The sequence below is a fragment of the Sinorhizobium sp. 6-70 genome (assembly GCF_030124375.1).
Classification (GTDB): domain Bacteria; phylum Pseudomonadota; class Alphaproteobacteria; order Rhizobiales; family Rhizobiaceae; genus Sinorhizobium.
The window spans coordinates 1-55779 of sequence record NZ_JASKLS010000003.1 but is presented as its reverse complement, the minus strand read 5'-3'; the positions used below and the strand labels follow the sequence as shown (position 1 = coordinate 55779).

Sequence of the window (55779 nt, the reverse complement as noted above, 5' to 3'; positions counted from 1 at the left end):
CGGCCGGCGTTTGCAATCGACCGCGACATCATCTCGTTCGGTGCCAATCTCACCGGCTTCAACCTGGTCAACTTCTTTTCGCGCAATCTCGACAACGTCCTGATCGGCAAGTATTCCGGGCCGATCGAGCTCGGCTATTACGACCGCGCCTACAAGCTTCTGCTGTTCCCGCTGCAGAACATCACCCAGCCTCTGTCGCGTGTGATGATACCGCTGATGAGCCGCATCCAGGAGGACAAGCCCCGGTTTCGCGATATCTACATGCGCACCAACTGGCTGCTCGCTGCGGTCACCATGCCCGGCATTGCGGCGCTGACCGTAGCGGCCGAACCAACGGTCGGCATCCTTTTCGGTGAGCAGTGGCTGGCGGTTGCGCCGATCTTCGCCTGGCTCGGGATCGCGAGCCTGATGCAGCCGGTCTCCAGCACCACGGGCTGGATCTTCATCTGCCAGGGCGAGACGAAGACGATGTTCCGCTGGGGCATATATTCGTCGCTGACGACGGTGCTTTCCTTTGTCGTCGGCCTGCAATGGGGCGCGATCGGTGTCGCCGCCGCCTATGCGATCAGCGGCTGCCTCCTGCGTGTCCCGGTGCTTGCCTGGCTGCTGCAGCGGGTGGGGCCGGTCTCGGCGATGGATTTCCTTTACGTCCAGGGCCTCTTTCTCGTATCGGCCCTGGCCGCCTGGATCGGCTACCGGCTGCTGCCGGAAGCCCTGACGGGAAGCTCGGACATCCTCGCCCTCGCTTCCGCGATCTGCCTCAACTACGGGCTTGCGCTCGTCTTCGCGCTGACCCTACGCCAGCCGCGCCAGGTCCTGTTCGACATCCTTTCGAAGGCCATGAGCGCCGTACGCCGATAGGCCTTCGATTACGGGGCGCAGTTGGTCCGCCGCTGACATCGCCGAGGCGTGCTCCTCGAGCACGGCCTTCAGGCTCGTCTCGCGATAATGGTCGAGCTTGCCGACGAAGCGGTCGAGCTTGCCGCTCGCCTCTTCCGGCGTCACCGTATCGATATCGAGCAGCACATCGTCGACGCCGACGCGCTTGGCGACTTCCTTGGTCTTGAACTCGTAGGCGATCGGCAGCACCGGGGTACCGACGCAAAGCGACATGATCATCATGTGCATGCGCGTCGCCACGACGAAATCGAGCCCTCTGGCGATTGCCATCAACTGTTCCGGCGTGTGGAACGACGCATCGACCGACACGTGCTCGGCGATTTCGGGCGCGAGTCCCGAGACGATCAGGTTCGCCGTCTTCGAATCGTCATGCGCGTACTCCGGCACGCCCTGGCAGGTCGAAATGAACGTGACCTTCTTGCCGTGGTCGCGCACGAGCTTCGTCGCGATCTCGCGGACGGAGTCGATGTACCGGCCCATGCCGCCGTCGCCGCCCTTGACGTAATGCCAGTGCCGCACGGAGATACCGACGCGGCGCGTCGGTGCCGGACGGCCGATCATCAGCAGCGCCTTGATCCGCTCGACATCGGCAAGCGCGAAGACGGAATCGGCGACCACGTGGCATTTCGACGGATCGTCGACGAGATCGAGTATATGGTTGCGCGACCGCGCGTCGCGCAGGAGGATCAGCGGGCTGCGGGCGAAAATCGGCGGAAGCATCCGTCGGTTGTAGGGCTTCTCGAACGGGCCGAGCGACTGGGTGAAGAAGATCGTCTTCTTGCCGAGCATCTCACCAAGCTTGAACTGGTTGATGCGCCGCTCGAGCGAATAGTTCTCGACGAGATAGGTGCCTCCGGTGGTGATCACCAGATCAGCGTCCTTGTAAAGCGCAAGGCTCTTTCGATCCTCATCACTGAAGAAACGCCGGTCGAGATAATTGCCGCAGCCAAGATGACGCAAGGCGTGGAACACGGCCTGGTTATAGACCTGCTTCAGCGCATTCTTGACCGTGTTGTCGTCGTATTTGTACTTGAAGATCGATTCCGACGGGAGTTTGCGAAGCTCGATGTCGGGATATTGTTCTTTCGGATACAGTCGCGCGGCGACTTCCGGCTGGCTGTCGAACACCAGGAATTCGACCTTCTCGCCCAATATCGATTTCAGGATATGCCTGATCGCGAAAAGAATGGCCGCGTCGCCCGTGTTCAAGCAGACGGTGTTTTCGACTACAACTTTCATGCTCTGTCATCCCCGTTGAAAGTCTCGCCAGACATTGGGAGGTGATGCCGGCCGACTTTGCCGCTTGCAGAGGTATTCCGTTCCCGACGGACAACCCGCAATAGCGTTCTGTCGCGAAGTTTTGGTGAATTCATGGCCGATGAAGCGGTTTTCGCCGCAACGCAGCATAAGAGCGGACACTGCCTGATGATGGGCAGCGGATGCTATGCTAACGGCAACCGAGTCTGGCCTAGGCAGCGATTGTGAGCTCAAAAGCAGCCGGAAATGACGCTGAGCCGTTTGCGGTGGCAAAACAACCGCTTAGCTAGCCGATCGAAATGTTCTCGGGATCGATGTCTTGGGGATGCCGTTTACAGGTTTGGATGCCCCCTCATAGTAAGCGACAAGCCGAGGCCGTTCAGGCGGCGTAATTCCACGGCATGAGTGCGTCGATTTCGCTGCTCGGCCAGCCATTGGCAATGCGCTCGAGGGGCTGAGTGAGCCAGGCGAGCGGAGCGACGTTGTTCATTTTTGCCGTCTGCAGAAGTGTCGCGATGGTCGCCCAGGTCCTTCCGCCGCCGTCGCTGCCGGCGAAGAGTGAGTTCTTTCTCGTGATTGCAATCGGCCGGATTGCCCGTTCAGCGGCATTGTTATCGACCTCAATACTACCGTCATCAAGGAAACGGCAAAGCGATACCCAACGGGAAAGCCGCGCGTCAACGTGGCCCCGGGATGGTGAAACCGCCGTCAACGAGGATCGACTGACCGGTGATGAAGCGGGCTTCTTCAGTGCAGAGCCATACGGCCACGTCAGCAATGTCTTCCGGCGTTCCAAGCCGCTTCAATGCCGCCTTGGCGGCCAGGGGAGCACGGATTTCATCACCATGTTTCCGGAACATGGGCGTGTCGATAACGCCGGGATTGATATTGTTGATGCGGATTCCAGCCGGACCAACCTCCAGCGCGATCGCCCGGATCATCGCATCAAGTCCCGCCTTGCTGGCCGAATAGGCTGACGTACCGGCCGTCGCTGCTGTCGAGAGAAAGGACGAGGTGTTGACGATCGCGCAGTCCGTGCCGTTCTTCAGCATTGATTGCAGTGCATATTTCGTCATCAGCCATACGCCTTTAAGATTGATGGCGATGATCTCGTCGAAGGCTTCCTCCGTCATGTCAACGATTGGATCTCCATTCCCCTGAATGCCGGCGTTGTTGAACAGATGGTCCAATCGGCCAAAATGCTGCACCGTTTCCAAAACGATGCGCCTGGCATCGTCCGCGCGCGACACGTCCCCAGCTATGGCCAAGGATGTCCCGCCTTTCGCCTGGATGCTCACGGCTGTTTGTTCGAGAACATCGTGCCGCCGGCCGACAAGGACCACGCTCGCGCCCTCCCGCGCAAATGCATGCGCCGCCGCAGCACCGATCCCGGTGCCAGCACCTGTAATGATTACGGTCTTGCCTGCAAGCCGTACGTTGTCCTTCGGTTCATTCATGCTTTAGCTCCGTTGATCGTATTCAGCCGACGGCAAAGTCCAGCAAGCCACCCTCGTGAGGCCCGGCCCGAGACTCTCTAATCGCCAACATCGTCTTGCGACGAGGTTCACGGGGCATCCCCGATATCAAAACGCGCGATCTTACCGCTTTCCATGCGAAAGATGTGCATCACCGTCTTGTCCTTGAGCCCATGCGTCTGCCCCTTTAGCGGCTGGCCATCAAGATCGAACACGGACTGGATCACCTCCACAGCGATGACACCATCATCTGTTGTCCGAAAGGCCACCGGCTCAACATGAGGACTGACGACGCCCCATTGCCGTATCCAATAATCGCGCACAGCCTCACGCCCATGAACGTGGCCTCCATCCATACCGTTCGCCCAGGTGACATCATTGACAAGCTCGGCGAGGACCCCGTCGATGTCTCGGGCGTTAAAGCGCTCGTAGATGCGTTTGATAATTTCAACGTGGGTTTCGGACATATCGTTTCCTCAAAATGGGTTGACCGGACTTATTGGGCGGCAGGGAGCCGAACTTGCCAGTTCGCCTGCCGGAGATATATATGCACGTATGTAAATTGGTCAACCATGGGAAAGGATATACGGAGGATGAAAAATGACGTGCTTTCTACGCCGGGGCATCTCATCAGTCTTGCAGCGCGGGGGTTTGCCCGTTTAAGCGAGGCACGCCTGAAGCCGCTCGGATTCGGGGTGGGCTACTTGCCAGTGCTGATCGCGCTGCAGAACGGGAAAGCAAGCACGCAACGCGATCTGGCCCGCTTCGCCAAGGTAGAGCAACCGCCGATGGCACAAATGCTCGCGCGAATGGAGCGGGACGGTTTGATCCAGCGAACCCCTCACCCGGAAGATGGGCGAAGTAGCCGCATAGTCCTTACGAGGGCCGCGCAGGCACGTTTGCCGGACGCAATTGAGACCCTGTTCAAAGGAAATCGTGACGCAATGGATGGGTTCACCGAGGAAGAAGCTGTTCAACTCGTCGCCTTACTCACTCGGCTGATCGAAAATCTGGATCGAATCACTGCCAGCGTTGACGGGAACAAGTCGCGCAACCGAGAATGAAAGGTGCGGGAACTTCCGAACGACTATCGTCAGCGCCCTGGGCTGCGAGGGCGTCCTGGACGTGCAATTGCTTCTTCCAAAGCCAGATGTGCTAAGCCCTCGCCGATGGCCATCAACGCTGCTGCACCACCTCCCCGGATAGCATGCCTGCGGTTCGTCAGCTCGCGGCACGGAACAGCACCACTAGTTGGTGAGCTCGCGCACGACTGGTCGGGACAGCTTCTTGCTAGTCACGACAGATCGAGGGAATGAATAAGGTTGTCAAGGCATCGCACCATGGCAGTTTCCAGAAGAGCGCTGGCGCAGCTTGGTCATCATGGGTGGAGAAAAGATGGTTCAATCGTCTACGCAGCCGGCAGGAAGCGCCCGAGTTCCAGCAAAGCAGTTTCGACGACAAGGTTTTCAGGGAGACCCTCAGCCACTATCCAACCGGCGTAGCAGTGATAACTGCGGAGACCGAGGGCGACGGACCCGTGGGCATGGTGGTCGGTTCCTTCACGGCAGTCTCTTTACGGCCACCGCTGGTCGCCTTCTTTTGCGTTCACTGCAAAAAAATGCGTCGAAATCCAGCGCCGAAATTCCGACGGCTTCGATTCCCGAGTTGGCGACGACGATGTCGATCTTGCCAAAGTGGCCCTTTGCCTCGGCGAAAATGGCACCGAACTCGACAGGCCTGCACACATCGGCCTTGATCGACAGAGCTTGGTGACGAGCTGCTCGATACGGTCTCTCTCGCGTCGCTCTCGCTCGACGCATGGTCGTGCGCCAGCTCTGCCGGTTCTGCGTTTTGCAAGTCAATGTGTTCGCCCATCCTTGGGAATCCGTGCTGCGACGCCCGCCACTACATCTTCAACGATCTCCTGCAGTTCCGCTAGCTCGCTACCGTCGCGCGCCTGGATCGAAATACCCTGCATGACGGCAGCCAGATGGCGCGCCAAGCGCCGAACCTCGTCCGCGCCGGCAAAGGGCTGGAGCGCTTCCCCAATCCGCTCGCGCATAGCATCACGGCGCGTGGCCGCGTCGCGGGCGAGCGGGGCATGCTCCGGATGACAAGCGATCATGCCACTTGAGATCAGGCAGCCACGTTCACGGTGAGGGTCGGTTACGGCTCTCACGGCTTCCTCGAGCAATACTCGTACTGCGTCCGCCAGCGACCCCGCCGATTTGATGGACGCCACATCCAGGCATCCAAGCGTCTTCTCGTAGCGTGTAACTGCTTCCCGGTAGAGCTCCGCCTTGCTGCCAAAGGCAGCGTAGAGGCTTGGGGGCGCTATTCCTATCTCCGTCGTGAGATCACCGATCGACACCCCTTCATAGCCGTGCCGCCAGAACAGCCGCATCGCGGTTTCGACCGCCTTTTCTCGGTCGAAACTCCAAGGTCGTCCGCCGCGTGATTTTGCTTTGCTTTCCATATCGGTCACTAAACAACCCTTGACAGACGAAGTCAAGTACGTTGAATAGCGCTCGCTAAACAACATGGAGCGACACTCATGAGCCACTCGAGACGTACCTTCCTCGCCGGCGCGGCCGGCCTCGCCACCTTGGTCATCGAAGCCGCACATGCGGCGCCGCGAGATCATGCGGCATCCGCTGGCAGCGCTGCCCCTGGGTCGGAGGCCGATAGAGCACTTACGGCAGCGCGCGAACCATTCGCCGTGCGCTCGGCGGATGGCGTGATGCTGACAGGCGAGACGCTGGGCGACGGCCAAGCGCCGGAGGTCCTCTTCATCCATGGCCTGCGTCAGAGCCGCCTGAGCTGGGAAAAGCAGTTCGCCGATCCTGCGCTGGCGGGCTTTCGCATGGCGAGCTTCGACCTTCGTGGCCATGGCGATTCCGACAAGCCGACCGCACTCGACGCCTATTCCGATGCCGATCGATGGGCGGACGATGTCGCCGCCGTAATCGCCGGCGCCAAGCTTCGCCGGCCAGTGCTCGTGGGATGGTCACTCGGCGGTTTCGTGGCCGGCGCCTATCTGCGCAAATACGGGGGTTCGGCAGTTGCCGGCGTCAATCTAGTCGACGCCGTCACCAGGCTGTCGCCGGATCTCCTCACCGAGGAGGCGGCGACCTTCACCGGCACCTCCACTTCGCACGACCTGGCAGAGCGCACCGCGGCCACGGCCGATTTCCTCGCCGCCTGCTTCCACCGGCCGCCGACCGCGGTGGAGATGCAGCGCATGCTGGTCATCAACGGCATGACCGCCCGCGCGGTGAACGAGGGCTTCATCAAGACGGAGACAACCGATCTCGAACCCGTATTCAACGCCTTTGCCGGCCCGATCCTGCTGACGCATGGCGTCCACGACCGGCTGGTTCGCGTCGCGATGTCGGAACGGATCAAGTCCAGCCACGCTAACAGCCGGCTCTCGCTTTTCTCCGACAGCGGACACAGCCCCTTTTATGAGGAGCCGGTACGGTACGGACAGGAGCTTGCCGCCTTCGTGCAGGCCGCCAACAGGAGCTGAGGATCGACGTGAACCTGGATCGGCGACACTGTCCTTCAAACTCTACCATCGACATCACGGCTGCCCGCAGGCGTGATGCGGTAGCGCCGTTCTTTCCGGGCTTCCGCACCTTGGACATGGACGCCGGCGGCGTTCGCTTCGCCGGCGTCATCGGCGGCGCAGGGCCGCCGCTCCTGCTGCTTCATGGCTTTCCCGAGACGCATATCGCGTGGCGCAAGGTCGACCCAATGCTGGCACGTCACCACACGCTGGTCATCCCTGAGCTGCCCGGCTATGGCGCCAGCCGGCCGCACGCGACGTTCCCGCGCTGGACCAAGCGGCGCAGCACGCTACTGACCCGACGCAAGATGGTCAGCCGGGCACGCACTTCGTCAACGAAGCGCGGCGATGACCGCGTCCGCGAGCGCCGCCGACGATGCGGGATTCTGGCCGGTCAGGAGGTTGCCGTCCTCGACGACATAGACGGCCCAATTCGGCCCCTGCTCAAAGAGCGCGCCGGACTTGCGCAGCGTGTCAGCGAGTAGCCAGGGCGCATTGTCGGCGGTCCCGAACTCGATTTCCTCCTCATCTGTGAGGGAGGTCATTTTGCGCCCCGCGAAAGGCCATTGCCCGTTCTCGTCCCTGGCAGCCAGCAGCGCCGCCGGGCCGTGGCAGACCGCGGCGATGATCTTCTGGTCTCGATTGGCTTCAATCAGAACGCGGCCCATATCGGGATCCTTGTAGAGGTCCTCCACCGGCCCGTGCCCGCCGGGCACGACGACGGCATCGTAGCGGCTCACTTCGACGTCGGTGAGGACCAGAGGTTCTTCGACCCGTTCCGAGTTTTTGGTCAGATAGCTGCGCATGCGTTCGGCCACTTCCTCACCTACGATCTTGGGGTCCAGGCTGCGCGCGTCCATCGTGGGAGCGATACCGCCCGGGCTCGCGAGGTCGACCTGGAAGCCCGCCTTGATCAGGGCCTCGTCGACCACGACGAATTCCTCGGCCCACACCCCCGTTTCGTAGACGGAGCCATCGGCCCGGGTCCATTTGTCCGCTGCCGAAAGAACAATCAGAATATTGGTCATTGATCTTCTCCATGATGGCATTGCTCGTTTTCGCTCACCGTCACCTACTTAGTCGGCTCGGTCCCACGGTGGTGAACAGAATATGGCGGCAAAGCACTCGTCGATGTTGCCCGAAGCTCGCCGAGTCTTGCCTGAATCTCCGGAGTGATCGGCAAGCTGCGCGACCATCAAGTCTTAGTGTCGTGGCGGCGCATCCGCGCTGCCTGCAGCCTGCTTCAACGGCTCAATGATGTCAGACTTGCCAACTGGCTTTCAGATTGCCACTCGGATTCCCGTCAAAACGCGGTAAGCGCTGGCCCGGCAGGAGATCGTAAGGCCCCTGCCAACCCGGAACTGCCGCGAGCCGGTCCAGCCACGACCGGATATGCTGGTAGCTGCGCGCGAGGTCGTAACCGATCTCGTCCTCGGGATAGGACAGGTAGGCGCACATCGAGATGTCAGCGACGGTGACATCGGCCCCCACGACGAACCGCCGATCCCGAAGCCGGTTTTCGAGGATTCCGAGAAAGTCGTCGATACGACGGCGAAAGTAGCCGAGCACGACCCGATCGGTTCCTTCGCTGAACGTGCGCATGAAGCGATAGGCGGCCATGTACGAAACGGCGTAACCTTGATCGTCCGCTTGCCCTCCATAATGGCCGGCAGGCCGATGCTTTGTTGCTGAATCCTCTGTCGCCCTTTCCCGATTCTGCAAATCGATCGCGAGAATATGCTGACTCTGTCGGCCATCTAAGCGCGTTCTCTGGCGCCGCTTTCCGTCCGATTGCTGATGGGGCCGCGCCATGGGTGCGGGCGGCGAACCCCTGCCGGCTCGTTGCTATGCCACTGCTTCCAAGCTGCCCTTGGCAACCTTGATGTACTTTACGGGCGACAGGCCGAACATCCTGCCATATTCGCGTGTGAATTGAGGCACGCTTTCATAGCCGACCGTATAGGCGGCATGGCTGGCAGAGGCGCCTTCCACGAGCATTAAGCGCCGCGCTTCGATCAGGCGCAGTTGCTTCTGAAACTGCAGAGGCGACAGTGTCGTTATGGCGCGGAAATGTTGGTGGAATGAGGAAGCGCTCATCCTGGCGGCTTCCGCAAGGCGTTCGACAGGCAAGGGCTTTGCATACTCCTCACGAATAAGAGCGACTGCGCGCGCGATGCGCTGTGCGTGGCTTTCTGGACAGCCGAGCCGCCGGACCGCAGTTCCATGCCGCCCGGACAGGAGCCAATAGTGCATCTCGCGGACGACTTGAGCTTGCAGCACTGGCACGGATTCGGGCCGCTCTAGGAGACGCATCAGGCGGAGCGCGGTGTCTGCGACCTCCTGATCGGTGGGATCAATGCGGACGGGGACATTCCTCCCCTCCCGCGCGACCTTCATCTCCACCGAAAGCTCCGCAATGACTGTCGGATCGAGATATAGCGCGAGCGAAAGATAGGGCTCGGCGGGGCTCGCACGGGCGATCTGGCTTACAGTCGGCACATCCGCAGTAATGAGTAAGGTTGACCCGGTGTTGTGCGTGAAGCTCTGATCGCCCAGCGAAATCTGCTTCGTTCCCTGCACGACGAGGCACACGAGAGGGCGGTTGATCGCGTGCTGAAGCTCGGTCTTCTTGGTTTGCCGAATAGCGATCAGACCCGGAATGGGCGTCCGGGCCAGACCGGTTAGATCGGAATGGGCCTCCGTATAGCGGCGAACGGCTCTGAGAAGATCGTCGGTCATGACGCGAAGAAATCACATCCGGATCGAAGCATAAAGCCCGTTTGGAGGAACAAGCAAAGATACCCGAGATTTGAGCAATGTCGTTCCCGCTCGTATCAGGTTGTGGCTGAGGGCCAGCCCTCAAACCTGAGCATGCCGCCGTCGACGCAAAGTTCTGCGCCGGCAATAAAGCTGCTTTCATCACTGGCAAGAAACAAAGCCGCCGCTGCCACCTCGCCTGGCTGCCCAAGGCGCCCGAGCGGGATAAGCTTCGTCAAGGTGTCGCGCACCTCATCGGAAGCGGAGTCGAACATCGGCGTGTCGGTCGGGCCGGGGCTGACGACATTGACCCGGATGCCCTTGGTCGCGAGTTCGTTCGTCCAGGTTCGGGCGAAGGAGCGCACGGCCGCCTTGCTGGGTGTTCCGTCCTTACAAGCTGATTTCAGAGCCAAACAACGTTGCTTTTAGCACTAAAGGAACTGAGTTTGGCTCTAGGCAGCGATTCTGAACTCAAAAGCAACCCCAAATGGCTCTGAGCCGATTCCAGCATAAAATCAGCAACTTCCGCGAGGGGCAACAACGAAACTGATGGCTTATGGATCCTTTCATGGCAAGTGGACTGATAATCGGATCGGAGCAGGCCCGAGCGATCGGGCTGATCTCAACGAGGAACTGGTATTGAGCAAAATCCACCACGGCGTTGCTGTTTCTCGCATCCCCTGACGTTCAAGGCTTCCCAACGGTCCGACGGGGAGCATCACGTCTGTTGCGAGACCTCCCGAACCACGCGTCGAAGCCACTGGTGCCCAAGATCTGCGTCATGACGTGCATGCCAGGCCTGAACGACCCGAAACGGCGGAATGTCGATAGGGGGCGGGAAGAAGCGAAGCGGCAGCCGACTGACCACTGGCCCGAAAAGGCGGCGAGGTTCAGTTGCGACGAGGTCGGACGAGTCGACCAGAAACGGAGCCATCAGGAAGTGCCCAACGGTAACGGCGACCTTTCTCTTTAAGCCGCGCTCCGCCAGCACGGCATCGACATAACCATGCGGATTGCCTTTCGTCGATACCTGAAGATGACGCAGGGACAGGTAGCGGTCGAGATCGAGGGAACCTGCAAGGGCGGGATGGTCGCCGCGGCCCGCACAGACAAAATCCTCCTCGTAAAGCAGTTCCTCACATATGTGCGAAGGCGGCGCGGGAAAGTTGCCGGCGATGAGCTCGACTGATCCTTCTTCCAGCATAGACAGGCCTACACCGTGGCTGGTGTTTCGAATCACGAGCGATATGTTCGGCGCTTCGCGCTCCACACGTGCCGTGAGCCGAGGCAGGAGCACGTAGGCCGCATAGTCGGACAGGCCAAGCACGAACTGTCGTCTGCTTTCTTCTGGCGCGAACGTCCGGCTGCCGCGCAACACACCTTCGACCTGCTCGAGGATCGACCGGATAGCCGGAGCGGCGTCCAGTGCAGCCGGCGTCGGCACCATGCCCCGCGGCGAGCGGACGAAGAGCGGATCTCCGAATAGGGCGCGCAAGCGATTGAGTGCGTGACTGACCGCTGGCTGAGTGAGCCCGATTCGCTCGGCGGCCCGGGTGGCATGGCCTTCGGCCACCAGGGCGTCGAACACTACCAAGAGGTTGAGGTCTATGCGGGAGATATTCGCTGTGTGCATCATAGCGATACTAATTATTCATTGGATTCATCACAAGGCCTCCGCAATCATCGGTCTCATCCTTTGGTCACCCTGGCCAAGCAGAAGGGATCCTCAAAACGATGGTTAAAGCATGGAACGGTGCCGGGCCTGACAGTGGCGGCACGACAGATCGGGACAGACGAACGATGCTCACAACATCCGTAGGACTAGTGACCGCCGCCGCTCTCGGTAACTCCGCGGCCGCCCAACCGACCGGCGCCTTAGCTGGCGATCGCCGCGCAAGGGGCCTTGAAGCGCTCAGGGCCGTTGGTGGCGCGGACTTCAGTCGGACCCTGGATCCGCTTTCCGCGGATCTTTCCCGGCTTCTCATCGAAGACGCCTATGGGGATGTCATGGCGCGTCCTGGCCTGTCCCAGAAAATGCGCGAGCTCATCAATGTGGCCGTGATCACCGTACTCGGCACAGCGCGCCCCGCGCTTCGCTTTCACATCGCCGGGATGCTGGAAACCGGCTGGAGTCCGCGCGAGATAGTCGAGACCTTGCTCCATAGCGTCGTTTACGGCGGCTTTCCTTTCGCCCAGGATGCCATACTCCTCGCGCGCGAAGTGTTCGCCGAGCGCGGCGTGACGTTCGAAGCGGACAGCGGGCGGCCGGACGGCGATGACTGGGCGCTCGGCGTTCAACAGTTGCTCAAGACAGGCGGCGATGACGCCGGCACCTTTGCCCGCCGTGTGATCGACGGAAGTGGGCCGTCGCCCGAACTTGATCGGCTGACAGTGGAATTTGCGCACGGCGAAATCTGGAATCGACCGGGGCTCGCGCTCAAGGATCGCGAACTGGCGACACTCGCCATGGTGATAGCTATCGGCAACCTCGACAGTTCGGTTCGCTTCCACGTCGAGGCATGTCTCCGCACAGGTTGGACACGCGCGGAGATCACCGAGTTGCTGATTCAGATGCCGGTCTACATTGGTTGGCCGCAGGCACTGACGGCAGTGGAGCCCGCGCTGGCTGTATTTGCCGAAGCGGAAGGGCCTGGCGGCCTTGCCACGCCGTCAAGTTCCGGCGAGGCAATCGCCACACAGCGTGCACAGACAGAGACCGACGACGTTCGGTTTAACCGGGGTGTCGCCGCCATGGGCGAGATCAGCCAGGCTTCGGGCGAGGCCGTGGTCAACGCGTTCCATGACGTCGCTCCCGATCTCGGCCGCTATATCCTTGAGTTCTCCTATGGAGAAGTATTCTCCCGGTCTGGGCTCGATCTCAAATCGCGCGAACTAGCCACAGTCGCCGCACTTACGGCGCGTGGCACGAAAGCGGATGAAACACCGCTCAAGGTTCACGTCGCAGGCGCGTTGAACACCGGGGCGACAAGGCAACAAGTGACCGAGGCCATTCTCCACATGCTGCCCTATGCCGGCTTCAGCCGCGTTCAGTCAGCTATGGTCACCGCGAGCCAGGTCTTTTCCGAACGGTAGAAAACAAACCGCCGGACCGAGCAGGTCCTTCCGATCGGCACGGCCGCGTCGTACGCGATTCTGCCACAAACGATGGCTGCCTCAACTTTCGGCTCTCCATCCAAAGCGCAAACCGAGTCATGTGCGCGGCGTCAGGTTTTTGGCCAGACTATTGCACAAGTGGCCGCAATGCCGCCTGAGTCTCCTTGAGCATGGACAGGTAGCGTTCCGCGAGTTCGGAGGCCGCGACATGGGCGGCCGGAGCGCCGATATTGAGCGCCGCAACCACCTGGCCGCGCACGTTCATCAACGGCACCGCGATCGAGCAAAGTCCGAGTTCCAGTTCCTGGTCGATGACCGCGTAGCCCTGCTCGCGAACCCGGCTGAGTTCCGCCATCAACTCCTCCGGATCGGTCTTCGTGCGTGGCGTGTTGGCCCGGAGCTCCGTGCGTTTCAGGATCTCGCGCGCTTCCGCTTCAGGAAGTGCTGCCAGCAGTACGCGGCCCATCGAGGCGCAATAGGCGGGAAGGCGTGATCCCGGCATCAGGTTGATCGACATCACCCGCCGCTGCGAGGCGCGCGCCACATAGACCACCTCGGTGCCGTCGAGCACCGAGGCCGAGGCGCTCTGGCTAGCCTTTTCGGAAAGCTGGTCGAGATAGGGCTGGACGAGCGCCGGCAGCGGTGTCGCCGACAGATAGGCGTGGCCCAGCCGCAGGATTTTCGGCGTCAGCGTGAAGAACTTGCCGTCGTAGTCGGCATAGCCGAGCTCGGAAAGCGTGAGCAGCGAGCGCCGCACCGTCGCCCGGTCGAGATCGGTGATCTTTGCAGCCTCTGCGATCGTCAAGCGCGGCTGCGACTCTCCGAAGGCCTCGATGACCTTCAGCCCACGGGCAAAGCCGCTGACAAAGTCCGTTTCCCGCATGATTCGCTCACCTCGTTAGTTGCTGCATCTTGTGCGATATATGAACAAATGTCAAATAACGCACAAAATATTTGACGAGCGGCTGAAACGAGCGCTTATTTCCGCCATCGCCGATGACGAAAGCTAGGCGGACCGCCGGTCCCCTGCTTGGAAATTCGGCAACATCAACGGAGGAGGGCCAGGATGGCTCGCATACTGTCGCTCGCCGAGGCAGTCGCCGAGAACGTAAAGGATGGCGATACCGTCGCCATGGAAGGTTTCACCCATCTCATTCCCTATGCCGCCGGTCATGAGGTGATCCGCCAGGGCAGGAAGGACCTCTTCCTCGTCCGCATGACGCCGGACATCCTCTATGACCAGCTGATCGGCGTCGGCGCCGCACGCGGCATGAAATTCTCCTGGGGCGGCAATCCCGGTGTCGGCTCGCTGCACCGCTTCCGCGATGCGGTCGAAAATCAATGGCCGCGGCCACTGGAAATCGAGGAGCACTCTCATGCGGCGATGGCGAACGCCTATGAGGCGGGCGCCGCAAACCTGCCTTTCGCAATGCTCAGAGGCTATATCGGCGCCGACCTGCCGAAGGTGAATCCGAACATCAAAAGCATTACCTGCCCGTTCACCGGCGAAGTGCTTGCTGCCGTGCCGGCGATCCGTCCGGACGTGACGATCATCCACGCACAGCGGGCCGACCGGAAGGGCAATGTGCTCCTCGAAGGCATCGTCGGCGTGCAGAAGGAAGCAGTGCTTGCCGCCAGGCGCTCGATCGTAACCGTCGAGGAGATCGTCGACGAGCTTAACCCGCCCTCCCCGAATTCGGTCGTGCTGCCGACCTGGGCGGTGACGGCAGTCGTCCACGTGCCGGGCGGCGCCTTCCCCTCCTATGCGCACGGCTATTATCCACGCTCCAACGCCTTCTACATCGCTTGGGACGAGATCGCCCGCGACCGGGAAACGTTCAACGCCTGGATCAAGGAAAACGTGCTCGACGCGAAGCCCGAGGACTTCGCCAGGCATGCCGCAAAGTCGGCAAAGGCCGCGTGAGGAGGCGACGATGACGGATTTCACACCCACGGAAATGATGACGATTGCCGCATCGCGCGAACTTTCCAATGACGACGTCTGCTTCGTCGGCATCGGCGCGCCGTCGGCCGCGTGCAACATCGCGCGGCTGACGCATGCGCCGGACATCACGCTGATCTACGAGAGCGGCACCGTCGGCACCAAGCCGGACGTGCTGCCGCTGTCGATCGGCGACGGCGAGCTGTGCGACACCGCGCTCTTCACCGTCTCCGTCCCGGAAATGTTCCGCTACTGGCTGCAGGGCGGGCGCATCACGACGGGCTTTCTCGGCGGCGCGCAGATCGACCGCTTCGCCAATCTCAACACGACGGTCGTCGGTCCCTACGACCACCCGAAGGTCCGCCTGCCGGGCGGCGGCGGCGCGCCGGAGATCGCCTCCAACTGCGGCCGCATCTTCATCACCATGGCACTCTCGAAGCGCGGTTTCGTCGAGAAGCTGCCCTTCATCACCTCGATGGGCCACGGCGAAGGCGGTGACCACCGCGAACGGCTCGGCATGAAGACGCAGGGCCCCACCCGCGTGATCACCGATCTTTGCATTCTCGAACCCGATCCGGAGACGAAGGAACTTACCGTCGTCTCGATCCATCACGGCGTCACGCGCGAAGAGATCGTCGAAAACTGCGGCTGGGCGATCAAGTTCGCCGACACGGTCATCGAGACGCCGGTGCCGACGGAAACGGAACTATCGGTGCTGCGCGACATCAACGCCCGCACCAAGAGGGCCCATCAGGGCACCGACAAGGAGGCCGCCTGATGCGCGATGTTTTCATTTGCGACTATATCCGCACGCCGATCGGCCGCTTCGGCGGCTCGCTTTCCTCGGTGCGCGCAGACGACCTCGGCGCGATCCCGCTCAACCACCTCCTGCAGCGCAACGCCTCGGTCGACTGGGAAGCGGTCGACGACGTGATCCTCGGCTGCGCCAACCAGGCGGGCGAGGACAACCGCAACGTCGCGCGCATGTCGCTGCTTCTCGCCGGGTTTCCGCTCTCCGTTGCGGGCACGACGATCAACCGCCTCTGCGGCTCCGGCATGGACGCCGTCATCACCGCGGCACGCGCCGTCAAGTCGGGCGAAGCCGAGCTGATGATCGCCGGCGGCGTCGAATCCATGTCGCGCGCGCCCTTCGTGCTGCCGAAAGCCGAAAGCGCCTTTTCGCGACATGCCGAGATCCACGACACCACGATCGGCTGGCGCTTCATCAACCCGTTGATGAAGAAGCAGTACGGCGTCGATTCCATGCCGGAGACCGGCGAGAATGTCGCCGAGGACTATCGTGTCTTCCGCGAGGACCAGGATGCCTTTGCCGTGCGCAGCCAGGCGAAGGCCGCGGCTGCACAGGCGAACGGCCGTCTTGCCGGGGAGATCGTCTCGGTCACCATTCCGCAGAAAAAGGGCGAGCCCGTCGTCGTCGACAGGGACGAGCACCCCCGGGCAACGACGATGGAAGCCCTTGCCAAACTCAAGGCACCGTTCCGCGAAGGCGGCACGGTCACCGCCGGCAACGCATCGGGCGTCAACGACGGTGCAGCGGCGCTCATCATTGCCTCGGAGGATGCGGCCAGGAAACACGGATTGACCCCGATCGCCCGTATCCTTGGCGGCGCCTCGGCGGCCGTGCCGCCGCGAGTGATGGGCATCGGCCCGATCCCCGCCTCGCGCAAGCTGATGGCGCGGCTCGGCATGAGGCAGGAGCAGTTCGACGTGATCGAGCTCAACGAGGCCTTCGCGAGCCAGGGACTGGCCGTTTTGCGCGCGCTCGGCATTGCCGACGACGACGCCCGCGTCAACCGCAACGGCGGTGCGATCGCGCTCGGCCATCCGCTCGGCATGTCAGGCGCGCGCATCACCGGAACGGCGGCACTGGAACTCGCCGAGACAGGCGGGCGCTATTCGCTCTCGACCATGTGCATCGGCGTCGGCCAGGGCATCGCCGTGGCGCTGGAGCGGGTGTGACCCGCGCCGGTGCCTTGAGCGCCGTGCGTCTTTTCAGACGCATGATCGACGCTGTCGCACTTCCTTAAGTCGGCTCCGATTTGAGGAAACACGCAGGAGGCGGGACTAAGGACCGTTGCGTCAATCGGTGATTTGAAACCCCAAGGGCGCTTGCACGGATGAGGCATCTTCGCTCTCTACGTTTGACACCCGTGCTGCCGGCGGGCCTTTCCAGAACCGGCTCAGCATTGTCGAAATCGCCGCCTCGGGCCCGGCAATCAGGGCCGTGACGGAGCCGTCGCGTTCATTGCGGACCCAACCCGCCAGGCCAAGCCGTGCCGCTTCGTCGCGGGTCCAGACGCGGAAGGCGACGCCCTGCACCCTTCCAGTGATCCGGACCAGAGCCGCTTTGCGATCTTCCGCCATGGCCGCCTCCTTCCTGTTCGGTCATCTGAATCTGGCGCAGACGACGGCGAATGCAAGCGCGTCGCTTGGGTGAGCGGTGCCGCGCGTCGGCCCACGGTGCGTGCCCAAACGTCGGCACTGTTACCGTCTGGATCATAAACGTGATCGATTCAAATAAACTTGGAGCGGGATGCGAGCGGAAAACCGCTCAAACTTTTCCTCGTCCCACTCTGGAAAATCTGCCCTCTCGACCTTGAAGGCGCTGCACCCCAACACCATTGTATGACTCATCGATAGAGCCTCCTCCTCCCGGCTCTATCGTGGGATCGGCAACCCTCCTCCCCCAGTTGCCGATCAGAATCGAAAGCCCGGTGCCCCTCCTCCCGCGCCGGGCTTTCTCTTTTGAGGCGCGAGCTATCGCGATAAAATGGTTGCCTGCTGCACATCTGGGAACGTTTGAGCGGGTCCGGCATCCAATGTGCGACAAGGAGCCTCAACCATGCCCATTGCTGACACAGTCCCCACCCGAAAACGCGAGACCTCGCCACAAGACATCGATGCCTTCCGCGTGATCATGCAGACGCATAATCGCAAGCTCTACCGGATTGCGCGAAGCATTGTGCACAACAACAGCGATGCGGAGGACGTTCTCCAGGAGGCCTATGTCCGCGCCTTCACGCATTTTTCCGAATTCCGCGGCGACTCGGCAATCAGCACGTGGCTCTCCCGCATCGTGATCAACGAGGCCCTGGGCCGGCTGCGCCAGGGGCGGCGGCGGAAGCGGCTTACCGATGACATGATGCAAACCCAACAGGCGGAGATCATCGCCTTCCCGCGCAACGCAGACACCGATAATCCGGAAAAAACGATGGCACAGCGACAGATTCTCGACCTTGTCGAAAAGGCGACCGATCAGCTTCCGGATATCTACCGCACCGTCTTCGTCATGCGGGTGATCGAGGGGCTCAGCAACGAGGAGACCGCTGATCTGCTGGCGCTTCGCCCCGAAACCGTGCGAACGCGGCTCTTTCGCGCACGACACCTCATCAAAGAGCAACTGGAGCGACAGATCGGTCCGCTGCTGCTCGACGCCTTCCCCTTCGCGGGCAAACGTTGCGAGCGTCTGACTGAGGCCGTGCTGGCCCGCATCTCGCAACACGAACCAGAGGGCGGCGACAGGTAATCGGGAACGGTTCGGCCCGCGAAGCATCCAAAGCATGTCAATTGAACAACACGCTTTGATCTTCGAGGAAAGGAACATCCGATGACCATACGCTTAACCACCGCGGCTGCTGCACTCGCCCTGTTGCTCGGGGGCAATTCGGCGCTCGCTGCCGACAAGCCGACGGATCCACAGATCGCGCATATCGCCTACACCGCAGGTGTGATCGATGTCGAAGCGGCAAAACAGGCCATCGCCACGTCGAAAAACAAGACCGTCGTCGAATTCGCCGAGAGCATGGTGCGCGACCACGAGTCGGTGAACAAGCAGGCGCTCGATCTCGTCAAGAAGCTCAACGTTACGCCGGAGGATAACGACACCAGCAAAGCTCTGTCGAAGGCGGCCGAAACCAAGCGTTCGGAACTGGCGAAGCTGACGGGGGCTGACTTCGACAAGGCCTATGTCGAGAACGAGGTCGCATATCACAAGCAGGTCAACGGCGCGCTGGAAACCCTGCTGATTCCTTCTGCGCAGAACGCCGATCTCAAGTCTTTGCTCGAGACCGGGCTGAAGCTGTTCCAGGGCCATCAGCAGCACGCCGAGCATGTCGCGACGGAGCTGAAATGAACGCGGCAGTGAACCCGCTAGGATCGGCTTTTCTCGCCCTGTTGTTGGGAACGACGGCCATCGTCGTTCCCGCGCGGGCAGGAACCATTGAGGTGACGATCGACGGCCTCACCTTCGCGCCCGTGGAGATCGAGGCGAAGGTGGGTGATGAGGTCGAGTGGATCAACAAGGATGCGCTCGTTCACACCGCCACCATGAAGGGAGGTACGGAAGTGCTCGTGCCGGCGAAGAAATCAGGTCGCCTTCTGATGAACGAGCCAGGCAGCTTCGACTATATCTGCCGTTATCACCCCAATATGAAGGGCCACATCACCGTTCGTCCCTGAACCGAGGTGCAGCAATTCAAAGTGCTACAGCGTCCTTTGCGCGTCTGAAAGACGCGCGGCGCTGGAGCCGCTTGCGCCTCAGTGGGCCGAGTAGGCGCCGTCCACGAGATGCACGCTTCCGGTGATGAAGCTCGCCTGCTCGGACAAGAGGAAGCACACGAGGGACGCCACCTCTTCCGGCTTGCCGCGCCTTCCCATCGGCTGCAGCGACATCATGCGCCGGGTGCTCGCGATGTCGGCATGCTCCGACAGGAGCGGCGTTTCGATCCAACCGGGACCGACGGCATTGATGCGGATGCCCATCCGCGCATATTCCATCGCAGCGACCTTCGTCAGCCCGACAATCCCGTGCTTGGCTGCGGTATAGGCGGCCGCGGTCGGCAGGCCGACCGAGCCGAGAATGGACGACATGTTGACGATCGCGCCACCGCCGTGCGCGAGCATGGCAGCGATCTCGTGCTTCATGCAGTAAAACACGCCGTTCAGGTTGACGTTCATCACGTTGTGCCATTCGTCGAGCGGATAGTCGGCGGTCGTCTTGCGGATGCCATCGATGCCGGCATTGTTGACCGCCAGATGCAGGCCGCCGCATTTCTCGACGGCGAACTTCACCAACTTATCCACAGCTTCGGCATCGGCCACGTCGACGACGAAGTCGTGGGCCTTGCCGCCTTGCGCATGGATCTCGGCGGTGATTCGGCGCGCGGCGTCAGCGTCCAGGTCGGCAACGATGACCTCTGCACCCTCGCTACCGAGTTGCAGGGAAACAGCCGCGCCAATACCGGAACCCGCACCGGTCACGACCGCAACCTTCCCCTCGAAGCCAAGTTTCATTTGTCCATCCTTATTGTCGTGCCTCGACCTAATCGAGCGGACGCGCCGCCGCAAGACGTCTCACAGGCCATGAAGAGCGGCATCCGCTTCAACGACCCGAAAATCCCGACAAGCCCGCGAGAATCGCCTGTTGATGCCGCTCCTGTTCATTCACCCGCACTAGGCGGCGTTACAGATATACCACGCTTGCCTCACATATGCTTTCGTCCGCAAGCAAAGATGTAGTCCAAACCACATTTCTATCCTCTCCAGCCGTCTTAATCGACACGCAAGACTTGGCCGCCGCGCGCCGCGGTGTTAAAGACGAATCCGGGGCGCACCGATTTGCTCAGCAGGTAAAGATGGACAATGACCAAATTACGCGCCGGATGCTCGTTCTGAGCGGTCTGGCTCTGTTGACCTCTGGATGTAGTTCAACCTGGCAAGGAATGGGGGTCCCTGTTCCATCCCTGTTCGGAAGCAACTCCGGCATCGATCCTCGCTACCGAAGACGGCATGTCCGCTACGAGGGATACGAAGCGCCCGGAACAATCGTCGTCAACACGTACGAGCGTTACCTCTACGCCATCGAAGACGGCGGCTGGGCGACGCGCTACGGGATCGGCGTCGGAGAAGAGGGCCTCACGATGAAAGGCAACGCGGTTGTCGGCCGCAAGGCGGAATGGCCCTCATGGACACCGACCGCCAGCATGATCAAGCGCAAGCCGCACCTGGCGCAATATGCAGGCGGCGTCTCCGGCGGGCCGCACAACCCGCTTGGTGCGTCGGCCCTTTATCTCTATCGGGGTGGACAAGACACCATGTTCCGCGTGCACGGAACGAACGAGCCGTGGACGATTGGCCACGCGGTTTCGAACGGTTGCATCCGCATGACGAACGAGGATATCGTCGATCTCTACAGCCGGACGCCCGTAGGCACGCCGGTATTGATCATCTGATGGTGTTTCCCTTTAATTTTCGGTATAAATGATGAAGCTGTGTGTTTTTGGGACACCGTTGAAAGTTCGGCAACGACAAACCGGATGGCAACTGTGTCCTTTCTGCACTAGGCCGAGTCGCAATTCGCCACTATTACTTCAAATGTTGCCTTCGATAACCCATTCCGACTATTGAGGAAAGGACTTCTGAATGAGCAGATTTCTAATCGTGATGATTGCGTTGTTTTCGGTCGCCAGCCTGAGCGCTTGCGGGACGATTGGCAAAGGCAAGGGGAAGGCCCCGCCACCGGCAGCGCCGGTAGAACAGGCACCAGTCTACAAGTAAATTAGACTTTTGCGCGGGGAGGGTCTTGCGACCCTTCCCACGTACTGTATTCATGGCCACACCGGCTTAGGATCTACAGCGCGGAAGCCGCACACTGACAGGAGTTGGCTTCAGGATTTGCGCTCATCAGAGCTCGGGAGATAGAGCGTAGTAATGACGCTTATACGAGGTCGTATATCGCTGGCGGTCTTGCTCGCACTGACCACTGCAGCATGTCAAACTGAAGACAAGGCTCCCCAACCGCGTTTTGTTTCGAGTATCGACGCCACCGGGTCGCGTTTGGCCGGAAAGTCTCAACAGAGAGACTACGGCTACTTCATCGAATTCCGCTCCCGCTACGCGCTCAGCTACGGTCACTCCTATGTGATTTTCGGGCGCACGAACAAGGCCGGAGCAATGATCAATCCGGAGGTTGCGGGCCTTGCGCCGGCGACGCTCGATACCGCACCATATGTTATGGGTCATTTCCTGCCGGTTCCGGCTGAGACAGGAGTCAGCGATGGCGACCTGGAAGAAGAATACAGGTCGGCAAGCTGGCGCGTTCTGCTGACGGAAGCCGAGTATCAGGAAGTCGTCGCGGACATTCGCAAACTCAAGGCGAAGTCCCGCTTCTGGCACGCGTCGCTCTACAACTGCAACGCCTTCGTGGCGGAAATTGCGCGTTCCATGGGGTATAAAACACCCGGCATCTGGCTCAGGCCGCAAGAATTCATTACAAGGCTTCGAGAGATGAACGGCGGGTGAGTGCAATCGGCACTCCCGCCGCTTGTCCGGCGGTCGGCTTATGCGACCGCAGCATTTTCATCGGTCGGAGCGGAGCTTGATGGCCACATCCTTGACAGACGTTGCGATGGCCGCGATCGCAGCGAGGCTTGGTGAGCTAGCGTGAACATAACGGTCGCTTCCGTCGGCGAAATCATCTGGGTGCTCGGCATCGTCGCCTGGTACTTCATCCGGCGTCCGTATGAACGTCGCGCCAAGCGCGTGCGGGTCGTCAGCAACCGCCGCTCGCGTTCCGAGACCGTCGGGCTTGCGGCGGCGCTGTTCGGCCTTGCGTTCGTTCCCGGCTTTTACGTCGCGACCGGCAAGCCGGAGGCGGCCGACTATCCGGCGCACGCATGGGCGGTCGCCGTCGGCGCCTTGATCTTTGCCACGGCGATGTGGGTCTTCCGCCGAACCCATAAGGAACTTGGTCGCAACTGGTCCATTTCGCTGGAGATTCGCGACAAGCACGAACTGATTTGCCGCGGACCCTATGCCCTCGTCCGTCACCCGATGTACACCTCCTTCCTGCTTATGGGCGTCGGCCAAGCCTTCCTGCTGTCTAACTGGGTGGCTGGCCTCGCGGGTCTGGTGGGCTTTGCCGTCCTCTTTTTCCTCAGAGTGGACAAGGAGGAGCGCATGATGCTGGAAATATTCGGCTCGCAGTATCGAGACTATATGGACAGGACCAAGCGAATTATCCCCTATCTTTACTAGAGGTGGCATGATGCGAGGCCGAGCCCTCAAGCTTTCGGCGGCACGACGCCTTGTCGGAGATCTGATGAGATTTTCGATCGGCGTGCCACGGGTCACGGTGCAGCGTCAGATGAACCTTGGCGCCCTGCAAAAAGCCAGATTGGCACAGCCGAGCCGGCCGTCCTGGACAGTGCTTTTTTTGAAGGGATATGCACTCCTCTCCAAGGAGACACCGGAGTTTCGCCGCGCCTACGTCAAATTCCCGAGGCCCCAGCTCTACGAATATCCGGGAAGCGTCGCCTCGGTCGCGCACGAGCGCGAACTTGAAGGCGAACGGGTCGTGCTCTTGAGCACCATCAAGACCCCCGAACAGCGGTCGATCGGCGAACTGGGAGCGCTGATCCAGTCGGCGCGATCACGACCCGTACTGGAGATCAAACAGTTCCGCCGCGCTTTGAAGCTCGCCCGCGCGCCGGCACCGATCCGGTGGTTAATCATGTGGCTTGGCCTCAATATCGGGCGCCAGCGCGGGCGGCATTTCGGCACTTTCCAACTGTCGGTCTATTCCGGCCTCGGCGCGGAGTCCCTCAATCCCCTGACGCCGCTCACGACGATTTTCAACTACGGTCCGATCAGCGAGGACGGACTCGTAACCGTCCGCATCCACTATGATCACCGGGTCATGGACGGCGCCAATGTCGCGCGGGCGTTGGAGCACTTCGAAAGGATCCTGAACGGCCAAGTCGCCGATGAAGTGGCAGGTCTTTCTGAAGGCGGAACCGCCTCGAATGCTGCGGCATCGGGATCAGCAGCATGACGTCGAGCCCGGAGTTCCGGCCGGCCGTCGTCGTGGTCGGCGCCTCGCGCGGCATCGGCAAGGCGATCGCCGAGACTGCCGCCAAGGACGGCGCCACCATCGTCCTGGTTGCGCGTTCGTCAGAAGGTCTCCAAACGGCAGCAACTGCAGTTCAGCAGGCAGGCGGCAAGCCATTCACACTTGGTCTGGATCTCGCGGCCGGCGATGCGGCGACGCGTCTCGAAGACTTCCTGTCCAATGAGGGGCTGACATGTGACGTGCTCGTCAACAGCGCCGGTTACGGACTGCGCGGCGGGGCTGCGACACTGCCGCTCGACGAGCAAATGGGGCTGATCGACCTCAATATCCGCGTCTTGACCGAGCTCACGCTCCGTTTCCTGCCGGGAATGGTGGCGCGCGGCAGGGGCGGCGTGATCAATCTCGGTTCCGTCGCGAGCTTCACGCCCGGACCCTTCATGGCCTTGTACTATGCGAGCAAGGGCTTCGTCCGTTCCTTTTCGGAGGCGCTGCATCAGGAGGTGCGCCCGGCCGGTGTGACGGTCACTTGCGTCGCCCCCGGGCCGGTATCGACGGAGTTCCTCGAAAAATCGGGCGCCAACAGGGCAGCGCTGTTCAAGATCTTGCCCAAGGTGGATTCGGAATACGTGGCCGAGCGCGCCTGGCGCGGATTCAAGGCCGGCCGACGGCTCGTAATTCCAGGCATCTCCGCCCGGCTGGCGATCCTGCTCGCCGGACTCTTGCCTTCAGCAGCCCTCCTGCCCCTGATCGGTCGCCTGCAGCTGCGCGGCAATGATCCCTGCCCTTGCGGCTCAGGCCAGACGTTCAAGACCTGCTGTCGCGCCGGCCGATCGCAACGGCTTGCGTCACCCGGAACGAAGGCCTGACCTTCGCCGGCGCGGAGGCCGATAGCTCGAGTCAGAGTAGCGGCGATAAAACTGTTGCTCGGGCCGTACGCGCTTGCGAAGACTGGTTTCATCCACAAAAAGCCTCGATTAATCAATTTTAATCACTATGATTAAGCTTGAATAAATGGAGTGGAGCCATGGAAACGAAGGTGTTTACAGCCCATGTACCGCTGCCGCTCGCCGAAAAGGTCGATCAAATCGCGGCACGGCTTGAGCGTTCGCGCGGTTGGATCGTCAAGCAAGCACTAACTGCTTGGATTGACCAGGAAGAGGAGCGCCGGCGCTTGACGCTGGAAGCGCTCGCCGACGTCGACGGTGGGCAGGTCATCAACCACCAGTCTGTGCAGGCTTGGGCCGATAGCCTCGATAGCGACAAGCCGCTGCCGCTACCATTGTGAAGCTCGAGTGGACGACCAAGGCGGTTTCTGATCTAGGGCGCCTCTATGATTTCCTCGCGCCGGTCAATCGGCAAGCAGCTGCCCGCACAGTGCAAGCGCTGGTAACGGCCCCAACGCGTCTGCTCGAGCAGCCGCGTATGGGCGAAAGGTTGGAAGAGTTCGATCCCCGTGAGGTTCGCCGTATTCTCGTTGGCCATTACGAAATGCGTTATGAGATCGCCCACTCGACGATCTACGTGCTGAGGCTTTGGCATACACGTGAGGATCGCTAGATCCGCGGTAAGAGTCATCGTGACCAAGCCCGCACATCGGCGATGACGACAACAGGCGAGGCTGTGAATCACTCCATATCGTCGCTGTCCTGCGCGCCGGAGTGGTCGCGCTGGCCGTAGATGATCTCGCGCTTGCCGACATGGTTGGCCGGGCCGACAAGACCCTCCTTCTCCATCCGCTCGACGAGCGACGCGGCACGGTTGTAGCCGATGCCGAGACGGCGCTGGATGTAGGACGTCGAGCACTTCTTGTCGCGCAGCACCACCTTGACCGCCTGGTCGTAGAGCTCGTTGCCGTCTTCCGACGCGATCGCGCTCTTGTCGAACACGGCGCCCTGATCCTCTTCTGCCTCCTCGTCCTCTTCGTCCGCGGTCACCGTCTCGAGATATTCCGGGCGTCCCTGCGTCTTCAGATGCGCCACGACATGCTCGACCTCCAGATCGGAGACGAAAGGCCCGTGGACGCGGGCGATGCGGCCGCCACCGGCCATGTGCAGCATGTCGCCCTGGCCAAGCAGCTGTTCGGCGCCCTGCTCGCCCAGGATCGTGCGGCTGTCGATCTTCGATGTGACCTGGAAGGAGATGCGCGTCGGGAAGTTCGCCTTGATCGTGCCCGTAATGACATCGACCGACGGACGCTGCGTCGCCATGATCAGGTGGATGCCGGCGGCGCGCGCCATCTGCGCCAGCCGCTGGATCGCGCCTTCGATCTCCTTGCCGGCGACCATCATCAGATCGGCCATCTCGTCAACGATGACGACGATATAAGGCATCGGCGCCAGATCCATTTCCTGCTGTTCGAAAAGCGGCTCGCCCGTCCCCTTCTCGAAGCCGGTCTGGACCGTTGCCAGGATCGGTTCGCCCTTCTCGCGAGCCGCCGCCGCCCGCTGGTTGTAGCCGTCGATGTTGCGGACGCCGAGGCGCGACATCTTGCGATAACGGTCCTCCATCTCGCGCACCGCCCATTTGAGCGCCATTACGGCCTTCTTCGGATCGGTCACGACGGGCGTCAAAAGGTGTGGAATTCCGTCGTAGACCGAGAGTTCCAGCATCTTCGGATCGACCATGATCAGCCGGCATTCCTCCGGCTTCAGCCGATAGAGCAGCGACAGGATCATCGTGTTGATCGCCACCGACTTGCCCGAACCGGTGGTGCCGGCGACGAGCAGATGCGGCATCTTGGCAAGCTCGGCGATCACCGGTTCGCCGCCGATGGTCTTGCCGAGGCAAAGTGCCAGTTTGTAGCCGGTCTTGCGGAAATCGGCGGACTCGATCAGTTCGCGGAAATAGACCGTCTCGCGGGTGGCGTTCGGCAGCTCGATGCCGATGACGTTGCGGCCAGGCACCACCGCGACGCGGGCCGAGAGCGCCGACATCGAGCGGGCGATATCGTCGGCAAGGTTGATCACGCGGGACGACTTGACGCCCGGCGCCGGCTCGAACTCGTAGAGCGTAACCACAGGGCCTGGCCGCACATGGATGATCTCGCCCTTGACGCCGAAATCTTCGAGCACGCTTTCAAGGAGCCCGGCATTCTGCTCGAGTTGCTCCTGCGTCATGAAGAAGCCGCGGCCTTGCGGCGGCTCCTGCAGGAGTGCTTCGGACGGAAACTCGTATGCGTCGCCGGTCTGGACCGGCTCGATCGCTCCGATCAGCGGCAGCGATGGGGAGGAGCGCTGCACGACGGCCGGCATGGTGACCATTGCTTTCGCCACTGGCGCTTCGGAAACCTTCTCCGGCACCTGAGCGAACACGATCGGCTCGGCGGGCGCTGCGGATTCAGGCACGACCGCTGTGGCTGCCGCCGGAGCGGGTTCCTCCACCGGCGGCCGGTCGATCACGTCAGGCGTCGGAGCGGTAGCAGGCAAGTCAGCGGCCGGCGCTGGACGCCGGCATTCGACGACCCGGAACAGCGATGTGATTGCAGCCGTCGGCAGTGCAGGGATTTCTACCGGCCGGGCGGGCGGGGGCTTCCGTTCTACTGCGACCTCAGTCGGCGTTGCCACGGCAACGATCGAGGGCGGGGCGACCGCGGGAGCCGCTGGGATCGCAACCTCAGGCTCCATGAATTCAAAGAAGGCATGATCGGAAAGATAGGCCAGGCGCGCGTCGGGCTGACCGCCGCTCTCCGTGACCACACCGGAGGCGATGGTCGGGGCCTCCGGAAGCACACCCCCAACCTTCACGTCTTGTGCGGATGCCGGTTGCGTTGCCACCGCCGCCGGCCCTTGCGGCGCTGCGATCGGTACCGAAGCCAGCGCCGCCTCCGCCGCACCGGTGCCGCCGGCTTGCTGGGAACTCCAGGAGGGAAGCTGCTGCATCAGGACGCGCAGGAGTTCGGATGGACTGTAGCTGGGCGTCTCGGGCCCGACGGCAGGCACATCATTCGCCGTGGCCGCCTCGACCGCCCCCAGCTCGACGTATTCCTCGGCTGCGACAGTTGGCTCGGCAACCTCGGCCGCCACCTCCACTTCCGTTTCGCCCTCCTCGATCGCCGGCGCGCGGCGCTTCATGAATTCGCGCTCGGGCGTGCGGGTGAAACGGACATTGGGCGACAGGAAGAAATGGCTTTCCCAAGTGGTATCGCCGTCATGACCGGTGATTTCGGCAAGCGTCGGAAGCGGGTCTCGCGTGGAGGCCGTCACTTGCGCCGGAGCATAGGCAGAGCCCTGCCCATAGAGCCGCGTCGCGCGACCGGCATAGCCTGTGTCGTGGACATCCTGGCTCGCCGCCCTCCGTGGCGCTTCCGGCGCCTCGAACAGATGGTCGTGTTGGCTGGAGCCTGCCGCCTGGGCGTGAGGGCTGCTCATAGCACCCGGATGGGGAGCCTCGAAATCGTCCGCCTGGTTTGCATCATACAAAACTGCCGTCGAGAAATTTGTCCGGGGAATACGCATGGCCTGAAAACTCGAAATTCATTATCGAAGGGGGCTGCCTTAAGCGAATAGGAAATGAAGGTTAACAACTCCCTTCCAGGCACCGCGCGGGAGGGGCCGCATGCCCTCCGAAGAGCTTCACAAGACGCCCTTCCGGCCGCCCGCATCCGAGGCTTTTCAGGGCTTCGGCAGCCGGTTTTTGCCACCGTTCAAATTCTGTTTCAGACCGGGAAGATTTTCGAAGCGTGAGCGCTATCTTTGCAAACATAGATTGCTGTCGATCCACCTCCTGCCGAGGATCGGCGGAAGGCTCAATAGCGCCGGCGATGCGCGGTAGTCGCAAATCCCCCGGCGCAGACCGCTTCGCCCGCCGCCGCTAAGAAAGGCACCCGACATGAGCGACAACCTTGCACTTCAGAGCGGCCTGGCCTTCATCGGTCGTCTGCTTCTCGTCGCCATCTTCCTCTCGTCCGGCTTCGAAAAGCTGGCCGATCCCGCAGGAACGATCGAGTATATAAGGGCGGCCAATCTGCCGCTGCCCACGGTCGCCTACGCCGTCGCTCTCGTCGTGGAAATCGGTGGCAGTGTCCTTCTTGTTCTCGGCTATCAGGCCCGCTTGGCCGCGCTCGTCCTGGCGGTCTTCACCCTGGCATCGGCTCTCGGATTTCACACCAATTTCGCAGACCAAAACCAGATGATCCACTTCATGAAGAATCTCGCCATCACGGGCGGATTCCTGCAGGTCGTCGCCTTCGGCGCGGGCGCCTTCAGCCTGGATCGACGCGTTGGCCGCGTCTGAGCGACGCTCCCCCGAAGGCAATTTCTGGTCGTCGAATCGGGGGCAGACAGTAGCTGCGCCCGACCCTCCCCCATTATCGCCTTAGTCAGCCTCTAGGCAGTCCCTTGTGCGTCGCAACATAGCACGCAGGCAGTAACCTTTACTGCATGTGTCCTTAAATCGTAGCCGATTCAAGGGACAAAAACATGCAGCACTTCAAAGTGCTACAGCGTCCTTTGCGCGTCTGAAAAGACGCGCAGCGCTGTAGTAGCCAACAAGGACGAAGATTGCTGATGGCTGACTATGATCCCCGCAAAATCCGAATCGATTGCCTCGATGGACTTCGAGGGCTGGCATCGCTCTGGGTGATGATTGGCCATGCGCTGTTGCTGACGGGTTGGCGCCTGCCGGTTCTGTCGGAACCCGATCTCGGTGTTGATCTCTTCATCATGCTTTCCGGCTTCCTGATGGTGTTTCACTATCAGCTCCGTGCCTCCAAGGAGCCGTGGGAGTTGGCCTCGACCTGGGGAAGCTTCTGGATCCGGCGTTTTCTGAGAATTGCGCCGCTCTACTATGTTCTCCTCGCCATCGCCTTCGCGCTCGGCGCCTGGCTGTTCGAATCGCGAATGATCATCGACGCCTTCCTCGGAAGGACGCCACAAGCACCCTACCGCTATCTCGACAACGGAATGATCAACGGGCTTATGCACGCGAGCTTCCTTTTCGGTCTCTCTCCCGACTACGCCTACCGGACGCCGCTCCCGGACTGGAGCATAGGGCTCGAAATGCAGTTCTATGCGGCCTTTCCCTTCATCATGCTTTTGCTCAAGAAAGGCGGATGGCTGAAGGGCGCGCTCTTTACAGCCCTTATTGCCGTCGCGATCGTGTCGACGTCGAGCGTGCTGGGAGTGCACTTTCCGATGCCGGCGTTCCTGCCGCTGAAGATGCATATCTTTCTTTGCGGAATGCTGTTGGCGCTTGGTCTTCACGCGGACAGGTCGAAGGCTGTCCTCCACGGCGGGGCCGCCATGGCGCTCGCTCTTCTGCCGATCGGCGGCGATATGACAATGACGAAAATGCTGATGCGCGTCACGCTCGTCGCCGTCTTCTTCGCGCTGCTCTATCATCGCCTGATCGACAACGTAGTGGGCATCAGGCTTCGCGCGTTTTCCTCGTCGCTCGGCAACAGGTTCTTTCATTGGCTCGGCGAACTTTCATTCGGGGCCTATCTCTGGCACCTCATCTTCCTTCAGCCGATTGCCGCCTATTTCATTGCCGCTTTCGGCGACACGATCTCGGCGCCCATGCGCTTCGCCGTGGTTACCGCCATTCTCGTGCCCTTGGTTTACGCGGCTGCCTGCATGACTTTCCTCTCGGTCGAAAGACCTGGTCAGAGGCTCGCCAAGCGTTTGATCGGGAGACAAAAGCCTCAGCCGATCAGTGCCTGATGCAGGCCGTCGAAATTCGCGCTTGACCTCAACTTTACTTGAGGAAGCATTGTGATGCTCTTCGAGACGAACGAGAGGGCGCGACGACCATGATGGCTACAAAATTTCCTTCAGGGCAGAGCATCGGAGCAGCGATAAACGGCATTTACGAGACACACCTGCCGGTGCGGGATCTCCGCCGCTCGGTAGCATTCTATCGGGACCAACTCGGGCTGGAGTTTGCGAAGGAGTTCTCTGAAAGGAGGGTTGTCTTTTTCTGGGTCGGCACAAAGGCGGAAGGGATGCTGGGTCTCTGGGAGACGGGGACGGCACCGCTTCAGATGAAATTGCACTTCGCGTTTCGGGCACCAATGGCGATGGTCGTCTCGTCCTGCGAACTCCTGCGCGAGGCAGGCATCCAACCGCTCGGCTTCAATGGAGAACCGGTTTCGGAGCCAGTGGTGCTTGGATGGATGCCGGCCATCTCCGTCTACTTCAAGGACCCGGACGGGCATAGCCTCGAGATCCTCTCCGCGCTCGATGCGGCCCCGGATGCGGAGTTTGGTGTCGGGCCATACTCCGCCTGGGTGGCGAAACACGGCTGACGGCGCAGGGATCGCCGACCGCCGCCCATTCAAAGGGCCTTCGGCATGACCGTCAGAGCCGCATCCACCCGGTCGGCCCACAAGAACGCGGCGGCCGTTAGCTATGACTTCTGATTTTTCACAAACGTCGCGTGCCATTTTGCCAGCATCGACACCGCTTCCTTGAGGAAGGCCGGATGGGTGCCGGGCAGGAACTCGATTCTCGGGGCTTTTCCGTCGAGCTTCAGCCGCGCGAAGACACGGCCCGCCTCGTCCCTCAACTCCTCCGGCTTCTCCGGCTCCGGCTTGTCGCTCTCAGATAGGCGATTGAAGACGAGCTGGAAGCGCTGATCTGTGTCTGCGGCGCGGAACCGCGACGCGCCGATTTCCGCATCCGCCAGATCGCGCGCCTCTTGCCTTTCGAGCAGCGTGGCGATCGCCATCCACCGCTCCCGTCCTGCCTTCGGCGCCGGGCCGATGGCGCGGGCGAGAGGATGCGGCACACTGTCGGCCACCTGCAGAAGGCGCGACAGCTCGCTCTTCTGCACGGCAAGCGCATCGCCGATCACCTTGCGGTCGAAGCCGCGGGCGGCGAGTGCCGCGGCGAAAAGCGCCCGCTCGATGAAGGAGAGATTGCGCCGCTCGGCATTTTCCTTGCCCTGGGCGAGCACCAGCTCGTCGTCGGAAAGCGGCCGGACGATCGCCTTCACCTGCAGTTCGAGCCGGCGGACCGCCTTCAGCCGGCGATGGCCATAGGCGGTCTGGTAGTGACCCTGCTTTTCCGGATGCGGACGCACGAGGATCGGCGATTGCTGGCCGTTCTCGCGAATACTTTCGACCAGCGCCAGGAAATCGGGATCGTCTACCTCGCCGTCGGTCAGCCGGTCCTCGACGAAGGAGCCCTCGACCAGCGCCGGATCGAGTGCCACGACGCGCTCGCCCTGCGTGAGAGCTTCCCGCAACGCGCGCGCCTCTTCCGCCTCGCGTGTGATATTGCCGAGCGACAGCCCCATCGCCCGGACCGCGCCCGATGCGGCGCGCGGGACATCCGCAGTGGAGGCGGGCCGGCCGTTGACAGGTGTCAACTCGCTCTCGATCTTCTGCTCCGCCGGTGCCGCCGGAGCGCCGCCCGCAAACAGCGCCCGCAATTCGTTCTTCCGGTTGTTGCCAGCCATGTCTTAGCGCCCCCAGGCCGCGTGAATGAGAGCCTCGACCTCGCCGTTGACGGCGTTCAGCGATTCGATCGCCCGGTCGTAGGTCGCGCGGGTGAAATTCTCGCGGCCGACCTCGTAGAGCGTCTGTTTCGTCAGGCCCGCATCCGAGATCGCCGTCGACTTCACCATGGCCGAGGTCAGCACGCGATCGCCGAAAAGCGAACGCATGAAGCCGACGATCTGCGCCTGCGGCCCATCATTGGGCTCGAAGCGGGTGACGAGATAGCGCAGGAAATCGAAATTGAGTTCGCCGCCGGCTTCGCGCACGACGCCGAGCAGGTCCGAGGTCATGTAGAGGAACTGATTCATCGAGGCGACGTCGAGCATCTGCGGATGCACGGTGACGATGACCGAGGTCGAGGCGCAGAGCGCCGAAAGCGTCAGGTAGCCGAGCTGCGGCGGGCAATCGATGACGACGACGTCGTAGTCGTCGGCAACGCTCGCAAGCGCCGTCTGTACACGCGCGAAGAAAAGCGGGCCGGCGTCCGCGCCACTCTGGCGGGCGCTCAGCGCCTGCGGCGTGGTGTGCTCGAACTCCTGCAGTTCGAGATTGCCCGGCACCAGATCGAGCCCGTCGAAATAGGTCTTGCGAATGATGTCCTTCAGCGGCCGCGCCTCGGCATCGTAGCGGATGGCGCCGTAAAGCGTGTCGTTGCCGGTCAGGTCCAGTTCCGGCTGATAGCCGAACAGTGCCGAAAGCGAGGCCTGCGGGTCGAGGTCGACCGCGAGCACCCGGTGGCCGGTCAAGGCGAGATACTGGGCAAGATGCACCGACGAGGTCGTCTTGCCGGAGCCGCCCTTGAAATTGGTGACGGAGATGACCTGCAGGTGCTCGCCCTTGGCGGCATCGCGCCATTTCAGGTAGCTGCGCGCCTTGGCGGCATTGCCCTTGCCGAACGCCTGGTCGGCGAGATGGCGGCGAAGCGCATTGATGTCGAAGAGCGAATAGGAGCGCCGCCCGCCGGACCCCGTATCGGGCTGCGGGCCCTCACCCGCCAGCGACAGCTGCCGAAGGTACCCGTCCGAGACGCCGATCAGCCGGGCGGCCTCGCCCGAGGTGAAGCTTCTGAGCGTCTTCATTGCCGTCGGCGGGAACAGGCGCTCGCGCATCGCCTTGAGCTGCTCGGACAGTGCCCGCGCGTCCGCCGCGATCGCCTCGTCCGCCGGTCGCCGATAGTCGGTCCCGCTCAAGCCCCCCGCTTCTCCGACCACCGCCGTCGATCCCGCCATATCCATTCCCAAATACCCTCTCAAGCTTCGCATCGCATTTGCGGCGGCGATCAACAATGTCCGTCTGCGGCCACGCAAATGCGCCCGCAATATCTCTTTACAGATCCATCGCTGAACTACGCTGAAATGCGGAATATGCGATCTATTCCGTTAGAGGGTGATTCATCCTCTGATTCGCGTCAAGCCTTTTCGGAAAGGGACGAAGCATCGTCATCGGTTCGGCGGCGTGCGGCCGTAGAGGAGCAGCATGACGATGATGACGACGCCATAGACGATCTGGCGGCCCGCTTCCGGCATCTGCATTACCGAGAGGATCGATTGCAGCAGCGTGATCAGGATCACGCCGGCGACCGTGCCCAGATAGGAGCCGCGCCCGCCAAGGATCGACGTGCCGCCGAGCACGACGGCGGCGATTGCCGGCAGCAGATAAGCATCCCCCATCGCCTGCGCCGCCTTCGAGGAATAGCCGGCGAGCAGAACTCCGCCAAAGGCGCTGAGCGCGCCCGAAATAGCAAAGGCGATCATGACGATGCGCCGCGTGTCCACGCCCGACAGATAGGCCGCGCGTTCGCTGTTGCCGATCCCGTAAACCGCCCGGCCGAAGGAGGTGCGCGTAAACAGGAACACCATGATGGCACTGATCGCGACCCAGACGAGGATGGCGTTCGGCAGGCCTGGAATGACGAACCCGGTCGCGAGCCAGCGCACCGCCGGAGGCGCGGAGTCCTGCGGCGAGAAGCCGCCGGTGTAAACGACCATCAGCCCTTGCGCGACGACATTGCTTGCGAGCGTGACGATCATCGACGGGATGCGCAGATAGGCGACGCCAAAGCCGTTCAGCAGGCCGAAGGCCGTGCCGCAGAGGATCCCGAAAGGAATGGCGATCACCGGTCCGATGGCTCCGAAGCCGGCGGCGGCACAGGCCATCATCGCGCCGGTCGTCATCACCCAGGGGATGGAAAGATCGATGTGGCCGAGAAGAATCACCACCATGACGCCGGCGGCCACGACCCCGAGGAACGAAGCGACCTTAAGCTGTTGCAGGAGGTAGTTGAGCGACAGGAAATTGCTGGAATAGAGGCTGCTCAGAAAAAGCAGCAGCAGGATGCAGCCGAAGGCGGTGAGAACGGCCGGATCGGCGCGGCGGAGGAACACCGGCAGGCGGGTCCTGATCGAGATGCGGTCCTCGGATGTGTCGCTCATTGGAACCAGTCCAGACGGTTGCGCACCCGCAGCAGAGCCAGCGAGCCGATACTGACCGCGATCATCAGGACAACGCCCTGGAGCAACGGCTGCCACAGCGGATCGACGTCGAAGACGAACAGCATATCACCGGTCGTGCGGGCGGCGAAGGCGCCGAAGATCGCGCCGACGGCGCTGCCGCGGCCGCCATAGAGCGAGACGCCGCCCAGCACGACTGCCGCGATCGACCAGAGCGTGTAGCCACTGCCGCTGGCATAGGCCGCCTCGCCGGTATAGGTGAAGAACGTCAGGAACAGGCCGCCCATCGCGGCAAGCAGTCCGGCGAGCGTATAGGCTGCAAACTTGCCGCGCCGGATCGGCACGCCGGACATGAAGGCCGCCTGCTCGGACGAGCCGGCCGCATAGGCAGCCCTGCCGAGCCTCGATCGCCGGAAGGGCAGCCAGACCAGCACAACCGCCGCCGCCAGCGCCACCAGGCTCGATGGAATCACACCGAAGAGGCGGCCGGTCAGCGCATCCGCGACGTCCTCGTTGACCGAGCCGCCGGGAAAGGGTCTCAGCAGCAGCGCCAGGCCAAAATAGACCGCGCCTGTCGCGATCGTCGCGACGATCGGCTGAAGCCGCCCGTAGATCACCAGAAGCCCGTTGATGGCGCCGCAGGCCATGCCCGCCGCAAGGACGGCAACGAGGCCCAATGCGGTCGGCAACGGTTCGCCGACGACGATCCAGGATGCCAGGCAATTGGTCAGGATGAAAATCATGCCGACCGACAGGTCGATGCCTGCCGTGATTACCACAAGCGCCTGGGCCATGGCGACGAAGGCGAAGAGCACTCCCTTGTTGGCGGCGGTCTGCGCCACATTGGCCGTCAGCCCGGCCGGATGATTCGCAATGTAGACGGCAAACATCAGGAGAAAGATTGCGAGCCCCATGAGTGTCCCGCGTTGCTCGTTCAACCAGTAGCGCCATTCGCTCATGTCGCTGCTCCCTCCCGGCCGCCCTCGACATTGAGAGCGCTCGCGATCAGCGCGTGCTCGGTGATATCCCGGCCCTCAAGCTCGCGGACGATACGGCCGTCATAAAGGACGAGGACGCGATCGCAGCACCCGATCAACTCGTCATAGTCGGTCGAATAGAAGAGGATCGCGGCGCCGGCGTCCGCCAGCCGGCGCAGAAGCTGGTACATCTCCTGCTTCGTGCCGACGTCGATACCGCGTGTCGGATCGTTGAGCAGAACGATCCGCGGCTTGCGCATCAGCCACTTGGCAATGACTACCTTCTGCTGGTTTCCGCCCGATAGAGCGCCCACCGGGATGTCGAGCCCGGCCGTCTTGATTGCAAGCAGCCGCACCATTTCATCGATCAGCTGTTCTTCCGCGGTGCGGTCGATGATCCCGCCGCGCGAAACATGGTCGAGGGCGGCGAAGGACAGGTTCTCGCGCACGGTCATCGGCAGCATCAGTCCCTCGGTCTTGCGGTCTTCCGGGATGAGCGCCATGGCGCTGCGCGAGGCGCGGGCGGCCGCGGGGCTTGCGATCGTCATCGGCGCCCCGTCGATGAGCACCGAGCCCGTGGTCCCGGGCAATACCCCGAAGAGAGCGAGCAGCAGGTCGCGCTGACCCTGGCCGTCCAGCCCGCCTAGGCCCACCACCTCCCCTTCGGCGACCGAGAGCGAAATGTCGCGCAGCCGGTCGCCCCAGCCGAGGTTCCGGCATTCGAGGCGGGGAGGTTTGGTGATGGCCGCGCGTGGCGGCTTCGGCGGAAAGACGTTGCTGTATTCGCGCCCGATCATCATTTCGACGACTTCGCTGTTGCTGCGGGTGCCGGCGCGGAAGCTCGCGACATTGCGGCCATTGCGGAACACGGTGCAGGTGTCGGCGAGTTCGGCGATCTCATGCATGCGGTGCGAGATATAGAGGAGCGCCAGACCTTCGGAACGCAGGCGCTTCAGCACCGCAAACACCTTGGCGACATCGCCGGCCGTCAGCGCCGACGTCGCCTCGTCGAGGATCAGGATGCGTGGCTTCGATGCCAGCGCCTTGGCGATCTCGACCATCTGCCGGCGCGACAGCGGCAGGTCCTTCACCGCCGCGCGCGGGTGAATGTCCTCGGCGCCGGCCCGCGCCAGCGCCTCTTCCGCGATTGCGCGCTGGGCCCGGCGGTCGATCAGGCCGAAGCGGCGCGGCGGATCGGCAATGGCAATATTGTCGGCGACGCTAAGGTCGGGGATCAGGGACAGTTCCTGGAAGACGCAGGCGATGCCCGCGGCCGAGGCTGCAGCCGGCGAGCGGAAGGAGATGTCGCGGCCGTCGAGCAGCATCCGACCCTCGTCCGCTGCCACCACCCCGGCCATGATCTTGATCAGCGTCGACTTGCCCGCGCCGTTCTCGCCGAGGATCGCATGGATATGGCCCGCTTCGACGTCGAGCTTGGCATTTTCCAGGGCGCGCACGCCGCCATAACGCTTGGACACGCCCTCCATCCGGAAGAGCGGTGGCTTCGCCTCTATCTCTGCCGTTGTCATCCGTCGCCTCGGCTACCGCAAATTTCGCGCATGCCGCGCCTGAGCGCGACATGCGCATCAGGAAGGACCGCTACTGGTTTTCCTTCGTCTGCCCCATGATCTCCTGGGCGGTGAAGTTGATGCCGCAGGTCGGGAAGGCGTTGCCGACGAAGAAGTTGTCGGACTGGTCGGGATAGAAATCCTGCCCTTCCTTGAAGTTCGGATCCTCGACGATCGCCAGCGGCAGCTTGATCGACTGCGGCACGACCTGTCCCTCGAGTGCGGCGATCGCCGTCTTGATGGCGACGGCAACCTGAGCCGGGCCGGTGCCGGCCGACGAACACTTCAGGCCGTCGCCGGCATGCTTGGCGCAGAACTTGCGGAAGCCGTTTTCGGTCTCGCCGCCGAACGGAACGAAGGGATGGCCGGCGTCGATCATCGCCTGCACGACACCGGTATCGCCGCCCTGTGCCGTGATGCCGTCAAAGGTCTTGTGCACAGCGATCGCATCGGCGGTCGCCTTCTGCGCTGTCGGGTCGTCCCACTTGCCGATCACCTCGACGACGTCCCATTTCTTGCCGGTCGACGCAAAAGTTTCGTGGATGCCGTTGTGGCGGTCCGTATCGACCGACGTGCCGGCAACGCCACGCACCTCGAGGACCTTGCCGCCGTCCGGAAGATGCTTGGCCAGCCAGTTCGCCCAGAGGACGCCGAGGCCCTTCTGGTCGACATTGACGTTGATGGCGTCCTCGGTGTCGAGAATGTTGTCGAAGGCGACCAGGACGACGCCGGCTTCCTTGGCGCGCTTGATGACCGGCCCGAAGGCGGTCGGGTTCTGGGCGTTGACGACGATCGCGTCATAACCGGAATCGATGAAGTTGTTGATGGCCGATATCTGCGCCGGCACGTCCTCGCCGGTAGAAACGACCTTGAACTCCTTGAGCTTGGCGGCAACGTCCGGCTGCGCGGCGTAGGCCTTGGCGGTCTGGATCATCTGGATGCGCCATGTATTGGCGATGAAGCCGTTGGCAAGCGCGATCCGATAGGGACCGTCCTTTTTCGGGAACTTGAAGAACTTCGTTTGGGCCGTCCACGGCACGAAACAACCCGGCTCGGCTGCGGGACCGCTGACGACTTCGGGTTCGGCATAGGCTGTTGTCGATAGAAACGTGAGCGCAGCGGCCGCGAGAATGCCGCTGACGAATGTTCTGGTCATCGAATTCCCTCCCATTTGTGGTTATACCGGGACAGGGCATCGAAACAGGGGGCCGTTAGAGCATCCGCCTTGGGTGGAATCACGAAAAGCGTCCTTGCGCGTTCACTCCAGCGCCGCGCGTCTCGCCAGACGCGCAAAGGACGCTGTAGCCCTTTTAGGTGCTGCATGTTTTTATCCTTGAATCGGCTGCGATTAAGGAAACATGCAGTAGAACGCACAAGGCTCTAGACGTCGAGCATTCGCCGCAGGCAGCGCCTGCGCTCGTTGCCAATCCGGCACGACATGTCGATACGCGAGTCCGGTGACGTCAGACAGGTCTCCTCCCGAAACGTCACAAGCGGGAATGGTAGCGCTACCAATAGGCATTGTAAAGCGGCGCACACTGGCTGGCCGCGGTCAGATTGCGGGTATCGCCGGAAGCGTCGTGCTCTCGCGAATCTTCAACTCGAAGCCGAGATCTACGACGGTTCGCCGTGGCCGCTCGCCAGCAATAGCGGCCCGCGCCATGGCGATGGCGCGCCGTCCGATCTCGTATCGGGGGGTCCGCACGCTGGTAATGGAAGGCGACGCGACCTCCATCATTTCAAGGTCGTTGAAGCCGGCTATGCTGATTTGAGCCGGAACCTGCAAGCCTGCGCGATGGCAGGCGAAAAGGACGCCGAGCGCCACGTCGTCATTGTTGCAGATGACCGCGTCGAGATCCGGGGTCTTCTCGAGCGCCTTGTGAAAAAGGCCTACCCCCATCGACACGCTGGAGGGAGAAATGGTTGTCGTCACGAGTGCTGCATCGAAGCGGCCGGCTTCGCGCATCACCACCTCATAGCCCGCAAGACGCCGCCGCGTCCGCGGATCCATGCGGGCGCCAAGAAATCCTATGCGCTTGCGGCCGACATCGATCACGTGCCGCGCCACCGCCTTGCCAGCCTCCAGATGGGAAAAACCGATCATGATGTCGATCGGATCCGGTCCGATCTCCATGATCTGCACGACCGGGCAGCCCGCCTGTTCCAGCATCTGCCGCGTCGTCGGCCCTTGATCTATACCGGAAACGATAAGCGCCGACGGACGCTGCCCGAGGAAGACCCTCAGCAGACGCTCCTCCTCCTCGTCGCAATAGTGCGTGTTGCCGAACTGGATCTGCAGCGGGCAATCCCCCAGGCCGTCATGGATGCCGCGCAAGACCTCGGAAAAGACATTGTTCGTGAGCGACGGAACGAGCACGCCGATGACATCGGCGCGCGCCGAGGCCAACGCACGCGCGCTCGGGTTCGGCACGTATCCGAGCTTATTGACGGCCGCCGCAATGCGCTGGCGCAACTCCGGCGAGACGCGCTCGGGATCGCGCAGCGCGCGGGAAACGGTGATGCTGCCGACGCCGGCGAGACCCGCAACGTCCGCGAGCGTCGGACGGCCGCTGCCACGGCGCGATCGATTCCTGACTTCGCTGTCGTTGGACGACGCCACACCCCGCCTCAATCTGGCCCATCGGCGACGCTCGCCGCTGTTTTCGCGCCCACTGCAGCGGCGCTGTGGTCGGCGCGGGGGAATTACGCATGGCCTGGCGCTCCCCTCACCCGCCTATCTTACGGCATAGAATGAAAGGAAAGAACTCTCTGTGGTGCGGCGACCGCCCTGCGGCTCCGCACCGGTCAAACGCCGACAGGCAGGCAACGAAACAGCGCGGCACGACGGCCGCGCTGTTTCGCAACCCAGCCTCGGCACCTGTCACTCGGCGTGAAGCGGCTGATTGAAGCGGTCGGCAAAAGCTTCGATCGAACCGCGCCCGAAACGCCTGAGCCGGCGCCTGACCAGAACGGACATGACGCGGGCGGCGGTGGAAAAGGTCATCTCGTCGAGTGGGCCGTCGCCGCTCCACGGCTTGCTCAGCCGGTCGGTGACGATGCCGATCATGTTGGCGGGCATGATATCGGTGCAAGGTTTCATCCAGTTGAAAACCTCGCTGATTGCCAGGACCTTGCCTTCGTAACGTACGGTCGGTTCAGGCATCCCTTCATCCCAGTCGTCATAGGCCTCGAGTGCGTCTCGAAACAAATTTTGCAGGGTGATCGGGGCGTGCCCTTCGTAAAGGGCGGGCAGGAAATTCGTCATTAGGGTCTCCTCCGATTGGGTAGGCCGGAAACGCGAAATGGCCAATTCTGTCAGCAGTAACGGATTGTGATGCTCCTTCACAAAAAGTGCAGCGGCAGTATGGTTCAAAGCAACGGGCAGCGCAAACACAATCGATTAAAACACTGTATTTTTTGCCGCACTCCGAAGGCAAGCCATACTTCCAAAACCGGGCAAATGGCTGAATCTCTGGAATAATTTACCCTGTGGAAAACAGTCACACGGTCAAATGCCGCCGCGCCTCCGGTGCATCCAGCGTCTCGGCCGGTCCCTCATGCACGAAAGCGCCGCGGTCCATGATGTAGACGTGATCGGCAAGCTCGCGGCAGAAGTCGAGATATTGCTCGACGAGCAGGATCGCCATGCCGGTCGAATCCCTCAAATATTTGATCGCACGGCCGATATCCTTGATGATCGACGGCTGGATGCCCTCGGTCGGCTCGTCGAGCACCAGGATCTTGGGGCGAGTGACGAGCGCGCGTCCGATGGCGAGCTGCTGCTGCTGGCCGCCGGAAAGATCGCCGCCGCGCCGACCGAGCATGGTTTTCAGCACCGGAAACAGGTTGAAGATATCCTCGGGAATCGAGCGATCAGGCCGCTTCAGCGGCGCATAACCGGTTTCGAGATTTTCCCTGACCGTGAGCAAGGGGAAAATCTCGCGGCCCTGCGGCACGTAACCGACGCCGAGTTTTGCCCGGCGAAAGGGCGCCATGCCGTCGAGCGGAACACCGTTGAAGGAGATCGCACCGCTCGTCACTGGATGCTGGCCGGTGATCGCCCGCAAGAGGCTCGACTTGCCGACGCCGTTGCGGCCGAGCACGCAGGTGATCTTTCCCATCTCCGCCCTGATGGAGACGTTGCGCAGGGCTTCTGCTGCGCCGTAGTGAAGGCTGACGTTTTCGACACTCAACATGGGTCCAACTCCTTCTCACCGGCCGAGATAGTTTTCGATCACCTTCGGATCGCCGCTGACGAAATCGATCGAGCCCTCCGCCAGCACCGAGCCTTCCGCGAGACAGGTCACCTTGACACCGAGCTCCCGGATGAAGCCCATGTCGTGCTCGACGACGACGACCGAGCGGGTCCTGGCGATCTCCTTCAGCAGCACGGCCGTCTCGGCCGTCTCCGCATCGGTCATGCCAGCGACCGGCTCGTCGACGAGCAGGAGCTCCGGCTCCTGCGCGAGCAGCATGCCGATCTCCAGCCATTGCTTCTGGCCGTGCGAGAGGTTTGCGGCGAGGTCGTCGCGGCGCGCCGTCAGGCGAACGGTCGAAAGGATCTCCTCGATGCGGGCCTTGTCCTCGGCTGTCAGGCGGTAGAACAGCGTCGCGAAGACGCCGCGGCTGCGGTTCAGCGCCAGCTCCAGATTGTCCCAGACGGTGTGATTTTCGAACACGGTCGGCTTCTGGAACTTCCGGCCGATGCCAAGCTGGGCGATCTCCGCCTCGTCCTTCCGGGTCAGATCGATATCGCCCTTGAAGAAGACCGCGCCCTCGTCGGGCCGGGTCTTGCCGGTGATGATGTCCATCATCGTCGTCTTGCCGGCGCCGTTCGGACCGATAATCGCTCTGAGTTCACCCGGCTCGACGACGAAGGAGAGCGAATTCAGCGCCTTGAAGCCGTCGAAGGAGACGGAGACGCCATCGAGATAGAGCAGGCTCTTCGGTTTCTTTTCGTTCTTCTCATGCATGGCAGTCACTCCGCAGCCATCGGTTCTGCAGCCAGCAGGACCGCCTCTTTGTCGGTGACTCTTTCCTTCCGGGCGGCCTTGCGATGGGAGCGGCGCCGGCCAAGATAGTGCTGTGCCGTGCCGACGATGCCCTTCGGCAGCAACAGCGTGACGAGCACGAAGAGCCCGCCCAGCGCAAACAGCCAGAACTCCGGGAAGGCCGCGGTGAAGATGCTTTTCCCGCCATTGACGAGGATGGCGCCGATAATCGGGCCAATCAGCGTGCCGCGACCGCCGACCGCCGTCCAGATCACCACTTCGATCGAATTGCCGGGCTCGAACTCGCCGGGATTGATGATGCCGACCTGCGGCACGTAGAGCGCGCCGGCGACGCCAGCCATCATCGCCGAGACGGTGAAGGCGAAGAGCTTCATGTGTTCGACGCGGTAGCCCAAGAAGCGAGTGCGGCTTTCGGCATCGCGCAGCGCCACCAGCACCTTGCCGAACTTGGAGCGCACGATCCCCGAGGTGATGACGAGCGCGACGGCGAGCGCCAATGCGGAAGCCGCAAAGAGCGCGGCACGCGTGCCGTCCGCCTGGATGTTGAAGCCGAGAATGTCCTTGAAATCCGTGAGCCCGTTGTTGCCGCCGAAGCCCATGTCGTTGCGGAAGAAGGCCAGCAGCAGCGCATAGGTCATGGCCTGGGTGATGATCGACAGATAGACGCCATTGACCCGCGAGCGGAACGCGAACCAGCCGAAGACGAAGGCAAGCAGCGCGGGCACTACGACCACCATCAGCGCCGCGAACCAGAACATGTCGAAGCCGTACCAGAACCAGGGCAGTTCCTTCCAGTTGAGGAACACCATGAAATCCGGCAGGAGCGGGTTGCCGTAGGAGCCGCGCGCGCCGATCTGGCGCATCAGATACATGCCCATGGCATAACCACCGAGCGCGAAGAAGGCGGCGTGGCCGAGCGAGAGGATACCGCAGAAGCCCCAGACGAGATCGAGCGCCAGCGCCAGGAGCGCATAGGTCAGGTACTTGCCGAACAGCGAGACCAGATAGGTCGGCACGTGCAGCGGATGGTCCGGCGCGGTCAGGAGATTGAGCACCGGGATGAGGACGGCCAGCGCCAGCAGGATCGCCACGGCGACGAGAATGGTGCGATCCAGCGATTTGATGAGGAACGACGTGATCATGCTTCCACCGCCCGGCCCTTGAGTGCGAACAGCCCGCGCGGCCGCTTCTGGATGAAGAGAATGATCAGCACGAGCACGAGGATCTTGCCGAGCACGGCACCGGCATAGGGCTCGAGGAACTTGTTCAGGATGCCGAGCGAGAAGGCGCCGACCAGCGTGCCCCAGAGATTGCCGACGCCACCGAAGACCACGACCATGAAGCTGTCGATGATGTAACCCTGGCCGAGGTTCGGGGAGACGTTGTCGATCTGCGAGAGTGCCACCCCCGCCATGCCTGCGATGCCGGAGCCGAGCGCGAAAGTGAGCGCATCGACCACGGGCGTTCGGATGCCCATGGAGGAGGCCATGCGCCGGTTTTGCGTGACCGCTCGCATCTGCAGGCCCATCGGCGTTTTCTTCAAGAGGAAGAGAAGGCCGGCAAAGACGGTGAGCGCGAAAAGAATGATCCAAAGACGGTTCCAGGTGATCGTCAGCCCGCCGAGCTCGAAGGCGCCGGACATCCACGACGGATTGCCGACCTCCTGGTTGGTGGGGCCGAAGATCGAGCGCACCGCCTGCTGCAGGATCAGCGATATGCCCCAGGTGGCAAGCAGCGTCTCGAGCGGGCGGCCATAGAGGAAGCGGATGACGCCGCGTTCGATCGCCAGACCGACGGCGCCGGTGACCAGGAAGGCGAGCGGCAGCGCGATCGCCAGCGACCAGTCGAAGAGCCCGGGAAAAGACGTACGCACGACGTCCTGGACGAGAAAGGTCGTATAGGCACCGAGCATCACCATCTCGCCATGCGCCATATTGATGATGCCCATGACGCCGAAAGTGATGGCGAGGCCGATCGCAGCCAGCAGCAGCACCGAGCCGAGCGAGAGCCCGTACCAGACGTTCTGGCCGCCCGCCCAGAGCGTCTGGGTCTGCTCGATGCTCGCAAGCGCCGCCTCGATGTCCGGCTTCAGGGTCTCTTCGGCGGTGCCGAGAGCGGCGGACAGAATCGAAAGCGCCTCGCGGCTGCCGCTTTGCTTCAGGGTTTGAACGGCCTGCCGCTTCTCCTCGGGTGGCCTGTCGGAGGTGAGGATCGCCGTCGCGCGGGCCTGTTCGAGCAATGCGCGGATGCCGGCATCCTTCTCGGCGGCGAGTGCGTTTTCGATCGTCGGGAGCGCATCCGCGCCGGGCGCCTGCAAGACCGATTGCGCGGCCCTGAAGCGTTGATTGCGATCGGGGCTCAGCAGCGTCAAGCCGCCGAGCGCGGCGCGCACGGCACGGCGGACGCTGTTGTTGACCTTGATCTTCTGCAGCGCGCTCTTCGGCGCCTCGCCGACGCTCTCGCCGGAAAGCGGATCGCTGAGTATCAGGTCTGCCCCGCTTTCACGCGTGAGGAACACCTGGCCATCGGCCTTGCGGACATAAAGGTTGCCGTCGCCGAGCGCCTCGAGGACCGGCACGATCTTGGGATCGCCGCTCTTTGCGAGCGCGGCGATATGTTCGTCCATGTTGGAGAGCTTCGCCGTACCGAGCGCGTCGACGAGATCGCGCAACGGCTCCTCAGCCCTCAGCCCCGCTGTCGGGATCGCGGTCAAAAGGATCAGGGCCACGAGCACGGTTTGTAAGATGCGATACATTCGCCCCTCGCACGGGTTTCGCGTCGGTTCGCGGCGCGGCGGTGAAAATGCCCCTCCGTCCGAATGGACGCTTTCGGACGGAGGGTATTTCGATCTATCGGTTCGTCATGAAACGATGTTGTCGAAGAAGGCCGACATGGTCTTTTCCGAAGAACAAGGCTTTCGTCATGAAATCAGGAGCCTTTGCCGCCGCATTTGCCCGTGGCGATGTTGAAGTTGCCGCAGGACATCGGCGCCCGCCAGTCGGCGATCAGGTCCTTCGAATCCGGCAGGTAGTCCGACCACTCGTCGCCGACGACGAGGCCGGGGGTTTCCCAGACCGTCTCGAACTGGCCGTCTGCCTGGATTTCTCCGATCAGCACCGGCTTGGTGATGTGGTGGTTGGGCATCATCGTCGAATAGCCGCCCGAGAGATTCGGCACGGAAATGCCAACCATGGCATCGAGCACGGCATCGGTATCGGTGGTGCCGGCCTTTTCGACCGCCTTCAGCCACATGTTGAAGCCGATATAGTGGGCTTCCATGGGATCGTTGGTGACCCGCTTGTCATTCTTGGTATAGGCCTTCCAGGTCTTGATGAATTCGCCATTGGCCGGGTTGTCGACCGACTGGAAATAGTTCCAGGCGGCAAGATGGCCGACGAGCGGGCCGGTATCGAGACCGGCGAGCTCTTCCTCGCCGACCGAGAAGGCAACGACCGGGATATCCTCGGCCTTGATGCCCTGGTTGGCGAGTTCCTTGTAGAAGGGCACGTTGGCGTCGCCGTTGATCGTCGAGACGACGGCGGTCTTCTTGCCGGCCGAGCCGAACTTCTTGATGTCGGAAACGATCGTCTGCCAGTCGGAATGGCCGAAGGGCGTGTAGTTGATCATGATGTCCTCGGGCTTCACGCCCTTGGAAATCAGGTACGCCTCGAGGATCTTGTTGGTGGTGCGCGGATAGACGTAGTCGGTGCCGGCGAGCACCCAGCGCTCGACCTCTTCGTTCTCCATCAGGTAATCGACGGCGGGGATCGCCTGCTGGTTCGGCGCTGCACCGGTATAGAAGACGTTGCGCTGGCTTTCCTCACCCTCGTACTGGACGGGATAGAAGAGGATCGAGTTCAATTCCTCGAAGACCGGCAGCACGGATTTGCGCGAGACCGAAGTCCAGCAACCGAAGACGGCGGAAACCTTGTCGACGGAAATGAGCTCGCGCGCCTTTTCTGCAAAGAGCGGCCAGTCGGAAGCCGGATCGACGACGACGGCCTCCAGCTTCTTGCCGAGCAAGCCGCCTTTCTTGTTCTGCTCGTCGATCAGCATGAGCATGGCGTCTTTCAGCGTCGTTTCGGAGATCGCCATGGTGCCGGAAAGCGAATGAAGAATGCCGACCTTGATCGTGTCCTCGGCGGCGAAGGCGCCGTTGAACGCGGTCGTCGCAAGGGCGGCAGCGAGGAATGCGCCGCAAACGCGTGCCCTGATAGTCATCTGATTGAACCCCTCTAGTTCTGGTCGCCGCAACGGAGGCTCTTTGTCTTTGGCCGTTGCCTGACGGGACCTAGGAAAGGCACGAAGCGGTTTCCCGCCGGCTTTCCACGCCCGCCGCAGTGATCATCCGCCAGTCGCGCTGCACTGCACATACGTCATTCTACGTAGGTGACGGGGGGAAGAAGGAAGACGTTCAAATCAAACGGGGCTCTTCGTGGCTGACAAGCTGTCTGGGTGTTTCAGGATGCTCCGTGCTCAACGCGTCCGGACCTGAAAATCACGACAAGACCGGCGACCAGAACAACGACCAGGATGATGTGGAATGTCTTGTCGGCCGTGGTCTGCGGACCGATCCCGACGGCGATGGTGAAAGCGCCGACCAAGGTCCCGAGAAGCGCAAATGCCTGAACCACGAGGGCAATGAGGCGCGTCCGCCCCGGCACGCCGATACAAGCCAGCAGACCAAGGACCAGGACTGCTGCAATCACGCCCTCGGCAGTCGCGGCGCGCGAATGCTCGTAGCCGCTGAACAGGATACCGGCGTGGACAAGTGAGGCGGCTGCAAACAGCAGGGCCTCGAATCCGAGTATCGATTTTATCGAGGGGACAGGCATCACATCTCACCTCTTGGAGAGTTGAGCCTACCATGGGCTCAGCATCACCGGATCACTTCGCCGTGAGCCATACAGCGCCGCGCGTCTTACCAGACGCGCAAAGAACGCTGTAGCACTTTGAATTGCTACATGTTTTATCCTTAAATCGACTAGGATTTAAGGAAACATGCAGTTGGCTCCGGCTTGAAACGACAACGAGTCGCTCCAGTTCCTTGAGCAAATTCAGCTTGTATTCGGAGGGCGCCGATGGACGTCTTTTCCCTAAAAGCCGGATTTCTCTCCGCTCGAATGCGATTTCTCGCGCTGGCGGCGCTCGCCTCCGGAGTCGCTCTCGGTCCGGCGCGGGCCGAACTGCTTGCCCGCGTTCCCGCCGCGCGCGAAATGGCCGTCTGCGGCGACATCGTGTTCGTCGGAACCAAGGGTTCCTCGGTCTATGCCGTGCCGTTGTCCGGCGGCGGCGCCCGGCGGGTCGCCTCGGGGTTCTCAGCCGCGAACGGAGTCGCATGCTCCGGCGGTCGTTTGTTCGTCGCTTCAAGGGACAGCGTAACCGTGTTTGACATCGGGCGCGGGGGCGATCTGAGCGGCAGGCGCGATATTCGCCGAGGTCTGCCGAATTCGGGAGCCCATAGTTATCGCTATATCGCCGTCGGCCCCGATTCCCGGCTCTACGTTTCGTTGGGATCGCCTTGCAACATTTGCCGGCCGCGCGGGCAGCAAGGCACGATCGTCAGCATGAACCAGGACGGCTCCAACCTTCGGCGCGTCGCCTGGGGTGTGCGCAATTCGGTCGGCTTCGACTGGCGCGGCGGGACCATGTTCTTTACCGACAACGGAGCCGACCGGATGGGCGACGATGTCCCGCCCGACGAACTCAACGCGCTGCGGCCGGGGGGCTTTTACGGCTTTCCCTACTTTGGAGGCCAGACGCGGCTCAAAGGGTTTGAGGACGCATCGCCGCCCGAGCGGCAGATTCCGCCCGTCTTCGACTTTCAGGCGCATGTCGCGGCGCTCGGCATCCACTTCTTCCGCAGCCTCGGCGGTGACGCTCTGGTCGCCCAGCACGGCAGTTGGGACCGGTCGGTTCCGGTCGGTTATCAGGTCGTGCGGGTGCGCTTCCGGGGCGCCCGACCGGTCTCGGCAACGACTTTCCTCAGAGACGTCGGCCGGCCCGTGGACGTCAAGGAAGCGCCAGACGGTTCCGTCCTCGTTTCCGACGACGCCGGAGGCGCGATTTACATCTTCAGGTGATGACCCGGGCCAGCGGCTTCCCGGCCCTCAGCGCGGTAGGATCTGTTCGTAGGTGCACTGGCGTGGATCCTTGTCCGGCCTCCAACGCATCAACTTTGTACCGTGACGAAAACGCCGGTTGCCGACGTGGTCGAACCTTACCTCGACAACGAGTTCTGGACGAACCGGCTCCCATTCGCCGCTACGTTCGCTGCTCCAACGGCTGGGACCGCCGGGGGCCTTGCCGGTAAAGCCCGGTGGTTCGCGCAAGGCCTCGAGTCGGCGCGTCAGTGCAGGCCGCTCCTTGTCGGAGATCGTCGCGGTGAAGCCGACGTGGTTCAGCGTTCCTTCTGCATCGTACAGGCCGAGCAAGAGCGAGCCGACCTCCGCGCTGTCGCTTTCGTACCGGAAGCCGCCGACGACGCAATCGGCCGTCTTCAAGCGCTTGACCTTCACCATTGCGCGCTCTCCGCATTCGTAAGGGCGGTCGAGGTTTTTTGCGACAACGCCATCGGTGGCGCCTGCTTCCCACCCGGTGAGCCAGCGCTCGGCTTCCTCCCTGTCGAGCGTGAAGGGCGAAAGCTCCAGCTTGTCCCTAACGGCGTTCTCCCTTGCGAAGGCTTCGAGCGCAACTCGCCGGACGGCGAGCGGCTCGCCCACGAGGATTGCGCCGTCGGTGCCAACCAGCACGTCGAAGAGGATGAGCTTGGCGGGCGTCTCCTCCGAGAGCTTTCGAACGCGGCTCGCTGCCGGATGCAGACGCATCTGCAGCGCGTCGAAGGAAAGCCGTCCATCGACCTTGATTACCAGTTCGCCGTCGACCACGAATTGTGCGGCGCCCAGTTGCCGCAGTACGGCAACGACTTCCGGGAAGAAGCGCCCGAGCGGCTTGCCGGATTTCGCGCGGAGATCGACCTCTTCGCCGGACTTGAAGGCAAGGCAGCGGAAACCGTCCCACTTCGGCTCGTACTGCCATGCACCATCAGTCGGGAGTTCCGGGGCCGAGCGCGCCTCCATCGGCGCGGTGCTGACGGGCAGCACGAAGCCGCCGGCAGGTGGGACTGCGCCGGTGGCTCTTACCTGACGCGCCGGCCGCGATGCCTTGGCCCGCTTCGCTTGTCTTTCACGCGTGCGCAGAGCCATCGTCCACCCCCGCTAGCTCAGCCTGACGCAGCGTTCCTTCGCCGAGCCGCGAATCAAGCTCCTCGAGGAAGGCCGCTGGCGGATCGGTGAGATAGATCGCTTTCTGGTCGAGAGATTCCGCGATGCCTGCTTTGCCGCAACCGGCGTCACGATCGGGAATGGTGGCCGGTTTTTGGTTGTTTGGCCTGGCGACTTTCTTGGCCATGGAAGCACTCCTTTGGTCGAGTACCAACGCGCACGAAACCTCGACCCACAAAGGTTAGTTCCGCCTGCGGACCAAAATCGAGCTGCCGCGGTCGCCGCAACGGCGGTGATTATTCCTGGCCGTTGCTTCACCGATCATCCGATCCCGCTGCACGGCGCAAGTTTCATTTTACTTGGGCCGGGGGGAAGCAGGACGCAGCGCCGGTGTTGACGGCCATGCGTGGAATGGGGTGCTAAGGCGATTGACGGCGAATCAGACATGTCCGTCTGGCCGCAGGATGATTTTTCCGGTTATTGGAAATCCGTGAGCACCGGCGGCTATGATGCGCATATCAACACAAGGGAAGAACCATGAAAGCACGAATCAAATGGGTCGACGAGCGGACGTTCGTTGGCGAGTCCGGAAGCGGTCACAAACTCGTATTCGGGACGGCCTCCGGGCCGGAGGGGCGAACGCCCGGGCCGAGCCCGATGGAACTGGTGCTGATCGGCGCCGGCGGCTGCTCGGCCTATGACGTCATTCACATCCTCGAAAAGGGCCGCGAGGCAGTCGAGGACTGCACCGTCGAGCTCGACGCGGAGCGAGCCGAACAGGACCCGAGGGTCTTTACCCGCATCCATATGCACTTCGTGGTGAAGGGGCGCGGTCTCGCGACGAAGAAGGTGGAGCGCGCGATCGCGCTATCCCTGGAAAAATACTGCTCGGCGTCAGCGATGCTGGCCAAGACCGCGACGATCACGCATGATTTCGTCGTCATCGACACGGCCGCTGCCAGCGGATGACCGTTTGAAGCTTGCTTTCGCTTTTTCCGCATTGCATAAATTTCACGCACCGGCTGACTGTGCTGCGAAAAGAGGCAGACACCTGCCGGCAATGCGAGAGATGACGAGGCAACATGGCGGCACGCCAGCGCATCATTCCCGTTCGACGAGAATACAATCGCTGGGTCGCCAACCAGACGCTCGAGGATTATGCGCTGCGGTTTACCGCCAAGAGCGCGCGGCGCTTTTCCTCCGAGCGCATCTCGCAGACGGCCATCGGAGCGATCTCCTTCCTGGCGCTGGAAGCCATCGGCGGCGCCATCACCATGTCCTATGGCACCACCAATGCGATCGTCGCGATCCTGGTGGCAGGCGTCATGATCCTTTTGGTCGGCCTGCCGATCAGCCGCTATGCGATCCGACACGGCGTCGACATCGACCTCCTGACGCGCGGCGCGAGCTTTGGCTATATCGGTTCGACGATCACCTCGCTGATCTATGCGAGCTTCACGTTCATTCTCTTTGCGATCGAGGCGTCGATCATGTCCGGGGCGCTGGAGCTCGCCCTCGGCGTACCACTCTGGATCGGCTATATCGTCAGCGCCGTCGTCGTGATCCCGCTCGTGACCCACGGCGTCCGGCTGATCAGCAAGTTCCAGCTGATGACGCAGCCTTTCTGGATCGTGCTCAACATCCTGCCCTTCGCCTTCATCGCGCTCGCCGATTGGGAGAAGGTCGGCCTGTGGCTTGCCTTTTCCGGCATCCACCATGCCTCCGGTCCTTCCGGCACCATTGCGCCCTTCGATCTCGTGGAGTTTGGCGCGGCCTCCGCGGTGATCTTGGCGCTGATGGCGCAGATCGGCGAGCAGGTCGACTTCCTCCGCTTCCTGCCGCCGGACGGCCAGAAGAAGCTGCACCACCGTATAGCGGTCTTTCTCGCCGGCTCCGGCTGGGTGATCGTCGGTGCCCCGAAGCTGCTGGCGGGGTCGTTTCTCGTAGTGCTGGCGCTCAGCGCCGGCGTGCCCTCGACGCGCGCGGCCGATCCGGCGCAGATGTACTACACCGCCTTCGGCTACATTTTCCCGTCGGAGACGGCAGCACTGCTTCTGATGGTCGCCTTCGTCGTCATCTCGCAGCTGAAGATCAACGTGATGAACGCCTATGCCGGCTCGCTTGCGTGGTCCAACTTCTTCTCGCGGCTCACCCACAGCCACCCCGGCCGCGTCATCTGGCTTGTCTTCAACGTCGCAATCGCGCTCCTCCTGATGGAGCTCGGCATCTACCGGCTGCTGGAAGAGACGCTCGGCATCTTCTCGATCATTGCCATGGCCTGGCTCTGCACCATCTCGGGCGATCTGTTCGTCAACAAGCCGCTGGCCTTGTCACCCCCCGGCATCGAGTTCAAGCGTGCGCATCTTTATGACGTCAATCCCGTCGGCCTCGGGACCATGGGGATCTCGGCGGTCCTTGCGCTCACCGCGCATTTCGGCGCCTTCGGCGATATCGCCGCCTCGCTCGCCCCCTATATCGCCCTCGTCACGGCCTTCATCGCCTCGCCGCTGATCGCCTGGGGAACGGAAGGCAAATTCTATCTCGCCCGCAAGCCGCGCAAGAGCTGGTTCCGGGAGAGCGAGATCGCCTGCTCGATCTGCGAGCATCCGTTCGAGCCGGAGGACATGGCCTGGTGCCCGGCCTATGCCGCACCGATCTGCTCGCTCTGCTGCTCGCTCGACAGCCGCTGCCACGACATGTGCAAGCCGAAGGCACGGCTCAACACGCAGATCGCGACGGTCGCAAAGACGATTCTGCCGGAGGCGGTGACCGCGAAGCTCGCCACACGGCTCGGCCGCTACGCGATCTCCGCCATCCTCTCTGTCACCGGCATCGGCATCATTCTCGCGATGATCGCTCACCAGACGACCGCCGCCTCACCCGAGACCGCCGCCGTCGTCGTGCGAACCGTCGCGATCGTCTTCTTCGTCTTTGCGATCGTCACCGGCGTCGTCTGCTGGTTCTACGTGCTCGCCCATGACAGCCGCGTCGTTGCGGAGGAAGAGTCCTCGCGCCAGAACACGCTGCTCCTCAAAGAAATCGCCGCCCACAAGAAGACTGACGCCGCCTTGCAGAACGCGAAAGAAGCAGCGGAAGCGGCGAACCGGGCAAAGAGCCGCTATGTCGTCGGCTTGAGTCACGAATTGCGTACGCCGCTCAACGCCGTGCTCGGCTATGCGCAGATCCTCGAACGCGACGAGACGATACCGCCCGCAAGGCAGGGGGCGATCAAGGTGATCAAGCGCAGCGCCGATCACCTTTCGGGCCTCATCGACGGTCTGCTCGACATATCCAAGATCGAGGCCGGCAAGCTGCAGGTCTACTCCAACGAGATCAACATTCACGATTTCCTCGACCAGATCGTCGACATGTTCCGCCCGCAAGCCCAGGCCAAGGGCATCGCCTTCGAACATGACCGTGCGGCGGCGCTGCCGCAATATGTGCGAACGGACGAGAAGCGGCTGAGACAGATCCTCGTCAATCTCCTGTCGAATGCGCTGAAGTTCACCGAACGCGGGCGCATCCGCCTCGACGTCGGCTATCGCAATCAGGTTGCCACCTTCACGATCGAAGACAGCGGCCGCGGCATCAGCGACAAGGACCTGCCGAAGATCTTCGATCCGTTCCAGCGCGGCGAGGCGGAACATCGCATGCCCGGGCTCGGACTGGGCCTCACCATCACGCGCCTGCTGACCCAGACACTCGGCGGCGAGATCTCGGTCACCAGTGAACGAGACAAGGGCACCACCTTCCGTGTCCGCCTGATGCTTTCCGCCGTCGACCGGCCGGCGGCGCTCAACGACCCGGTGCGCCGGATCCGATCCTACAAGGGCGCCCGCCGCACCATCGTCGTCGTCGACGACAATGAGGATCACCGCGATCTGATGCGCGAGGTGCTTGCCCCGCTCGATTTCGTCGTGCTCACGGCGGCGAGCGGCCGGAACTGCCTGACGCTCATCGAAGACATCGAACCCGACCTGTTCCTGATCGACATCTCGATGCCCGGCATGAACGGCTGGCAACTGGTGGCGCAATTGCGTGAGAGCGGGCAGACCGCGCCGGCGATCATGCTGTCGGCCAATATCGGCGATGGATCGACGGCGGGTGCCGCGGGCGGCCACAACGACACGCTCACCAAACCCTTCGGTGTACGCCAACTCATCGACAAGCTGGCGATCCACCTCGGTCTCGAATGGATTCATGAGGAAGACGGCAAGCACGCCAACGGCAAGGCCGATCCTGTGACCAGTCCCGGACATCACCATGTCGAGGAATTGATCCGGCTCGGGGAAATCGGCTACGTCAGGGGCATCGAAGCGAAGCTGACGGAGATTGCCCTGAACCCGGAGAACCAGGCTTTTGCGGAGGCGGTGCGCGCCTATGTCCGTGCCTTCGACCTTTCCGGCTACGACGCTTTCCTGAAGCAGCTGACGGCAGGGGAGGCCGAGGCACGTGGCTGAACCCGCCAACCCGCGCGACATCGTCCTCCTGGTCGACGATTCGCCAGAAGCACTGGGCTTCCTGACCGAAGCCTTGGAACAGTCCGGCTTTTCGGTGTTGATTGCCACCTCCGGCAATGCCGCCTTGAATATTGCCGACCGCATCACCCCCGACATCATCCTGCTTGATGCCGTGATGCCCGGAATGGACGGCTTCGATACATGCGTGCGGCTGAAGGCGAACGCCTCCGTCACCCAGGTTCCGGTGGTCTTCATGACCGGCCTGACGGAGACGGAGCACGTGGTGCGCGCGCTGGAAGCCGGCGGCGTCGACTACCTCACCAAGCCGATCAATATCGACGAGCTGAGAGCCCGTATTCGCGTCCATCTCTCCAACGCTCGCTCCGCCCAGAGCGCGCGGGTTGCGCTCGATGCGGCCGGGCGTCACCTGCTTGCCGTGCGCGGCGACGGTGGAGTCCGCTGGTCGACGCCGCAGGCGACACGGCTCGTTAATGCCGCAACGGGAAGCGACGACGGGCTTGCGGTGGTGACCGCCCGCATTGCCGAATGGATGCAGCAACGGGAAAAGCATAGCCCCGGTCAGCCCAGCTTCACGCTACAGCAGGCGGGCCAGACGGGCTTGCAGATTTCCTATCTCGGCGCCGTCGGCGCGAACGAATATCTCTTCCGCCTGACCGCCGAGCACGGGATCAGCGACGACGAGATGCTGCGCCAGCATTTCCTGCTGACGCACCGCGAATCCGAGGTGCTCTCATGGATCGCCAAAGGCAAGTCCAACCGCGATATCGGCGAGATCCTGGGCTTGAGCGCCCGCACGGTCACGAAGCATCTCGAACAGATCTACGTGAAGCTCGGCGTCGAAAACCGCGCGTCGGCCGCCGTCAAGGCGACGCAGGTGCTGCACGGAATTTGATTTAGCTCCTGTCGTGGGGGCTTCTCGCGTCATCGCTCCTCGCGCCAAAAAAAGAGCGCGGCCTGGAAAACCAGACCGCGCCAAGCCGCACTTATCGTGCGTTGCCCTGGGAGGCAGTTTATTCGGCGGGTTGGATAGCCGCCGGGATGGTTTCGACGGCAGGTGCTCCACCGCCGAGTGCGGCGGAGAGCTGTGCCTGATCTAGTTCGCCTTCCCATTTCGCCACCACGACCGTCGCGACGGCATTGCCGACGAAATTGGTGAGCGCGCGGCATTCCGACATGAAGCGGTCGATGCCTAGGATCAGCGCCATGCCGGCAACCGGTACCGACGGAACGACCGAGAGCGTTGCGGCAAGGGTGATGAAGCCCGCGCCGGTGATGCCGGCAGCCCCCTTCGAGCTCAGCATGGCCACAAGCAGGAGCAGGATCTGGTCACCGAGGGACAGCGGGATATCGGTCGCCTGCGCGATGAAAAGCGCGGCAAGCGTCATGTAGATGTTGGTGCCGTCGAGGTTGAAGGAATAGCCGGTCGGGATGACGAGGCCGACGACCGAGCGCTTGCAGCCCGCCTTCTCCATCTTGTTCATCAGGCCCGGCAGCGCTGCTTCCGAGGAGGACGTGCCGAGCACGAGCAGCAGTTCCTCCTTGATGTAGCGGATGAGCGCGACGATCGAGAAGCCGTTGTAGCGTGCGACCGCGCCAAGCACGATGAAGACGAAGAGGAAGGAGGTGAGATAGAAGGTGCCGATCAGCATCGCGAGATTGGCGATCGACGCCACGCCGTACTTGCCGATGGTGAAGGCCATCGCGCCGAAGGCGCCGACCGGGGCGGCCTTCATCAGGATCGCCACCAGG

General features: G+C 62.3%; 55 protein-coding genes and 3 pseudogenes (1 of these 58 only partly in view). 27 read left to right on the top strand and 31 right to left on the bottom strand.

The window, feature by feature from the left end:
• On the top strand, positions 1 to 861 hold the 3' portion of the coding sequence (locus QN222_RS07375) for a lipopolysaccharide biosynthesis protein (RefSeq protein WP_283962622.1). Its footprint begins 603 nt before the window's first position; only the last 861 of its 1464 coding nucleotides appear in the window; the start codon falls outside the window, past its left edge; the stop codon is at positions 859 to 861.
• Here the strand turns inward: QN222_RS07375 and QN222_RS07370 are convergent.
• From QN222_RS07370 to QN222_RS07355, 4 genes and pseudogenes are all read right to left on the bottom strand, one after another.
• Positions 796 to 2139, bottom strand: coding sequence for a polysaccharide pyruvyl transferase family protein (locus QN222_RS07370; protein ID WP_283962621.1), 1344 nt, complete (start codon positions 2137 to 2139; stop codon positions 796 to 798). The genes QN222_RS07375 and QN222_RS07370 overlap by 66 nt on opposite strands.
• Before the next feature lie 397 nt (positions 2140 to 2536).
• Positions 2537 to 2827 (bottom strand): annotated as a pseudogene (locus tag QN222_RS07365) (transposase); the annotation flags it as partial.
• Positions 2828 to 2834: 7 nt separating this feature from the next.
• Entirely contained in the window at positions 2835 to 3614 is a 780-nt protein-coding gene (locus tag QN222_RS07360) for a glucose 1-dehydrogenase (protein WP_283962620.1), read from the bottom strand.
• Positions 3615 to 3721: 107 nt separating this feature from the next.
• Positions 3722 to 4099 (bottom strand): nuclear transport factor 2 family protein, encoded by a 378-nt coding sequence (locus QN222_RS07355; protein ID WP_283962619.1) that lies wholly within the window; start codon positions 4097 to 4099, stop codon positions 3722 to 3724.
• 126 nt (positions 4100 to 4225) lie between these two features.
• Here QN222_RS07355 and QN222_RS07350 point away from each other — a divergent pair, with 126 nt between their 5' ends.
• Together QN222_RS07350 and QN222_RS30310 are read left to right on the top strand one after the other, a co-directional pair.
• Positions 4226 to 4696, top strand: coding sequence for a MarR family transcriptional regulator (locus tag QN222_RS07350; protein WP_283962618.1), 471 nt, complete (start codon positions 4226 to 4228; stop codon positions 4694 to 4696).
• 248 nt (positions 4697 to 4944) lie between these two features.
• On the top strand, positions 4945 to 5388 hold the full coding sequence (locus QN222_RS30310) for a flavin reductase family protein (RefSeq protein ID WP_336621013.1): 444 nt from the start codon (positions 4945 to 4947) through the stop codon (positions 5386 to 5388).
• A 102-nt stretch (positions 5389 to 5490) separates the two neighbouring features.
• On the opposite strand, the gene QN222_RS07345 is transcribed toward QN222_RS30310, so the two are convergent.
• Positions 5491 to 6108 (bottom strand): TetR/AcrR family transcriptional regulator, encoded by a 618-nt coding sequence (locus QN222_RS07345; protein WP_283962648.1) that lies wholly within the window; start codon positions 6106 to 6108, stop codon positions 5491 to 5493.
• Positions 6109 to 6186: 78 nt separating this feature from the next.
• Here QN222_RS07345 and QN222_RS07340 point away from each other — a divergent pair, with 78 nt between their 5' ends.
• Complete coding sequence (locus QN222_RS07340; protein ID WP_283962617.1) at positions 6187 to 7161, top strand: alpha/beta hydrolase; 975 nt, start codon at positions 6187 to 6189, stop codon at positions 7159 to 7161.
• Between the two features lie 116 nt (positions 7162 to 7277).
• Positions 7278 to 7409: pseudogene (locus tag QN222_RS07335) on the top strand (alpha/beta fold hydrolase); the annotation flags it as partial.
• Positions 7410 to 7532: 123 nt separating this feature from the next.
• Here QN222_RS07335 and QN222_RS07330 read toward each other — a convergent pair.
• The 5 genes and pseudogenes from QN222_RS07330 to QN222_RS07310 form a co-directional block, all read right to left on the bottom strand.
• Positions 7533 to 8228: a type 1 glutamine amidotransferase domain-containing protein gene (locus tag QN222_RS07330; protein WP_283962616.1), complete on the bottom strand. Its 696-nt coding sequence runs from the start codon at positions 8226 to 8228 to the stop codon at positions 7533 to 7535.
• A 232-nt stretch (positions 8229 to 8460) separates the two neighbouring features.
• On the bottom strand, positions 8461 to 8820 hold the full coding sequence (locus tag QN222_RS07325; protein ID WP_283962615.1) for a glutathione S-transferase family protein: 360 nt from the start codon (positions 8818 to 8820) through the stop codon (positions 8461 to 8463).
• A 225-nt stretch (positions 8821 to 9045) separates the two neighbouring features.
• On the bottom strand, positions 9046 to 9939 hold the full coding sequence (locus QN222_RS07320; protein ID WP_283962614.1) for an AraC family transcriptional regulator: 894 nt from the start codon (positions 9937 to 9939) through the stop codon (positions 9046 to 9048).
• Between the two features lie 95 nt (positions 9940 to 10034).
• Positions 10035 to 10334: pseudogene (locus QN222_RS07315) on the bottom strand (SDR family oxidoreductase); the annotation flags it as partial.
• 341 nt (positions 10335 to 10675) lie between these two features.
• A complete protein-coding gene (locus QN222_RS07310; protein WP_283962613.1) occupies positions 10676 to 11590 on the bottom strand; it encodes a LysR family transcriptional regulator in 915 nt (304 codons plus the stop codon).
• Positions 11591 to 11757: 167 nt separating this feature from the next.
• Between QN222_RS07310 and QN222_RS07305 the strand changes: the two genes are divergently transcribed.
• Positions 11758 to 13050 carry a carboxymuconolactone decarboxylase family protein gene (locus QN222_RS07305; RefSeq protein ID WP_283962612.1) on the top strand — a complete coding sequence of 431 codons (1293 nt, stop codon included), beginning with the start codon at positions 11758 to 11760 and terminating at the stop codon, positions 13048 to 13050.
• Positions 13051 to 13198: 148 nt separating this feature from the next.
• Here QN222_RS07305 and QN222_RS07300 read toward each other — a convergent pair whose 3' ends face one another.
• Positions 13199 to 13954, bottom strand: coding sequence for an IclR family transcriptional regulator (locus tag QN222_RS07300; protein ID WP_283962611.1), 756 nt, complete (start codon positions 13952 to 13954; stop codon positions 13199 to 13201).
• Between the two features lie 183 nt (positions 13955 to 14137).
• Between QN222_RS07300 and QN222_RS07295 the strand changes: the two genes are divergently transcribed.
• From QN222_RS07295 to pcaF, 3 genes are read left to right on the top strand one after another with little or no spacing between them, the layout of a single operon-like run.
• Complete coding sequence (locus QN222_RS07295; protein ID WP_283962610.1) at positions 14138 to 14995, top strand: CoA transferase subunit A; 858 nt, start codon at positions 14138 to 14140, stop codon at positions 14993 to 14995.
• 10 nt (positions 14996 to 15005) lie between these two features.
• A complete protein-coding gene (locus QN222_RS07290) occupies positions 15006 to 15791 on the top strand; it encodes a CoA-transferase subunit beta (protein ID WP_283962609.1) in 786 nt (261 codons plus the stop codon).
• Positions 15791 to 16993 carry a 3-oxoadipyl-CoA thiolase gene (gene pcaF, locus QN222_RS07285; RefSeq protein ID WP_283962608.1) on the top strand — a complete coding sequence of 401 codons (1203 nt, stop codon included), beginning with the start codon at positions 15791 to 15793 and terminating at the stop codon, positions 16991 to 16993. Before QN222_RS07290 ends, pcaF begins: the two co-directional genes overlap by 1 nt.
• 120 nt (positions 16994 to 17113) lie before the next feature.
• On the opposite strand, the gene QN222_RS07280 is transcribed toward pcaF, so the two are convergent.
• Positions 17114 to 17398, bottom strand: coding sequence for an acylphosphatase (locus tag QN222_RS07280; RefSeq protein WP_283962607.1), 285 nt, complete (start codon positions 17396 to 17398; stop codon positions 17114 to 17116).
• 478 nt (positions 17399 to 17876) lie between these two features.
• Between QN222_RS07280 and QN222_RS07275 the strand changes: the two genes are divergently transcribed.
• The 3 genes from QN222_RS07275 (at position 17877) to QN222_RS07265 (ending at position 19492) form a co-directional block, all read left to right on the top strand.
• Positions 17877 to 18560 (top strand): RNA polymerase sigma factor, encoded by a 684-nt coding sequence (locus tag QN222_RS07275; RefSeq protein WP_283962606.1) that lies wholly within the window; start codon positions 17877 to 17879, stop codon positions 18558 to 18560.
• A gap of 81 nt (positions 18561 to 18641) precedes the next feature.
• Positions 18642 to 19166, top strand: a complete 525-nt coding sequence (locus tag QN222_RS07270) for a DUF4142 domain-containing protein (protein WP_283962605.1) — start codon at positions 18642 to 18644, stop codon at positions 19164 to 19166.
• Entirely contained in the window at positions 19163 to 19492 is a 330-nt protein-coding gene (locus QN222_RS07265; protein WP_283962604.1) for a cupredoxin family copper-binding protein, read from the top strand. The genes QN222_RS07270 and QN222_RS07265 overlap by 4 nt, the downstream gene beginning before the upstream one ends.
• Positions 19493 to 19570: 78 nt before the next feature.
• On the opposite strand, the gene QN222_RS07260 is transcribed toward QN222_RS07265, so the two are convergent.
• Complete coding sequence (locus tag QN222_RS07260) at positions 19571 to 20326, bottom strand: SDR family NAD(P)-dependent oxidoreductase (RefSeq protein ID WP_283962603.1); 756 nt, start codon at positions 20324 to 20326, stop codon at positions 19571 to 19573.
• Positions 20327 to 20667: 341 nt separating this feature from the next.
• On the opposite strand from QN222_RS07260, the gene QN222_RS07255 reads away from it, so the two are divergent.
• From QN222_RS07255 to QN222_RS07220, 8 genes are all read left to right on the top strand, one after another.
• The gene (locus QN222_RS07255) at positions 20668 to 21264 is read left to right on the top strand and encodes a L,D-transpeptidase (RefSeq protein WP_283962647.1); all 597 of its coding nucleotides are present in this window, start codon (positions 20668 to 20670) and stop codon (positions 21262 to 21264) included.
• Positions 21265 to 21454: 190 nt separating this feature from the next.
• Complete coding sequence (locus tag QN222_RS07250; protein ID WP_283962602.1) at positions 21455 to 21589, top strand: ABC transporter; 135 nt, start codon at positions 21455 to 21457, stop codon at positions 21587 to 21589.
• Positions 21590 to 21742: 153 nt separating this feature from the next.
• Positions 21743 to 22333, top strand: coding sequence for a hypothetical protein (locus QN222_RS07245; protein ID WP_283962601.1), 591 nt, complete (start codon positions 21743 to 21745; stop codon positions 22331 to 22333).
• Positions 22334 to 22480: 147 nt separating this feature from the next.
• The gene (locus tag QN222_RS07240; RefSeq protein WP_283962646.1) at positions 22481 to 23068 is read left to right on the top strand and encodes a protein-S-isoprenylcysteine O-methyltransferase; all 588 of its coding nucleotides are present in this window, start codon (positions 22481 to 22483) and stop codon (positions 23066 to 23068) included.
• Between the two features lie 10 nt (positions 23069 to 23078).
• Positions 23079 to 23864 carry a hypothetical protein gene (locus QN222_RS07235; protein ID WP_283962645.1) on the top strand — a complete coding sequence of 262 codons (786 nt, stop codon included), beginning with the start codon at positions 23079 to 23081 and terminating at the stop codon, positions 23862 to 23864.
• Complete coding sequence (locus QN222_RS07230; RefSeq protein ID WP_283962600.1) at positions 23861 to 24748, top strand: SDR family NAD(P)-dependent oxidoreductase; 888 nt, start codon at positions 23861 to 23863, stop codon at positions 24746 to 24748. The genes QN222_RS07235 and QN222_RS07230 overlap by 4 nt, the downstream gene beginning before the upstream one ends.
• Positions 24749 to 24906: 158 nt before the next feature.
• The gene (locus tag QN222_RS07225; protein ID WP_283962599.1) at positions 24907 to 25167 is read left to right on the top strand and encodes a ribbon-helix-helix domain-containing protein; all 261 of its coding nucleotides are present in this window, start codon (positions 24907 to 24909) and stop codon (positions 25165 to 25167) included.
• On the top strand, positions 25164 to 25439 hold the full coding sequence (locus tag QN222_RS07220; protein ID WP_283962598.1) for a type II toxin-antitoxin system RelE/ParE family toxin: 276 nt from the start codon (positions 25164 to 25166) through the stop codon (positions 25437 to 25439). The genes QN222_RS07225 and QN222_RS07220 overlap by 4 nt, the downstream gene beginning before the upstream one ends.
• A gap of 68 nt (positions 25440 to 25507) precedes the next feature.
• Here the strand turns inward: QN222_RS07220 and QN222_RS07215 are convergent, their stop codons facing one another.
• Positions 25508 to 28336, bottom strand: a complete 2829-nt coding sequence (locus QN222_RS07215) for a DNA translocase FtsK (RefSeq protein WP_284005338.1) — start codon at positions 28334 to 28336, stop codon at positions 25508 to 25510.
• A gap of 373 nt (positions 28337 to 28709) precedes the next feature.
• Between QN222_RS07215 and QN222_RS07210 the strand changes: the two genes are divergently transcribed.
• The 3 genes from QN222_RS07210 (at position 28710) to QN222_RS07200 (ending at position 31125) form a co-directional block, all read left to right on the top strand.
• Positions 28710 to 29114 (top strand): DoxX family protein, encoded by a 405-nt coding sequence (locus QN222_RS07210; RefSeq protein WP_283962595.1) that lies wholly within the window; start codon positions 28710 to 28712, stop codon positions 29112 to 29114.
• A gap of 272 nt (positions 29115 to 29386) precedes the next feature.
• Positions 29387 to 30541 carry an acyltransferase gene (locus tag QN222_RS07205; protein ID WP_283962594.1) on the top strand — a complete coding sequence of 385 codons (1155 nt, stop codon included), beginning with the start codon at positions 29387 to 29389 and terminating at the stop codon, positions 30539 to 30541.
• A gap of 89 nt (positions 30542 to 30630) precedes the next feature.
• On the top strand, positions 30631 to 31125 hold the full coding sequence (locus tag QN222_RS07200) for a VOC family protein (RefSeq protein ID WP_283962593.1): 495 nt from the start codon (positions 30631 to 30633) through the stop codon (positions 31123 to 31125).
• Between the two features lie 101 nt (positions 31126 to 31226).
• On the opposite strand, the gene repB is transcribed toward QN222_RS07200, so the two are convergent.
• The 14 genes from repB to QN222_RS07130 all read right to left on the bottom strand — a co-directional run bounded on the left by repB (position 31227) and on the right by QN222_RS07130 (position 47161).
• On the bottom strand, positions 31227 to 32279 hold the full coding sequence (gene repB / locus QN222_RS07195) for a plasmid partitioning protein RepB (RefSeq protein WP_283962592.1): 1053 nt from the start codon (positions 32277 to 32279) through the stop codon (positions 31227 to 31229).
• A gap of 3 nt (positions 32280 to 32282) precedes the next feature.
• Complete coding sequence (gene repA / locus QN222_RS07190; RefSeq protein WP_284005337.1) at positions 32283 to 33548, bottom strand: plasmid partitioning protein RepA; 1266 nt, start codon at positions 33546 to 33548, stop codon at positions 32283 to 32285.
• 210 nt (positions 33549 to 33758) lie between these two features.
• Positions 33759 to 34751 carry an ABC transporter permease gene (locus QN222_RS07185; protein ID WP_283962129.1) on the bottom strand — a complete coding sequence of 331 codons (993 nt, stop codon included), beginning with the start codon at positions 34749 to 34751 and terminating at the stop codon, positions 33759 to 33761.
• Positions 34748 to 35728: an ABC transporter permease gene (locus tag QN222_RS07180; RefSeq protein WP_283962128.1), complete on the bottom strand. Its 981-nt coding sequence runs from the start codon at positions 35726 to 35728 to the stop codon at positions 34748 to 34750. The genes QN222_RS07185 and QN222_RS07180 overlap by 4 nt, the downstream gene beginning before the upstream one ends.
• On the bottom strand, positions 35725 to 37275 hold the full coding sequence (locus QN222_RS07175; RefSeq protein WP_283962127.1) for a sugar ABC transporter ATP-binding protein: 1551 nt from the start codon (positions 37273 to 37275) through the stop codon (positions 35725 to 35727). The genes QN222_RS07180 and QN222_RS07175 overlap by 4 nt, the downstream gene beginning before the upstream one ends.
• A gap of 70 nt (positions 37276 to 37345) precedes the next feature.
• Positions 37346 to 38470: a sugar ABC transporter substrate-binding protein gene (locus QN222_RS07170; RefSeq protein ID WP_283962126.1), complete on the bottom strand. Its 1125-nt coding sequence runs from the start codon at positions 38468 to 38470 to the stop codon at positions 37346 to 37348.
• A gap of 396 nt (positions 38471 to 38866) precedes the next feature.
• Positions 38867 to 39934, bottom strand: coding sequence for a LacI family DNA-binding transcriptional regulator (locus QN222_RS07165; RefSeq protein ID WP_283962125.1), 1068 nt, complete (start codon positions 39932 to 39934; stop codon positions 38867 to 38869).
• Positions 39935 to 40195: 261 nt separating this feature from the next.
• Positions 40196 to 40579: a hypothetical protein gene (locus QN222_RS07160; protein ID WP_283962124.1), complete on the bottom strand. Its 384-nt coding sequence runs from the start codon at positions 40577 to 40579 to the stop codon at positions 40196 to 40198.
• Between the two features lie 235 nt (positions 40580 to 40814).
• Positions 40815 to 41510 (bottom strand): urea ABC transporter ATP-binding subunit UrtE, encoded by a 696-nt coding sequence (gene urtE / locus QN222_RS07155; protein ID WP_283962123.1) that lies wholly within the window; start codon positions 41508 to 41510, stop codon positions 40815 to 40817.
• Between the two features lie 15 nt (positions 41511 to 41525).
• Entirely contained in the window at positions 41526 to 42287 is a 762-nt protein-coding gene (gene urtD, locus QN222_RS07150) for an urea ABC transporter ATP-binding protein UrtD (protein ID WP_283962122.1), read from the bottom strand.
• A 5-nt stretch (positions 42288 to 42292) separates the two neighbouring features.
• Entirely contained in the window at positions 42293 to 43468 is a 1176-nt protein-coding gene (urtC, locus tag QN222_RS07145) for an urea ABC transporter permease subunit UrtC (protein ID WP_283962121.1), read from the bottom strand.
• Positions 43465 to 45081, bottom strand: coding sequence for an urea ABC transporter permease subunit UrtB (gene urtB, locus QN222_RS07140; RefSeq protein ID WP_283962120.1), 1617 nt, complete (start codon positions 45079 to 45081; stop codon positions 43465 to 43467). The genes urtC and urtB overlap by 4 nt, the downstream gene beginning before the upstream one ends.
• A gap of 173 nt (positions 45082 to 45254) precedes the next feature.
• Positions 45255 to 46547: an urea ABC transporter substrate-binding protein gene (gene urtA, locus QN222_RS07135; RefSeq protein ID WP_283962119.1), complete on the bottom strand. Its 1293-nt coding sequence runs from the start codon at positions 46545 to 46547 to the stop codon at positions 45255 to 45257.
• 239 nt (positions 46548 to 46786) lie between these two features.
• Positions 46787 to 47161 carry a hypothetical protein gene (locus QN222_RS07130; RefSeq protein WP_283962118.1) on the bottom strand — a complete coding sequence of 125 codons (375 nt, stop codon included), beginning with the start codon at positions 47159 to 47161 and terminating at the stop codon, positions 46787 to 46789.
• A 246-nt stretch (positions 47162 to 47407) separates the two neighbouring features.
• On the opposite strand from QN222_RS07130, the gene QN222_RS07125 reads away from it, so the two are divergent.
• Positions 47408 to 48409: a PQQ-dependent sugar dehydrogenase gene (locus tag QN222_RS07125; protein WP_283962117.1), complete on the top strand. Its 1002-nt coding sequence runs from the start codon at positions 47408 to 47410 to the stop codon at positions 48407 to 48409.
• 27 nt (positions 48410 to 48436) lie between these two features.
• On the opposite strand, the gene QN222_RS07120 is transcribed toward QN222_RS07125, so the two are convergent.
• Entirely contained in the window at positions 48437 to 49531 is a 1095-nt protein-coding gene (locus QN222_RS07120; protein ID WP_283962116.1) for an ATP-dependent DNA ligase, read from the bottom strand.
• A complete protein-coding gene (locus QN222_RS07115) occupies positions 49512 to 49736 on the bottom strand; it encodes a hypothetical protein (RefSeq protein WP_283962115.1) in 225 nt (74 codons plus the stop codon). The genes QN222_RS07120 and QN222_RS07115 overlap by 20 nt, the downstream gene beginning before the upstream one ends.
• Positions 49737 to 50086: 350 nt before the next feature.
• On the opposite strand from QN222_RS07115, the gene QN222_RS07110 reads away from it, so the two are divergent.
• The 3 genes from QN222_RS07110 (at position 50087) to QN222_RS07100 (ending at position 54922) form a co-directional block, all read left to right on the top strand.
• A complete protein-coding gene (locus tag QN222_RS07110) occupies positions 50087 to 50518 on the top strand; it encodes an OsmC family protein (protein WP_283962114.1) in 432 nt (143 codons plus the stop codon).
• Positions 50519 to 50631: 113 nt separating this feature from the next.
• Entirely contained in the window at positions 50632 to 54009 is a 3378-nt protein-coding gene (locus QN222_RS07105; RefSeq protein WP_283962113.1) for an ATP-binding protein, read from the top strand.
• A complete protein-coding gene (locus QN222_RS07100; protein WP_283962112.1) occupies positions 54002 to 54922 on the top strand; it encodes a response regulator transcription factor in 921 nt (306 codons plus the stop codon). Before QN222_RS07105 ends, QN222_RS07100 begins: the two co-directional genes overlap by 8 nt.
• A 118-nt stretch (positions 54923 to 55040) precedes the next feature.
• Here QN222_RS07100 and QN222_RS07095 read toward each other — a convergent pair.
• On the bottom strand, positions 55041 to 55779 hold a 739-nt coding region (locus QN222_RS07095), incomplete at its 5' end, for a cation:dicarboxylate symporter family transporter (protein WP_284005336.1).

What these genes read in the sequence shown, in the direction of transcription:
- QN222_RS07210 (WP_283962595.1), top strand. Translation starts at nt 28,710, where the DNA reads ATGAGCGACAACCTTGCACTTCAGAGCGGCCTGGCCTTCATCGGTCGT.
- QN222_RS07245 (WP_283962601.1), top strand. Translation starts at nt 21,743, where the DNA reads ATGACGCTTATACGAGGTCGTATATCGCTGGCGGTCTTGCTCGCACTG.
- QN222_RS07290 (WP_283962609.1), top strand. Translation starts at nt 15,006, where the DNA reads ATGACGGATTTCACACCCACGGAAATGATGACGATTGCCGCATCGCGC.
- QN222_RS07345 (WP_283962648.1), bottom strand. Translation starts at nt 6,108, where the DNA reads ATGGAAAGCAAAGCAAAATCACGCGGCGGACGACCTTGGAGTTTCGAC.
- QN222_RS07275 (WP_283962606.1), top strand. Translation starts at nt 17,877, where the DNA reads ATGCCCATTGCTGACACAGTCCCCACCCGAAAACGCGAGACCTCGCCA.
- repA (WP_284005337.1), bottom strand. Translation starts at nt 33,548, where the DNA reads ATGGCGGGATCGACGGCGGTGGTCGGAGAAGCGGGGGGCTTGAGCGGG.
- QN222_RS07120 (WP_283962116.1), bottom strand. Translation starts at nt 49,531, where the DNA reads ATGGCTCTGCGCACGCGTGAAAGACAAGCGAAGCGGGCCAAGGCATCG.
- QN222_RS07280 (WP_283962607.1), bottom strand. Translation starts at nt 17,398, where the DNA reads ATGGCGGAAGATCGCAAAGCGGCTCTGGTCCGGATCACTGGAAGGGTG.
- repB (WP_283962592.1), bottom strand. Translation starts at nt 32,279, where the DNA reads ATGGCTGGCAACAACCGGAAGAACGAATTGCGGGCGCTGTTTGCGGGC.
- QN222_RS07110 (WP_283962114.1), top strand. Translation starts at nt 50,087, where the DNA reads ATGAAAGCACGAATCAAATGGGTCGACGAGCGGACGTTCGTTGGCGAG.
- QN222_RS07125 (WP_283962117.1), top strand. Translation starts at nt 47,408, where the DNA reads ATGGACGTCTTTTCCCTAAAAGCCGGATTTCTCTCCGCTCGAATGCGA.
- QN222_RS07185 (WP_283962129.1), bottom strand. Translation starts at nt 34,751, where the DNA reads ATGAGCGACACATCCGAGGACCGCATCTCGATCAGGACCCGCCTGCCG.
- QN222_RS07325 (WP_283962615.1), bottom strand. Translation starts at nt 8,820, where the DNA reads ATGGCCGCCTATCGCTTCATGCGCACGTTCAGCGAAGGAACCGATCGG.
- urtD (WP_283962122.1), bottom strand. Translation starts at nt 42,287, where the DNA reads ATGCATGAGAAGAACGAAAAGAAACCGAAGAGCCTGCTCTATCTCGAT.
- QN222_RS07205 (WP_283962594.1), top strand. Translation starts at nt 29,387, where the DNA reads ATGGCTGACTATGATCCCCGCAAAATCCGAATCGATTGCCTCGATGGA.
- QN222_RS07130 (WP_283962118.1), bottom strand. Translation starts at nt 47,161, where the DNA reads ATGCCTGTCCCCTCGATAAAATCGATACTCGGATTCGAGGCCCTGCTG.
- urtE (WP_283962123.1), bottom strand. Translation starts at nt 41,510, where the DNA reads ATGTTGAGTGTCGAAAACGTCAGCCTTCACTACGGCGCAGCAGAAGCC.
- QN222_RS07295 (WP_283962610.1), top strand. Translation starts at nt 14,138, where the DNA reads ATGGCTCGCATACTGTCGCTCGCCGAGGCAGTCGCCGAGAACGTAAAG.
- urtB (WP_283962120.1), bottom strand. Translation starts at nt 45,081, where the DNA reads ATGTATCGCATCTTACAAACCGTGCTCGTGGCCCTGATCCTTTTGACC.
- QN222_RS07340 (WP_283962617.1), top strand. Translation starts at nt 6,187, where the DNA reads ATGAGCCACTCGAGACGTACCTTCCTCGCCGGCGCGGCCGGCCTCGCC.
- QN222_RS07255 (WP_283962647.1), top strand. Translation starts at nt 20,668, where the DNA reads ATGGACAATGACCAAATTACGCGCCGGATGCTCGTTCTGAGCGGTCTG.
- QN222_RS07265 (WP_283962604.1), top strand. Translation starts at nt 19,163, where the DNA reads ATGAACGCGGCAGTGAACCCGCTAGGATCGGCTTTTCTCGCCCTGTTG.
- QN222_RS07200 (WP_283962593.1), top strand. Translation starts at nt 30,631, where the DNA reads ATGATGGCTACAAAATTTCCTTCAGGGCAGAGCATCGGAGCAGCGATA.
- QN222_RS07360 (WP_283962620.1), bottom strand. Translation starts at nt 3,614, where the DNA reads ATGAATGAACCGAAGGACAACGTACGGCTTGCAGGCAAGACCGTAATC.
- QN222_RS07330 (WP_283962616.1), bottom strand. Translation starts at nt 8,228, where the DNA reads ATGACCAATATTCTGATTGTTCTTTCGGCAGCGGACAAATGGACCCGG.
- QN222_RS07235 (WP_283962645.1), top strand. Translation starts at nt 23,079, where the DNA reads ATGCGAGGCCGAGCCCTCAAGCTTTCGGCGGCACGACGCCTTGTCGGA.
- QN222_RS07170 (WP_283962126.1), bottom strand. Translation starts at nt 38,470, where the DNA reads ATGACCAGAACATTCGTCAGCGGCATTCTCGCGGCCGCTGCGCTCACG.
- QN222_RS07305 (WP_283962612.1), top strand. Translation starts at nt 11,758, where the DNA reads ATGCTCACAACATCCGTAGGACTAGTGACCGCCGCCGCTCTCGGTAAC.
- QN222_RS07270 (WP_283962605.1), top strand. Translation starts at nt 18,642, where the DNA reads ATGACCATACGCTTAACCACCGCGGCTGCTGCACTCGCCCTGTTGCTC.
- QN222_RS07310 (WP_283962613.1), bottom strand. Translation starts at nt 11,590, where the DNA reads ATGCACACAGCGAATATCTCCCGCATAGACCTCAACCTCTTGGTAGTG.
- QN222_RS07180 (WP_283962128.1), bottom strand. Translation starts at nt 35,728, where the DNA reads ATGAGCGAATGGCGCTACTGGTTGAACGAGCAACGCGGGACACTCATG.
- QN222_RS07115 (WP_283962115.1), bottom strand. Translation starts at nt 49,736, where the DNA reads ATGGCCAAGAAAGTCGCCAGGCCAAACAACCAAAAACCGGCCACCATT.
- urtC (WP_283962121.1), bottom strand. Translation starts at nt 43,468, where the DNA reads ATGATCACGTCGTTCCTCATCAAATCGCTGGATCGCACCATTCTCGTC.
- QN222_RS07250 (WP_283962602.1), top strand. Translation starts at nt 21,455, where the DNA reads ATGAGCAGATTTCTAATCGTGATGATTGCGTTGTTTTCGGTCGCCAGC.
- QN222_RS07355 (WP_283962619.1), bottom strand. Translation starts at nt 4,099, where the DNA reads ATGTCCGAAACCCACGTTGAAATTATCAAACGCATCTACGAGCGCTTT.
- QN222_RS07230 (WP_283962600.1), top strand. Translation starts at nt 23,861, where the DNA reads ATGACGTCGAGCCCGGAGTTCCGGCCGGCCGTCGTCGTGGTCGGCGCC.
- QN222_RS07300 (WP_283962611.1), bottom strand. Translation starts at nt 13,954, where the DNA reads ATGCGGGAAACGGACTTTGTCAGCGGCTTTGCCCGTGGGCTGAAGGTC.
- QN222_RS07320 (WP_283962614.1), bottom strand. Translation starts at nt 9,939, where the DNA reads ATGACCGACGATCTTCTCAGAGCCGTTCGCCGCTATACGGAGGCCCAT.
- QN222_RS07260 (WP_283962603.1), bottom strand. Translation starts at nt 20,326, where the DNA reads ATGAAACTTGGCTTCGAGGGGAAGGTTGCGGTCGTGACCGGTGCGGGT.
- QN222_RS07175 (WP_283962127.1), bottom strand. Translation starts at nt 37,275, where the DNA reads ATGACAACGGCAGAGATAGAGGCGAAGCCACCGCTCTTCCGGATGGAG.
- QN222_RS30310 (WP_336621013.1), top strand. Translation starts at nt 4,945, where the DNA reads ATGAATAAGGTTGTCAAGGCATCGCACCATGGCAGTTTCCAGAAGAGC.
- QN222_RS07370 (WP_283962621.1), bottom strand. Translation starts at nt 2,139, where the DNA reads ATGAAAGTTGTAGTCGAAAACACCGTCTGCTTGAACACGGGCGACGCG.
- QN222_RS07215 (WP_284005338.1), bottom strand. Translation starts at nt 28,336, where the DNA reads ATGCGTATTCCCCGGACAAATTTCTCGACGGCAGTTTTGTATGATGCA.
- urtA (WP_283962119.1), bottom strand. Translation starts at nt 46,547, where the DNA reads ATGACTATCAGGGCACGCGTTTGCGGCGCATTCCTCGCTGCCGCCCTT.
- QN222_RS07105 (WP_283962113.1), top strand. Translation starts at nt 50,632, where the DNA reads ATGGCGGCACGCCAGCGCATCATTCCCGTTCGACGAGAATACAATCGC.
- pcaF (WP_283962608.1), top strand. Translation starts at nt 15,791, where the DNA reads ATGCGCGATGTTTTCATTTGCGACTATATCCGCACGCCGATCGGCCGC.
- QN222_RS07160 (WP_283962124.1), bottom strand. Translation starts at nt 40,579, where the DNA reads ATGACGAATTTCCTGCCCGCCCTTTACGAAGGGCACGCCCCGATCACC.
- QN222_RS07225 (WP_283962599.1), top strand. Translation starts at nt 24,907, where the DNA reads ATGGAAACGAAGGTGTTTACAGCCCATGTACCGCTGCCGCTCGCCGAA.
- QN222_RS07350 (WP_283962618.1), top strand. Translation starts at nt 4,226, where the DNA reads ATGAAAAATGACGTGCTTTCTACGCCGGGGCATCTCATCAGTCTTGCA.